The organism is Deinococcus indicus (assembly GCF_002198095.1).
GTDB lineage: Bacteria > Deinococcota > Deinococci > Deinococcales > Deinococcaceae > Deinococcus > Deinococcus caeni.
Genome location: NZ_NHMK01000027.1, coordinates 1 through 56,242 on the forward strand (window position 1 = coordinate 1; position 56,242 = coordinate 56,242).

Here is a 56,242-nt window from a genome sequence, read left to right on the forward strand (position 1 = left end):
GGAACGCAAGTACGCCGCCCCCTTCAGCCGGGAGAAGCGCACCGCCGATCCCAAATCACCAGGACGGCGTCCTGGTGAAGGCACTTTCGCCCACAAGGCCCAACCCACGCCAGAGCAGATCACGGCAACCGTTGAGGTCGACACGCCCAATACCTGTCCTCGCTGTGGGTTCACGGGCCTGCTGATCTTCGTTAGGACATGGCCTGGGTCACGGAACTCGTCCCCCAGAACGCCATGCAGGTCGCCGAGTGAACTGGATAGAGTTTGGTGGAGGGTAAGTTCAGTGTGATCCACACTGGAGGACAGAATGTCCGTACCCAAGCAGAAATTCACCGCTGAGTTCAAACAAGAAGCCGTCCGGCTGGTCCGCACGACCGGAAAGAGTTGCGCCCAGATTGCCCGTGACCTTGGCGTTCCCCCTCACTACGTCGTCCGGTGGAAGCAGCAGCAGGACACCCAGACGGCCGCCGGCCGCCCAGCCTTCACCGGGCGGGGTATCCCCGCCCTTTCACCACAGGAGGCTCGGCTCAAGGAGTTGGAACGGGAACTGGAAATTGCGCGACAGGAGCGCGATATCTTGAAAAAAGCGCTGGCCTGTCTTGGCCAGAACAGCACCCGTATGGGGCTTGGCCGCTTTTTCGCGAAGCAACCCTGATCTTCAAGTCCACCCTGCGGCACCAGAACGAGTTCCCAGTGGAACTGATGTGCCGGGTTCTCGAGGTGAGCATCAGCGGGTACTACGCTTCGCGGGGAAGGCCGGAGAGCGAGAGGATCACGAAAGATCGCGTGTTGACGGAGAAAATCAGGACCAGCTTCGAGGAGAGCCGGGGAACGTATGGAGCCTTGCGCATCAAAGCCGACCTGCATGAACAGGGCGAGCGGGTCAGCCGTCAGCGGATCGGGCGACTCATGCGACAAGCGGAGCTTGTCGCGCGTGGCAAGCGGAAGTTCCGGATGACGACCAAAGTGAAATCCTCCCGCCCAGTCGCGGAAAACATCCTGGCCAGAGAGTTCACCACGGACGGCCCGAACCAGAAGTGGGTGACGGACATCACGTATCTACCGACGCATGAGGGCTGGCTGTACCTGGCGACGGTGATGGACCTGTATTCGCGGAAAATTGTCGGCTGGGCGCTGAATGAGCGACTTCAGACGCCGCTGGTCACAGCGGCGTTGGAGATGGCCGTAGGGCGTCGGAAACCACCAGGAGGACTGCTGCATCACTCGGATCGAGGAAGTCAGTACACGAGCGACGTGTACAAGCAGGCGCTGGACAGATTGCAGGCCGTTCAGAGCATGAGCGAGAAAGGAGAATGTTGGGATAATGCTGTCCAGGAGAGCTTTTTTGCGACGTTGAAGACGGAGATGGGACTCAGTGAAGCGCAGTGGGGTCGTGCCCAGACACGAACAGAGGTGTTTGAGTGGATTGAGGTGTTCTATAACCGTCGTCGTCGTCACTCGTCGTTGGGCTATCGGTCACCGACGGCCTTCGAGGAGCAGGCCCTCATCCCGAACTGAGGCTCCACCAAACCCTTGACAACCTCGGGTGCTAGGGGTTGGCGACGAGACAGAAAAAGCGGAAGCTCCGGTATGCCTACCAAAGAACTTCCGCTGCACCAGTCTACTGTGACCGACCTCTTCACGATCATTTACGTCTACGTCGACGATTACCTCAAGGCCGCTGCGGGCAGCGGCCTGTTCACGTTACCCGACGAACCCAACCAGAAGGCCAGTTACGCCGAGCTCATGACCATCGCACTCGTCGGTGAGCTCCTCCACCAGCCCTCGGCACAGCAGTGGTTCGCTCAGGTACGCGTCACCTACACCTTCCTCTTTCCCTCCTTACCCGATCGCTCCCGGTATCTCCGCATCCAACTGAACCTCGAACGGATCTATGCCGACCTCGCGCTCCGATTGCCCCACTTCGATGACGACACCGTCTATGCCATCGACAGCAAACCGCTCGTGTACTGCGTTGGAGCCCGACACAAACGGCCAAGGAGCATGACCACCGCGACGAGTGGCCGCGGCGGACACGGTGGATACGGCAGAACCGGCTTCTTCTACGGGTTCAAGCTGCATGCCGTGATCGACGATCACGGCATGCTCGTGCGCTTTGCCATTGTCCCTGGGAGAGAGGGAGACCCACCCGTGGCACGGGCGCTCTTGGATCCCCAGGAAGCGGCGTTGGTCCTGGGCGATCGAGGGTACCAGGGCTGTGGCGTGTATGCCCAGCCGAAGAAAAACTTCAAGAAGCCACGCCACTGGTGGGGGGCGATGCAATGGGTGAGGAAAACGATCGAGACTGTTTTTTCGCGTCTGGATCGTTCTTTTCACTTGATGTTGCCACAGTTGAATTCGGAGAGATCCATTCGGGCACACGTGTGTCGCAAGATCGCCGCCCACAACTTGGGCCTCTATTTCGGAGGCTGCTGAACCCCTAGCACCCGAGGTTGACAGATCAGATCTGCAGGTGGGCGTTTATTCGAGCGAGGCATCGCTCATCAAGCGTACTTCAATCCCGATTTACCGGCGTAGAAAAAAATCCCCACATGCGTGGGGCGAAATGAAGCGTCGCGGTGCGCAGAAATCCTCGCCCTGAACCATCCCCAACAGGTGGGGCAAACTTGTCTGCGGCCTGGGCGCTATTGATCGTGATTGACCCATCTCCACGCATGTGGAGTCCACTGGCCCAGCCTCCGAAGAGGCCGACCTTACTCTAGCGGACGAATCAGGAGCAGACCAAAACCAAACCGCTTGGCGCGGCCCACGCCCCGGTATAGAGCGCCTACGATCTGCGCCTCATCAATGGCTTCCAACTCGCCACTGACCGTCACGCTCGGCAGAGGAGGTGCCTGCCGGTCAATCCGGTACCCCCGCTCCCACTGCGTCGCGTAGCTCAACACCTCAAACCCGTGCCGCTGGCCCAACCGCTCGATGAATGGGTCCAGTTCACCAGCGCCGCGAAGCGCCCGCACGGTCTTCCCAGTCGAGCGCGTGACTGGGCACAGCCTGACCTCAAACAGCACCCGCGCGCCACGCGCCACAGTCGGAGCGTACACCTCCGTGGTCAGGGCGGTCACGGCGTCCCCCCAGCGGGACGGGTCAAAGCGCTCGTCATCGGTGAGAACCGTGAAGCGCGTTCCTGTCACGTTCTGAGCGCGGAAGAGGGTGTGCGTGTCAGCCCGGCTGGCTGCCTGCAGGAGGCGGTTGTGCATGTGGCGCGCGTCCGTGTACATGGCGGCGCGATCCGCGAACCTGACCTGGATCAACTGCGTCATGGCGCTGCACTGACCGTCTGGATGTGCGTGAGTGTCAGTGTCCGGTTTGCAAATCGGCGCTCCGGAAGCGGTTGATCCGGGCGGGTGTAGTACCCTAATGGATCCTCGATGAGCGCCAGGCGCCGGCCACCGGTGCCCGTCAGGTCCGGCACCTCCGCCATGACCGTCAGGGGTTCAGCGGTCTTTGGTGCCTGCACGTAGAGAGGCCGGGCAGGCGGACACGAGCGCCGACCGAGATACGGCGGAAACGCCGGATTCAAAAGGGCCTCACCCACGCTGCCGAGGATATAGGCAGGGCCTTCAAGCAGGACCAGAAAGGCCGCTCCATACAGGTACTCCCGCCGGACGGGTGTCAGGAACGGGTTGACGCTGCCGTCGGCCCGGAGGGCCTGGCGAACAATCTGAAAGTCCGATTGCACTTGTCCTGGGTCGTCTACACGCACATGCAGCATGAGGGCGTGAAGATCATCCTGCGGATCCGTGAAGGTGCGTCCGAGCGCCGCAGCGACCAAACCCAGAACGGCACTCTTGGTGGGCGTCGTGCTGGTGGGTTTCTCACGCTCGTGCGTGCCGATTCCGAAGGCCATCATGGGGCCCTGCAGGGCTAGGGGCAGGGTCAAGGTGGTCATTGAAGTTCAAGTACCCGGCCGATCGCCTCGTCCAGCGTGCGGCTGGCGGTCAGGCTGGGCACCAGGTGCGGGTAGGCGCTGACCAGGGCCGAGGTGGTGCGGCCGTTGCTGTACACGCGTTCGGTGAAGTCCAGGTGGTCGTGCAGGCGACGAATGCTGGCGGCCACGAGCGACTCGCCCGCCGCGGGGTACGCCGGCTCAGCAAACGCATTGGCCAACGTGACCGCGTGCCCTCCGTCCCGGCGCAGCAGCAGGACGTGTTCCGGCAGCGTGGCAGCCGCCGCGCCATGCCCCCCGTGTTCCGGCACGGCCAGCATGAACCCATGAATCCAGCGCCGGATGACCGGCCCCAGGGGTTCAGAGTCCAGGTTCCGGCGGAGCTGCCCGACGTCCAAGCTGGCAAACCGGTAGAGGGTCGGCGCCGCAAGGCGTTGCGTACCGATATGGGCGCTTTCCCCGGTTACGTGATCCACGGCGCTGAAGAAGTCCGCAGTCATGTTCTCGCGGTGCGTACTGATCGCGTGCCCGTAACTGGTGGCCGCGACGATGTGATCGGTGCTCGCCTCAGCTATGAAGCGGCCGTAGAGCGCTAGGTCTTCGCTCATCCCTGGGGCGTAGTCAGCCAGGGTTTCGACCAGGAGCGCGTCGTAGGTCGCCCGCGTACCCTTGTCCTTGGGCTGTGACGTGACCTGCTCCTGGAGGCTGGTCAGGCGATTCAGCATGGGCCGGATGCACTCGGCCAGCTGGGCGACTTCCGTGTCGTCGAGGTAGACCATGGCCTTGAGCCGCTGGCGTTCGTCGTACGCCCCGTAGCGCTGGGCGAGGACATCCATGATCACGAGGCGCGCTTCTGTGCCTACATTCAGAGCGCGCTCGACCAGCTCGTGAGGGACTTTTGTCCGGCGGGTCCGCTCGGTGTCTCGCTGGGTTGCTTTCATGCTCTGGGAGCTGATGCGCAGGCGCTGAACACCGCCCATCATCACGGTTTTCGGATGTCCATCCTCTCCCCGGTTCACGCGACTGGGGGGCAGAGTCTGGATGACATGCACTTCGATAGTAGTCATTGGAACTGGCTGCAACGGAGAGAACCTCGCTGGTTCTGCGGCTCTGAGGGGAGCCATTGGTAGAGGGGCGGATGGGTAGGTGACCAGGCACTGCACGTTACTTCGCAATTCAGATGATGCAGCATGAATGCTCCCGTATCAGGATGTTACCGCCGCCTCACCGCTGCGTCTCGCTGGCACAGGAAAGGCATCGGTCTCAAGTTCATTAGTCCAAGCACGTCATCACTGAGTAGCGCCCTTCGCACGTTTGAATAGTTGCATATGCCGATCCCCCATTTCGAACAGTGCAGGTAGCCTACAGGACAGTGGTCGTGCTGGGGGAGGAGACGGCACATCATCAGGTGCTGGATCTGCCACGAGTCCTCCATGGCCCGGAGGGCGGCTTTCGCGGTGAGGCCGAGCAGGGTGAGGCAGGTCGTGGCATGCAGGATGAGGTTGGGTGGGCTCATGCGCGCGGCCTGGCCCGCGGTGCGCGGGCTACGACTGTCGGAGCAGGATATCAAGGGAGGGAGGCGCGTGGCCTCCCCCCACCGGTCAGGTCCGGCGCAACTGATTCAGGCGCGTGTTCGCGTGTTGTTCGTCCATCCACGTGGCGCGTCGGCCGTCGGGGTGGCGGCCGGTCGTCATGAGACGCAGGAGGGCCTGGATCTCCCGTTCGCGGGCGTTAGTCTGCGGCATTGGCCACCACCTGGGCGTTCAGGGCGACGACTTCCATCACGTCGAACGCACGCGCGCCGGCTGCCGTGTCCACCCGGTCGCGGCGGAGGATGCAGGTGAGGGTGAGTTCCGCGGCGGCGTGTCGGGCGCCCAGGGTGGGGGCGAGGGCGCGCCAGGCTTCGCAGTTGAAGTAGTGCGTGTGCCCCTTCCGGTCGCGCACGCCCACGCGCGCTTCGGTGACGCCGATGGGTTTACGGACAGGGTCGCGGGTGAGGAATGCAGCGAAGCGGAACTCGTTCATGGCCTGCAGGAGGAAGGGGGTGGACCCCTTACGCGTGATCGGCCCGGCGTGGGGGGTGAGGGTCACGCCGAGCAAGGCCACGGTACTGGCCTTCTGTCCATCTCTGCCCTGGAAGACCTGTTGGGTCGCCATGCAGGTGACGCGCGCGACGCTGCCCTCGGTGGGCAGGATGGCCAGCTTGCGGGAGCCGGTGAAGGTCACGGTGTGAATCCAGGTGACGCCCCGGTAACCGTTGTCGGTGATCCCGGCGAGCTTCATGGTGGTCTGCGTGTCGGTGTTCGTGGCGTTCAGGACCACGCCGGTCAGGGTGCCTTGCATGACGGCCGCGTGGCCCGCGGTGCGCGGGCCAGGACTGGACGGCAGGCGTGCCGGGCAGCGTGAGTGCCGGGCCCTGTTCAGGTGCGGATGATCACGCCCACCGGAGTTACCCGGGGCTCGGCGAGCTGGGCGTACCTGGCTGGGCGTCCTGGGCCAGGGTGCGTGCGGCGAGACCCGCCCGGTCGTCGTCCGGGCAGGCGAGCGCCGTGCGCTGATGCTCCAGGGCCGCCTGCAGGAGGGACCGGGCGAGCCGCTCATGCTCGCGGGGACTCATGGGGTACCGGACCATGCGGGGGTGCTCGCCTGGATGGTCGAGGACACGGTGAGAGACAGGAAGGCGAAGCCGCCGGCCCAGCTGGTGACGATGACGGTGAGGGTGATCGCGCGGAGGTTCAGGCGTCGGTTCATGCAAGCCGCGTGGCCCGCGATGCGCGGGCCAGGACTGTTAGAGGCGGCCGAGGTCGCGGACCTCATTCGGCACCGGACCGAGCGCGATGATGGCCGCCGTCAGCTCCGGCAGGGCGCGACCGGCGAGGCGGGTCACGTCCGCCGTGAGGTCCGCGATGGAGTACGAGAAGCGGCCGCCCGGGTGGTGGAAGAGGGACTCGAACACCGGGTCCTCCTGCCCTTCCCGGTACACGTCCAGGAAGTGGATGTTGAGGGGCGGATCGAAGCCCGCGTCGAACGAGAGGGTCGTGCCGTCGGGCAGTTGAGTGCTGGCGAGAACTTTCGACATGCGCCCGGCTGGGCCCGCGTGAGCGGGCCACCGCTGTGCTCCGGCCCCGTCCGAGCGTCGTCGGGTGGGCCTGGTCGGCATGATCAGAAGGGCGCTCAGGCATGAGCGGAGGGCCGGAAAAGACGACGGCTCACGGCACGCTCACAAAAGCCGGATGTGATGGTGTAAAAAACGAATCAAACTATAAAACCAATCACAGTAAAGTCCCCAATTTGAAACGATGCCGATGTAACGGTTTCTCCCACACCACCAGGAAAAAAACGGCACTTCGACCGGGGGGTCCGAAACATCCCAGATGGGACGCTTATGTAACGCCCATTTTCGACCAAAAGTAACCCGAATCACACATGAAGACGCCTCATTAAACATGTGAAAAACACCGCAGAAACAGTTTCGTAGGGCAAGCTGGCAGCGAGAAAACTACATGATGATGACCACCTCGACAACTTGGCGCGCGAATGTCAACGTCTGAGCGAGTCATGCTCGACAATCTGGCGCGCGGTTGTCCACGTCGGTGCGTGATGCGCTCGACAACTTCGCGCGCTCATGTCGAAGTGCTCAATCCGTCCTCCAACTCTTTGCCACTTCACCGGCAGAGACCTCACCGCGACATCCTCGCGCTTGATTGTCGAAGTGTGCTTTTTACCACCTCGACACTTCGGTGCGAGGTTGTCGCAGTTCATATTTCAAGACCTCGACACTTGAGCGCGAGATTGTCGAAGATCTCTGAACTGGAGCCCGCTGCTGTAGGCCAGTGCAGCACCGGTGAGTGGATGGCGAACCAACGCCCTTCCATTGAACCGGGCATGCTCACGGCTTCTAACCTCGCGCGTCAAGTCAGTCAGGCCCAACCAACACCACGCCCGTCACCCCCAGGACACTTACGGTGCAGGCATGTCAGAAACCAGCACTTCCAGCGACATGACCCCATCCTTCACCTTGACGGACCTGGCCAACAGGCTTGGTGTCCACCACCGGAGCGCACTGCGTCTGCTGAACGATTACGCGGCGTACCTGCAGATCCCGGTGTACACCGGCCATCGGAGGCAGCTTCAGATCTCGTCTGCTGACTTTGAGCGGGTGGTGGAGCTCGCTGAGCTTCTCCGCGTCATCGGGTTGAATGTCCAACAATTCCAGCGACTGCAATGCTGCGATGACCCTCGCCTCTGGTCGCTCCTCAAACGGCCGGGCTTTTCAAATCCAGCAGCAACTGATGACCGGCTCGCCCGCCTTGAGTCCAGTCTGGCTGACTTCCTCCGCAAGCAAGAGACGGTGATGAAACAGCAAATTGATCTCCTGCACCATGTGGTCAGCCTGCTCCCAGCGGCTCCAGCACCGACAACTACTCCCGTGCCCGCTCCTGCCCGCCGTGAGCCGCGCGAGTGACCAGACCGGCCGGTCCTCGCCGCCGCTGGACACGCCCGACCCTGGTGCTGATCTTCGTCACGTTCCCACTCTGGAGTGCTTCGTTCTGGCGGACAACCACTCGCGCCATGGACGCCCGAAACGAGCGTGAGGCCTGCCTCGCCTTCATTCACGCCCGTCCCGGCTGGACCACCGCCACTGACCTCGAGCGGCGTCTCGACGACCTCCAACTCACCACAGATGCGGAATTCAGCCAGGACCTTCAGGTCGCTCAGGCGCAACTCGCGGCGCATGCTGCACCGGCCGGGCACGTGCGCCTGTATGGTCTGCCGGCTCACGCGACTCAGCACTGGTGGTTCGGTCGGGCACAGCTTCCCGGCCGGGCCTTCACGCTGCGGTCGCCGGACTTCCAGCGCGTGCCGGGCCTGAGTGTCCTCGTGCTGGATCTCCCGTGGAAGGGTGGTGCGTTCCTGCCGGTGGAACTGATCACACCCTGCGGGACGTACCACCAGACCGTCACGTTGCTCCTCCGGACAGACGACGTGGGCAGTGTGCGGATCAGGACGCAGAAGGGCCGCGTGCAGGTCAGCGAGCAGGTGATTCCCGTCACCCGTCCGTGATGCGCCCTGCACAAGCAGAGGGGGGAAGCGAGTGCTTCCCCCCCTCTTCCTGCCCTTCCTGTCACCCAGTCAAAGCCTGTTCGCGGTGCCCCCAGCGACTGCCCTGCGCCACGCTCACCTGCACGCCGGGCGGCAACCGGTCGTGGGCTACCTCGTCAAAACATTCCTCCAGGTTCTCGAAGATGACGTACTCCCCACGGCCGCGCACGAGGATGCCGAGGGACGTGACAGGCGGCCCTGTGACGCCCTCCTCGTTGCGTTGAATGAGCGGCCAGAGGGTCCGCTCGTCCTTCTCCTGGTACGCACTCCGGAGGCTACCGGCGTGCCAGGTCATGACCGCTCGCGCACCACGAGACCGGGCGTACGCGATCGCGCGGGCGTCCCCTGGGCTGCTGACCTCGTCCACCACCATCCACCGCGGCTGGAAGTTCTTCACCGTCTGATTGAGCTTCTCGAACTGCAAGGTCGGGTCCCCGATCGGCACGCGACTCACCCAGTCCGTGATCGGGTGAGGCTGAAAGCCGTCCCCCAGAATCTCGTTCGAGGAGTCGTTCACGAACAGTCGCCCGGCCAGCCGCTCACCCAGAATGCGGATGGAGTCTCGCAGCAGCGCCGTCTTCCCACTCCCGGGAAGTCCCATGATCACCAGGCCATCCTGCGCGACCGACAGCCACTCCCGGAGCGGCTCAGCCAGACCCACGAAGGCCTTCGCCACGCGGACGGTGACGAGGCTCGTGTGCCCCATCGTGTCCAGTCGACCGAAGCGGTGCAGGGTGCCCTCCAGTCCCAGGCGTCCGTCCGCGCGCCACTGTCCCACGGAGTCCAGCACCTTCATGTCATCCAGGGTCAGTTCGATCGGGTAGATGACATGCGCGTGCTGGTACAGGACTTCCACGGGCCCGAACGCCTGCATGCGAATCTCCTCGACCTCCCGGATGCGGGACTCGACGAGCACCTGCACCCGGCCGGGCAACATGCGCAGCAGATGATCGAATTCACCAGCCGTGCTGACATCGAACACCGGTTGTGGGGGCAGCGTGACCCGCCGCGTCACGCGGGCGATGCCTGGGATATCCGCGTGCATGGTCAGGCCTCGCCGATCGTGACGGTGCCCCGCTTGAGCTGTGAGCTGGACCGGGCCGTGAGGGTGAGCGCCACGATGCCGAGGCCCAGGATGCAGCCGGTCATGCCAGCGGCGAACCACCAGACGGCCCAGATCACGGTGGCGATCAGGAGGAGGAGTTCGTAGCGGAAAGGGAGAGTGCTGAAGAGTCGGTCCATGATGGTTTCGTCCTCTGTGCCCCGTTTGTACTGACTGAGATTGCGGGCATGCAGGAGCACGAGCATGACCGAGAAAGCGCCGACGAACCCTGGCAGGCCAGCGAACATGGGCCAGAACAGCAGGCCGATGAACGTGACCCCGAGGAGGAGTTCGTAGCGGTACGTGATCCGTTGAAGCAGATGGTCAATGGTTGATTCCATACCCCTCACCGTGCAGGACGTGGGGGTGACTGGCGTCCGGCGTTGTCGTACCGCAACTTCAGCAGGTCCACTCGCGGGGTAGGACCGGCCGCTGTGACCTGCGTGGCCCAGAGGTTCAACCGGGAGAGCGTGCCGGCATCCCTGGTGATCGCCACCGGTGCCGTGAAGTCGGCATCCAGTGCGGCACCCGAAGCCAGCCACGCCCCGTCCACGAGGATCCAGGGTGTCGTGATCGCCCCAGGGTAGAGGTACGTGTTGATGCCACTGGGCCCGTGCGAGACGTTCAGCAGGTACCCGCCGCGCTTCACGGTGGCCCGCTCAGTAATGAGGAACACGCGGGTGCCTCGGGCGGCCGTCACCTTCAGTGCAGCAGCGACGGCCTCGTTCATGACACGGGGGAGAACGGCGATCACCTCCCGGCGGGCACCCTGAATGGACTTGGCCACATCGGCAGCGCTCTGCGCGTCCACGGAGGACGCGCAGAGCAGCAAGAGACATAGAATTCGGCGCATGTCGCGAGCGTGACATGCGCCGGGGTGACGACTTGACCGTCAGGGCGAGTTGGGTGGCCCCCCCACGACACTGTTCACGAGATCCGCTTTCGATTGCCGCTTCTGCTCCTTCCGGGACAGCCTGCCCTCCCCAGTCGGTTCGGCTTCTGCGGCCCGCGCCTGACGGACGGCGGCCGCCGTCGCAGCGAGTGACTGCACAGGAATCTGGTTGTGCTCCCGACTGCCGATCCGCTTCTGCGGGAACCGGAGGACGCCCTCTCCCCTGAAGATCTCCCGCGTGCGGGTCATGGTGCAGAGCAGGGTCCCGTCGATCACCTGAGCGGCAGGCTCGGTCGGCGTGGTGGGGGGGTCGGTGCTGGCGCACTGGGCTTCATACGCCGCACGTTCGGGCGTGCCGCTGATGCTCAGGGCGTTGTCCCGCAGCCACCGGTAGACCGCGTAGGCATCCGGATAGTCCGCCAGATCGGCTTGCAGATCAGCCGGAAGTGCGGCGTGGGCCTTCTTGGTCAGGCGGGCGTGAGAGGCCGTCCGGGTCCGTTCGAGGAGTCCACCTATCACCAGGCGCGTCACAGCGTTCGTGCCGTTCACGGTGTCTGCCTCCGCATCCACACGCACCGTGATCACCCGCTCCGGCAGTTGCAGCTCGATCTCGATGAGTTCAGTCATGCACGCCCGGAGCCACTGCACCACTTCAGTGACCGACAGGTTGGCGGCACTCCCTGTTGCTCCCTGAGCTTGCGGTGCCGCTGATGCCGACGCAGCACCCTGGGTGTTCTGCTGGGATGATGCACTGGTGGCGCCGGCGAGTGCACCGTCCTGAATGATCCGGGCCGTGTACGCCACCAGGCCGCCCGGGCAGCGCGCGATGGTCTCCTGGTAGAACCCGTGCAGCAGGTTGGGCTTCGACCCTGGCTTGATGCCACTTCCCTCCACGGTCGCCATGGTCATGGGCGCGAGCTGCGTCCTGATCGGCTGGTGACCGTTCACGCGCACCACCGCTTCGCCCAGCGTGAATCGAGAGAACTCCTCATAGGAGAGGAGATCGCGTTCGACGAGCCTGGCGGACACGGCATTGCTGCCCTCGTGCTCCAGCACGCGGATGGAGCGGCTGCCCGTCACCCCGACCTCCGTGGCGGTCGTCTTGCCGATCAGGTCCCGGATCTTCTTCGCATCATCCCCGTTGATGCCGCGCGGGAACACGATCACGCGGGCCACCACGTTCGTCGTGATGGCTTTCCAGTACGCCTCCCCGTACACCAGTTGGCCCTGCGCGTCGTTCTGAATGCCGAGGTGGTGGGAGATGTTGTACGAGCGCAGCGTCCCCAGGGACCGCATCATGTAGTTGATCTTCCCGATGCTGGGCAGCTCGTCCATCATGTACGCCAGGTGCACCCGCAGTCGGCCGCCCTGCTCCGCGGCCACACGCATCGCCGCTGCATCCAGCAGGCGTTTGTAGAGTCGGAATAGCACCTCGCCCGAGCCGTCCATCATGTTCTTCTGATTGATGCCGACCATCACCAGGGACGGTTGACGGAAGCACTCCTCCAGTTGCGTGGTCTCGATCGGGAGACCACTCGTGGCCCGCACGACATCCTGGTTGAAGAACACTTTGAGGGCACTGATGATGCCGTTCTTCGTCTCGGCGAAGTTGCTCTCACCCGCGTCCCGGTACCCCGTGAGGATCGCTTTCGCCTGCTCGTCCCTGGCCGTCTCGACCCATTCCATGAGGCGGTCGTCGGGCAGCATGGCATGTTCCAGGACGTGACCCATGTGCGCCTGGTCACCCATTTCCGTGCGCAGGAGCCACATCAGCGCGGCGATCATGAAGCGCTTCTTGTCGTTGTAGTGCTTCCCGCGTTCCTCCATGAACTCCGGAGGCGGGAACACGGCGTCCGCCACCTCCAGCGCATCCGAGAAGGAGAAGACGCCCGAGATCAGGTTCACGCGCGCGCCGTACGGCTCGTACGGCGCGAGCAGGACCGTGCGCCGCTTGCGCGCGTGCCAGTACCCGATCGTCTCGTAGAACCCGCTGTCCTTCTGCGGCCACTTCACGTCGAACACCACGCACGTGATGCCCAGGTGGGCGCCCAGGAAGATGTTTGGCTGGAAGAACGACGTCGTCTTGCCACTCCGGATGCCGCCCCACACCAGGGTGTTCTGACACCAGTCCTCCAGCGGGATGTACATCGGGGGAAGGTCTTTGGAGTCGAACGTGCCGCCCACCTCGCCGCTCTTGAGGTACCCGAGGAAGCCGATGAACGGGTCGTTCGTGGAGTCACTCCCGAACATGTACCGCTTCAGGGCCGCCTTGTTTTCCCAACGGGCGAGCCCCGGATCCTTCTGCGGCGCGGCCTTGCGGCTGGGGAAGAACTTCATTGTGAGGGGAATGGCGATGACGGGCAGCAGGAGGGCCAGCCAGTACCAGGCCATGCCCGCAGAGAACTGCGCGCTGAGCCACGGCCCGCACTTCTCGTCGGTCCCACAGGCGATCAGCAGGGCGGCCATGGCATCTTCCTTCAACTGCCGGGCCTGCGCGAGCCCGGTGTGTTTGTAGATCAGGGCAGCCGACCGCTGACCGACGTCCAGGGCTTGCATCAGCAGGATGGACGCGCTGAGCATGGTGCTGCTGAGGGCGGCAATGGCGACGGGGCTTGGCGGATTGGCCTGCGGCCGCTCCGGTTGAGAGGGCGTCACGGCGCGCTCCGGAGACGCCGCCAGATGGCCGGTACCGTCACGCTGACGGGAGGAGTGAGGTGGGTGATGCGGGGCTGTGCGGGTGACGTCGGGGTGCAGAGCGGGGAGACGCGAATGGCGCCTCCCCGAACCCTCCACGCCGTCTGATGGGCGTGTGTCATGTTCAATCCTTGTTCTGGTCTGACGTCAAGGGCGGCTTCGACCGTTCGGCACCGGTAGGGGTGGCCTTGGGTGCCGGGGCGGGTGGGCCAGCGGGGGCTGGAGTCGTGGGAGTACTTGCCGGTGTCGCTGCAGCAGACTGCTGTTTCGGCGTGACTGGAGCTGCCTGCGGTGCAGGTGCACGTGCAGGAGTAGGACGAGGTGGAAGAGACGCTGGTGTCGGTGCAGCCGAAGCTGCTGGAGCAGGGGTTGCTGCAGGCGTCGGTGCGGGTGCAGCAGGAGTGGCACGAGGTGCAGAGGTAGGTGTCGGAGCAGCAGGGGCCACTGCTGGCGTTGGGCTGGGTGCAGCAGCGGGTGGAGTGTCACGCGCAGGTGCAGCGGTCGGCCTTGGGGCAGGCGGCGCTTCCGGGGTTGAAGCCGGAGCTGGCGGGGCCGATGGCGCCGGAGCAGGTGACGCGGTCGGTGCCGGTGCCGGCGTGCTCGCCGCTGCCGATTCACGATTGGCCAGTCGTGCCTGAGCAAGCTCGTTCCGGGACGGTGCCGGTGCCGGCGCAGGGGACGGTGCCGGCGCGGGGCTCGGGCCAAGCGGACTCACGTTCACACCCGGAATCGCACGCCCCCCACTGGACACCGCAGACAGAGCCCGCCTCGGCGGCCCCCCGAACGTCACCGCCGGTCTCGGACCCTGCTCAGCCCGCTGCTGGTTCCGCTCCGCTTCCACGTCCAGCGGATTCGGAGCGGGAGGGGGCGCCTGGTTCGGCGTGCCCGAGTACGCCGGCAGGTTCGTCCCTTCACCCCGGAGCGACTGGCCATCCTGCGCTGCCTGCCGTGGAGTCACGATGGCGGGTCCCGGGCGGGCGGAGCCTTCGCTGCCCCCCTGGGCCCGCATGGCACTGATGGCCCGGCCACTCGGGGGCCGGACGTCGTCCGCGTACGCGGTCGCGCCCCGGATCGCAGCCGCCCGGTCCGCCGTCGCGGTCGCCTCGGCCTGGGCAACGGTCACCCGTGGGTGCAGTTCTGCCGCGTCCGCGTCGCGCGGACCGAACCCATTGGTGCTGTCCGGCCCGCGCCTCGCGGCCACGTCCTGGCGGATGGCCTGAAGGTCACTGCGCACGGCCCGTGCGGGTCCAGCGACGCCTGCTTCCCAGGCCTGACCGGCCTTCTGAGCGTTGGCCGTTCCACCCCATGCGGACGCGGCAACTTCGGCCCGAGCGGTCTGGAGGCCCTGACCAGCGGACGCGCGAATGGCCTGGGCGCCCGCACTGAAGGATCCTTGTGCCTGGGCACCCACGGCCGTGGCGACACCGCGCCCGCCCGCAACCGCAGCGCCTGCGCGTCCCTGACCATTCTCCCGGGCACTCCGGAAGGCCGCGTAACCCGCGCCAATCGGCGTGCTCGTGCTGGGTGCCGTGACCGCTTCAGGCGGAACATTGGGATTGGTGGCGGCCGCGCCCTGAGCGCCTTCCGTGACGGCTTCAGAAGGGACACTTCCGGATGTACTGACCGATCCACTGGGCACACCCGGTGCGGCACTCTCCCCACCAGAGGGACTCCCTCCAGTGGAGGTCCCGCCACTTCGTTTGCCGAGCATGCCGCCCACAGCTTTGGCCTGCACGGCTTTCATAAGCATTTCAGCGCCTGCCAGCTTCGCGGCGCCGCCCAGCACCTTCCCGATGGCCCCGGTTTCCACCCCGGAAGACTCACCACCGCCAGAGATCCCGATCAGACCAGCAATGCCACCGGGCAATCTGCGGAGTGCGGACGCGGCGATCGACAGGCCCACGATCAACGCCGCGACCATCAGGATCATCTGCCCGAACAGTTCTTTAAGACTGCTCAGGTCGGATTGAATCGGGAGCATGACCTGCTCGTTGAGCTGGCAGCCGACCTCCGTGAAACTGCATCCCTGATCGATGCTCCGCTGGTACCTCTGGAGGTTCGTGGCCACTTCGGCGTTCATGGTGGTGACTGTTGGCGTCAGGCGAGCGGCAGGGATACTCAGGCCCACCGTGGTGACGCTGGCCACACCAATCGGCATGAGGGCGGCGGTCAACATGGCGGCGAGATACGAGGCGCCCACGTACCCAGCAGGCTGGAATCGACCCAGCACCAGGAAGGCAATCGCGATGGGCAGGAGCAGCAGGGACAGTTGCAAGCCGAACCCCACCGCGAAGATGATCCCGGCGAAAATAGCGAACAGCCCGTACAGGAGCAGGAAGCCTACGTTGAATACCCAGCTGTTCCCGGAGAAGGCCTGATTGATGCCGGCTTGATCCTTCTCCAGCTGCTGCGCGTACAGGCTGTTCACGAGATTGGGGTCCTTCAGGTCACCTGAAATTTCCCCAGCTTTGATCGCGTCCAGCTGCTTGCGGATCTCCGCTGCTTGAGACCCTCGCGCGACGAGCAGGGCGACATTCTTCCCGAGTTCCCTCGTTTGTTCCTGCACGCTGGTCGGCCCCTCGGTCATGGCGCGGGTCCCCACGGCCGCCGACATGCTGTACAGACTGACGAATCCTTCCATCGCGGTCGCCTGAATGTCGGGCAGCAGCCCTTTGTTCTCCCGGGCAGGTGACACGAGCATGAAAATGACGGCCGCCGTCAGGAAGGGCGTGAGGGCCTTCTCCGGGGCCCCGCCGAGCACCGCGGCGAAAAGCTTCCAGAAGAAGAACGCGGCCGTCAGGGTCAGGCCGACGGTCGCCATGCCGGTCCAGAGGCCCCACCGCGCCCAGAGGTCGATGTTCTGCGCGAACAGACAGGGCGCGTTGGGGAGAAACGCACTCAGGGTCACGTCGGAGGTCGACGCGACAGCTGCGGCCGGGCACTCGACGGGGGTGCCTGCGGCGTGCGCCACCCCGGCGAGCAGGACGAGCAGGGGCAGCGCACGAATCACTCGCTGCCGCCCATCAGGCTGCGGATGTCGCTGCGCCGCTCATCACTCGGGCGGAGCGTCTGCCCGATGCTATCCGCGAGCAGGTCCGTGCGGTTGACCATGGACTTGTACTCTTCTTCCTGGCGGCGCGTGGTCTCCTCGATGAGCTGCCGGTTCCGGGCGGTCCGTTCCCGCTCCTGCTGCTGGAAGTGACTGAGCAGCTGGTCGTTCTGCTCGTTGGTGATGGTCTGGTTCTGGCTGATCGTGGCGAGCTGCTGACTGAGGGCATCGAACCCACCCGCGTTGACGTTCAGTTGCTCGATGGCCATGGTGCCCAGGATCTTCAGAGCGCCCTCGGCACTCAGGGTCGCCTGGAGGTTCGCGGCCTGCCCGGGCGCGCGGCGCGCGGCGTCCGCGGCGACCTGACTGGTGCGGGTCACGAGCTTCATCGCGTCCCGTTGACTGGCGGCCATTTCACCCGCCTGCCGGATGCGGGTCCGGAGGCCTTTCAGTTCCTCCTCCCGCTGCACGAGGGCGCGGTACCGTGGCATGTCCCGCTGGGACTGGGCCTGGCTGATCTGCGAGCGCACGTCGGCGATCTGCTGATCCGCGGACGACAGGATGCGCGCGACGCTGCCCCGGGGGTCATTCGGGTCGATGGTGCGGGCCCCGCCGGTCAGGGAACTCAGGCCGCCGAATTGCCCGACCAGGCTGTTGATGCTGTTCACACGGTCGGAGAAGTTGCTGCTGCTGAACATCTGCCGGACCGTGTTCCGGGCTTCGTTGATCTGCTTGACGTACGCCACGCCGCGGTTCCCGGCGTCGATGATGGGCATGATGGTCGTCTTCATGTCCATGTAGGTGTTGACGATGGGTTTGAGCATCTGCGCGAACGGTCCGATGACGGGGACCATCGTGAGCAGGTCGATGGCCCGGGACAGCATGGCGATGGTGGAGTCGACGTTCATCATGACGTTGCTGGCGCCGTCGAGTACTCCGCTGATGGGATCGAGGATGTTGTCCTCTGCGAGTGCGGCGCTGGACATGAAGGCCGTGAGCGCCAGGGTGCGGGTCACTGCGGATCTATGCGGCATGCTGCTCCTCCTGCGCGATGTGAATGGCGGCCCGGGCTTCGTCCCCGGCGTACAGTTCCGTCGCTACGTGGGCCCGGTACTCTGCTTCCTCCTTGTCACTGGTGCTCATCCAGTACGCCTCGCGGGACAGCCACAGCTGTCCGACATCGCCGTCCAGGTGCCCATTCCCGCCGTTCTGGAGGATGAGTGCCTCCCGGAACCGGTTCGCTTCGCCGCTCAGCGAGGCGTACAGGGCACGCATGGACGCATTCAGATCGAAGAGGGCCGCGACATCTTCTCGCTCGGACGGCTGGCTCGCCAGCAGGATGCGGGTGTTCGCGTTGTTGATGACGTCCTTATACGCTTTCGCAGTCTCGATGTTCTGCATGGCCAGGATGGGAATCATGCCGAGGGAACGGCCCGTCATGAACAGGCGATTGGTGAGCTGAACGAGGCCAGGAAGTTCCTTCGCGACCCCCGCTTCCTCCATGACGATGACCTTCCGGCCTTCCATGTTCATGCTTCGATTCCAGACGAGTTCGTTGGTCAGCAGCGTCCCGATGGTCAGGAGTTGCGGATGGTCGATCATGCCGCTGATATCGAGGTACAGGTACCGGGACTGAACGTTCACAGTGGTCGGGCCGTCCAGCAGGGTCCCGATGGGCGTTTCGCGCGTGTACGCCCGGAGTTCGTTGGCGACGTCGCTCACCTCACGGCGCAGCTCCGGGTCGGACAGGACGGGCTTGTCACCCACGATGTTCAGACGCGAAATGATGTCCGCGAAGTCCGTGAGGGTCCCTTCGCCCGTGTAGCGGTCCACGGCTTCCCCGCCCCGGTCTACCGGCCGGGAGAACCGTCGGTAGAACACCTGGATGGCTTCGTGCAGGATGCTCACGCGGCGCCCACTCAGGTCGTTGATGCGCAGGGCGCGCATCAATTCCAGCAGGTACGCGATTTTTTCGGCGCTCACCGTGTCGTCCTCATCGCGAAGATCGAATGGATTGATGCGAACCCGCTCGCCGGATGGGAGTCGGGCGTTGGGTTTGATGCTGACGATGGCATCGGCGGCACCAAGCGCCGTGAAGAGTGGGAGGTAGTCCCGTTTCGGGTCGACGACCGTCAAGGAGGCCTGGTGTCGGTGCACCAGCCCGGCAGCGAGCATGGAGATCAGAACGCTCTTCCCCCCACCACTGCTGCCCGCTACCACCACGCCAGCGTTGCGAACGCCGGGCGCCACGGGCGAGATAGAGAACACGTTGCCCCGTCGGCCGCGCAGGGGCAGCACGCCTTCACGCGTTCCCGACCAGGGACCAGCCTGCGGCATGCAATCGACCGCGTTCCGGTAGTACGCCGCCACCTGATACGCGCTGCGCTTCCCGCTGAAGGGCGCATTCTGCAGGTACAGGTGAATGCCGTCCGCGTGCGACGCGATGCGGGGCATGCAGCCCCCGACCGAACTGAAGGCCGCGAGTGTCCGCTCACGCCGTTCATCCAGTTCCTCCTGAGAGCGAGCGAAAATGATGGCGTGCATGCTCATTTCCGTGAGTACCTGCCCCATCTCCAGGGCCTGCACCAGGGCCGTCCCTTCCGAGATGCGCGTGTACACTTCACGCCCCGCCTTCATGGACGGATCACTGGCAGCCGTTTCCTGCTTGTCCAGTGACTCGTTGATCTGCGCGCGGACTTTCGGGGCGTCCACGACCAGGTACTCGACCATGAAGGTGGAGTGCGTCCCGCCAAGTGCCTGGATGATCTCCTCGGTCGCGCCGACGTGCGTGCTCCGGGTCGGCTTGAGGAACGACACGATGCCCACCCGGGTATGGCCGACGGTGAAGCAAGCGTCATGGTCCAGATCGATGCCGCTGCACGCGACCTGAGCGCGCATGGTCGCCACGAAGGGACGTGGCGCCTTGGGATTGTTCTTGAGCTTCTGGCCGACGCGGTAGGCGGCCAGGTCACCGGCGTCGAGATCCCGTTGATAGACGGGCTTCTCCGCGCTGGCCATACCCGGGTTGAAGTAATCGACGATACGCGCCCAGACGTCGTCACTGGACATGGGGCTCGTGCGCATCCCGCCGAGGGTGAGCTGCCGGGCGAGGCGACTCTGGAGCGTGGCCGCTTTGGAGACCAGGGCTTGCAGGTTGACGTCCTTGTACGGCGTTTTCTTGGGTCGGCCGGGCACGGTGAGGGTCACCGTGAAGTAGGCCGAGCTGTCGCTGACCCAGTGGCCACGCCGCATGCGTTCGAGGACCGCGTGATTCGCCTGGAGCATCCGCTCGACGGGGCTGCCATCCCGCTCGATGGGCGCGAGTTGGGCGAGGGCGGTCCGGGTGGCCGGGCGGTTGTCCAGGTAGAAGCGCACCACGGCGCCGGCAGGCAGCGCCCCCTGAATCGCGGCCATGATGCGGTCCCGATTGGCCACCCGGACGTCCGGCGTGGCCCGGGCCGCGGACAGGAGATCGACGTTCAGCCCGAACGTCATCTTGTTGTCGAGCGTGAAGACCGTGCCGTTCTCGAGGCCGTGGTACGTCAACTGCTGAGTGAGGTTACTTTGATTCTCCGCCACTTTCAGGGCGTTGCCGACGTCGTGATAGGGCATTCAGTCCACCTTGAAGGGAATGGGTTCCGGGTCCGGACGGGTGGTGAGGCCGCCCCGGAAATAGACGGTGGCGACGTAGTGCTCCAGGAACACGGGGGGAAGCTGCTGGAAGATGTAGCGGACGATGGGCACCATCACGAAGCGGAATGAGGCCCACGCGACAGCGCCCGAGACGACTGGGGCAAACCCCCAGTCGCCGAGGAGGAGCTGCATGAAGAAGTAAGGGAAGGCCGCCAGGACGACGGCGAGCATGAAATGCGTCACCTCGTCCAGGCCCGCCTTCGGGACCCCCTTCCGGTACTGTGGGAATGGAATCTCGTCCATAGCTCCGTCAGCAGACGATGCCGAACGACGCGCCCAGGGAGATCAGGGCGGGGATGATCACGACGGCGCCGATGCCCCGGAAGAGGTAGACGTTGCCGCCGCGGCCGCCGAAGATCATCAGGATCGCGCCGATGATGAAGAACACGAGGGCGACCAGCGTGACCCACTTGCTCTGGGGGAGGATGTTCACGTACTTGCAGAACACCCCGGCTTTGTCGTCCATGTTCTTCTGGAAGGCTTCGGGGGTGGCCTGCGCGAAGCTGCTGGACGAGAAGGCCAGCGTGAGCAGGACCACGAGGCGCAGGTACAGAGCGTTCACGGCGTGCAGGGCGGAAACGGGGCGGACAGGGTTCTGAGTGTTCATGGGTGGACCTCCATCCCGCACCGTGAGGGACGTAGGGGTGACCGCCCACGCAGGGGAAGTACCCCCCCTTCGGGGGTATTCCAGATGCGGGTGGAAATTCGGGGTGCATGTCGTCACCCCGAGGACAGTCACGCTGACGGCATGCCATATCACGCTGAACACCGCGCCGAGATCGAACGTCAACTCCATGCCCTGGACCCCGACCTGACGCTGGTCGAGCCGGAGAGCCCCGAATTCTCGACCTTCCTCGGACAGGTCTCCGCCCAGGACGCCACGCTCGCCCGGCGGATCAATGAGGCCGTGATCGACGAGCAGGCTGAGGAGGCCCGCGAGCTGTTCGGGAAGGCGAGTCAGAAGGGCAACGCCATGACGGTGCTGACCACGCAGTTCCAGCGAGCTCAGGGGAAAAGTGCACGAGGGAAGGGGCGGGTGCGTCCGGCCACGTTCGTCGTGGGCGCCGGGGGCCTGCTGCTTGCGGCCGTGCTGATCACGGCGGTCATGCCGGAGAAAAAGGCCGCAGCATCCAAGAATGAGGAAGCTGTGTCGGAGGCCGTCACCCCCACGGTCGCGGCCGCGCCGACCAGTAGCCTGCCGCAGAGTACGCAGGACACCCCCACACCTGTTGAGCCGATCACGCCGAGCAGCACGCCGGTGGCTGCACCGGAACCCATCTCGCCGACACCGGTCACCCCTACGCCTGCTGCGCCAGCGCCAGTCGAGCCGGTCACGCCTGTGCAGAGCGCGTACCCAGACGTGACGCCCATGCCCGTCACCTCTACGCCCGTCACCCCTACGCCGGTGCCCGTCACGTCCACGCGCCTCCCCGGTCCGTACGGGGACTCGGTTGCGGCCCCGCAGCCGATCACGGCGGCGCCCGTGCCCGTGACGGCCAGGGCCACCCCCGTGACGGTCACCCCTACGTCTGCCTTCACCGGGGTAGCCCCTGCTGCGTCTGCGGCACCCGTCGAACGACAGGCCCTGATCTCGCAGCAACCTGCAGGGGCAACCAGTCAGCCGGAGACCCGTCCCGCGGTCGTGGCGACGACGCCCGCGCCAGCGACTCCGCGTGCGGCCTTGACTTCCACGACGCCTGCGGCATCGGCTGCACCCCAGGCGACGGGCTTGGTGTCTCGCGCGGCCACGGAGCGGCCATCTGCCAACGCGACGGGCGGTCTCGTTTCCAGTGCTGCTGCCACGCCCGCGCAGTCGGGTGCCCTGGTCAGCGCGAGCACTGCGACTTCGCAGGCCACCACGACGGGCGGCTTCGTGTCCACGAGTTCGGGGCGTACCGTGCAACCCGAACTCTCCACCCCGGCCACCCCTGCGTCTTCACCCGCCCCTACACCCTCCGCAGCTCCTCAGGTGGCCGGTGACGCCCGCAGTGTGGCCATGCCGGGGAGTGTGGTGGAAGCGACCCTGACGACACCGGTCGCCGTGTATCCCGGAGTCACGCATCCCGTCTGGGCACGCTCTGCTGACGGGGCGATGTGGCGGGGCACGGCTTCCCTCGATGACCGTGGACGGATCCTGCTGGCCTTCACGACGCTGCTCACGCAGACGGGCACGCAGGTACCTGTCACTGCTTATGTGGAGTCGTCGGACGGCCCTGGTATTGGCGGGCGTGTGCGGACCGCGTCACCGAATGCCGCCAGGACGGCGCTGAATGGGCTGCTCACTGGCGTTCAATCCTTCGTGCAGTCCCAGTCGGCCAAGTCAACGACGTACTCCGCGTCAGGCCTGGTCACGACGCAGGAGCGCCCGCAGAACTTCTGGCTCGCGCTGGGCGGCAACCTGGCCCAGGCGTTCGTCGTGCCGGACACCAAAGCGCAGGTCGTGCCCTTCGGACAGCTGCCCGCCGGAGAGCCGCTCGCCATCCGAATCGACGTGAGCGTGAAGTGATTCAATCACCTCCCAGCCCTCGCCCCACGCCCATGGACCGGCTCGCTCAGGCGAACCGGAATCGGCAGGCGATCGAGGAGCTGCTCGCAGTTGACGACGTGCTGACCGACGCGATGCTATCCAGGGTGGGGCTGGACGGCACGCGTTTCCCTGGGCTGACGCTGTCCGTGCAGCCCATGCGGAAGAGCTCCTGGACGGTGGACGTGACGTTTCGCGCAGCCTCGGACTCCAGGCTGCGGGACGCGCTGATCAGCTCCCTGTCCCACGCGGCAGGCACAGCGGCCATGCGGTGGCAGTTGGCCGCGAGTGCCGAGCAGTGGACGATTGACCGGGGCGGCCGTTTTCACCGACCGGACGCTGTCATGAAGGACGGGGAAGAGTTGGTCGCCATGGAGTACGACGCGGGATACGACCGCCGCACGATCCGGCGCAAGGTGCGTCAGTTCGAACCGTACAGTGGCCTGGTCTGGGCGACCCCCAGCGCGATCCGATCCGCCCGGATGAAGGCGGACTACCCGCACGTAGAGGTCATCACGGTGGACTACTGGAGTGCCCAGACCTGAAGGTGACGCTGGTACTGGACCTGCCGCGCGTAGTTCTCGGGCCGGGTGACGACCAGAATGAGCGTGCCGGAGTGCAGTCGGAGGGTGCTGCGGTGCCGCCGGATGAGGGTGGCCACCCACTTCGTGCTGGGTGGCCCACTCGACACGCGGATGTAGAGCACGTGCTCCCGCCCATCCTGATCGCTCAGGCGCAGTGAGCGGGACCCCACAAGGGTCACGGTGTACCCACGCGCGACGGCCATGAGGGTCGCTTCGCGCAGCGCCACTTCATCCGTAGCCGTGCTCGCGGAGAGGGGTTTCGGGTTCGTGAGCTGGCACGCCGCCCGGCCAGCCGTACCCAGGATGACCACAGGACCGAGGACGCCGTGCACGACCCGCAGGAGGTCCTGCTGGACCAGGGCGGCCACGTCCACGCGGCCATCGAGATCCGCGAGTCGGCGGCTCCCGATGGCCAGGTCGTGCAGGAGAGAGGAAACGTCCGCCAGAGCCTGGGCGGACGTTTCCTGGTTCAAAGGTTCACTCAACTGGCACCCAGGCGCTCGACCGTGACGGTCCGCATGACCTCGGCGGCCGCCTGCCCGTCCACGCTGCTGCCCTGCCACTGGGCGTTGATGCTGGTGGAGGCAGTGGTCAGATCGACCTGACCGTACTTCGTTTCGCCTGGGTTGACGCGCACCACGGCATCCGTCGCCCCCAGGCCTTGAACGCCGTTCAGGGTGAGGCGCCGTTCGTCGAACGTGACGGGGACGCTCCCGGAGTTGGTAATCCGGTAGTAGACCCTGGTCTGCTGCCCGTTGGTCAGGGCGCGAAACTCGACGTCCGCCCGTGCTGGCAGAGACACGGGCACGGACACAGCAGGGGCGGCGGGTTGTGGGGTGACCTGCGACGTGACGGTCCTGGTCGGGGTGGAGGTCGTCGTCCGAGGAACGGTTGCAGTGGGGGCAGATGCAGTAGGGGTTGCAGCGACTGCACGGGAGGCCGTGGCCGGAGCTGGCACGCTGGTCTGCGGGAGCGCGTTGGTGGGTGCGGCCTGGGTGGGGAAGCCGGGGATCTGCTGTCCGGGTTCCGGCGCCTGGTCAGCGCGAACGATGATGTTCCGCACCCCGCCACCGCGGGACGGCGCGAGGCGCGCCTGGAAGAAGTACACGCTGTCAGCCGTCATCACCAGGATGGGGTATGAGCCGGTGCTGGCCGTCGCCCCGATCACCACCCGTTGACCGCGCTGGGAGAACTGCAGGACGCCCTCGCGGGACGTGATGACATCCACCACGTCATCGGGGAGATTGAGCACCCAGATTTCGCCCATGGCGATATCGAGAATCCCGTACGCCTGCTTCAGATCACTGGCGCGGTACTCGCGGGTGATGCTGCCGCCCATGTACGTGTTCTGGGGGGTCTCCATTGGAGCTGCGGAGGCGAGGCCGAAGGCAAGTGATGCTCCCAGGATGACCATCTTCAGACGCGTTTTCATTTCTGCTCCTCAACGTTCACGGTGAGTGGGGTGGTGACGGTTTGCGTGCCATCGGACGTCGTGATCTGCAGGACGTACGCTCCGACGGTCTGGGTGGCCGCCGCGCTGATCGTGAAGCCGAGCGGGTCAGCGTCCTGCGTGACGCCCAGCGCGCCTGTGAGGCCGGTGATCCGCACGTCGGTGGCGAGTTCTCCAGCGCGGTCCGGCGTGATGGAAACCCGGCGCTGCTGACCAGGCTGCAACGTCAGGGCGGTGATGGGTTTGATGGTGTACGGCGTACGGGTCGTAGGGGTGACCGTCACGGCCAGGACGGCCGTACCGCTCCCGCCAGCGGCAGTGACGGCCAGTGGCACGCTGTAGGTCCCTGGGGCCGCCCCGGACTGCACGGCGACGGTGAGGGCGCCCGTGCTGGGTGTCACGGTCAATTCCGCCGGAACTTCGCGAGGGGTGATGTTCAGGCCCGTGACGGTATCGGCGGTGCCACTGACTTTGCCGGTCACCTGGACTCGTGTGGAGCTACCCGGTGGGAGGGTGACGGCACTGGGATTCAGGGTGACCTCGATGGTCTGAATGAACGGATTGCTGAAGGCCCCAGTGCCGCATGAAGACAGCAGGAGGGCGGCGGGCAACAGCACGGTGCTGAGTCGTCGCATGCCCCGAGTGTGTGGGACGTGGGGGTGACGAGTGGGGAGCAACAGGAAACCCCCGAGACACAAGGTCAATCGGGGGCATCTTCTGCGGGTGAGCGCAGTTCGTGTGCAGGCCTGGGACGCAAGGTCAACCAGTAGGGCACTCGAAGTCAACGGGGTGATGCTGAGGGTTCAGGTGATGCTGAGAATGTGGATCACGTTCACAACCTGGACTGGCTGTTCCCGCTTGTAGGTGACGAGTGTGGACGTGTACTGGGTGTGCACGTCGGTGATGGCCGGTGCGGTCACGCCTTCTGGGACGTGGCGCTTACTCGTGACGGTTCCGGCAGTCATGATCTGACGGCTGGTGGTGGGCACGAGGCGGTGGTGCGTGGAGGTGACGGTCACGGTCTGTCCAGCGGTGGCGTGGAGCAGGGCCTGACCGAGAGGGGAGGCGGTGCTGACTTCGCCGATCTGGGGGTGTCCATCGGTGAGGCGGACGGTTTTGGGGACGCCGGCGATGGTGATCGCGAAGGTGCGGCCGATGTTGCTGTCCACGTCACCCGGTTCCACGTCGAGCAGGTCGCGTTCGAGTTGACTGATCGCGGCGTCTGTTTCGAACATGCGGGTGCGGGCTTCATCGTAGGCGGCACTTTCACGCAGGTCCCCGTCTTCGATCGCGCTGCCCATCAGTTCGGAGATGGTCTCTCGTTCCTGTCGGAGGGCGCTCAGGCGGGTGAGCATGTCGGCGTATGCAGCGACGGAGACCACACGTTTCTTCGCCGTGTTGGTCCGGCTGGGGCGCCGTTTCTGGGGGGTGGGTTCGGGGACGGTCCGCTGAGGAGGGGTGGGCGTGTACGGCTTCCACTTCTCGACGGGTGCAATCTTCCGGACGCGGAAGGCGGGTTGGCCCTCGCTGTGGAGGTAGACGCGCCTGCTGTCATCCACGCCGTCCATCTGATCGAGCGCAGCCAGGACGCGGGTGCGCAGGTACGTGTCACTGATGGTTTCGGCGAGGGCCCGGGCGTCGCGGGGTGAGGCGTCCCAGGGGATGAGCAGGCCTTCGACGTCGAGGACCTCGGTCAGGAGGCTCTCGCTGAGGACCTGATACTCACTGTGCGCGAATTGGGTGGCTTCCAGCGCGCCCGCTTCACCCCTGGAGAGGACGGTTTCAGCGTTGAACACGCGGTCCACTTCCATCCATGAGCGGGAGAGACGAACCAGGGCGCTTTCGGCACGTAGGTCGATGTCCACGCCCTCGCGGGTGTGCACGGTCAAGGGGTCAATGAAGTCGCGTTCCGTCACGGCCACGCGGTCGCCGGATTTCACGCCAGCGAACGGCATGCCTTCGGTGATCGCGGTGCGTTGGTGGCGCGCCATGACCCCAGCCTTCACGAGGGCGAAGAACGCGTCGTATAGGGCGGGGTACTGCTGCTTGGTGCCGATCAGGACGCCGGCCAGGGGCGCCGTGATCGTCACGTCATCGCCGCGTTTGCGGGCAGCGGCACGCTGGGCGGCCACACTGGCTTGCTTGTCCACGCAGCGTTCGAGGAAGTCAGGGTTGATGGTCCGGCGAAGGAAATCGGCGACGTTCCGCTTGGGGGCGTGGGGGGCGAGCTGGGCCAGATCAAGTCGGTCATTCATGGGTGCTCCAGGGGAGCGGTGGGGGGATCTCTCCCCACCGCAATGGGGAAAGAGATTCAGTTCAGAAGGGCACGTGAATTTCGCTTGCGCCTTCGGGGATGGACCACCAGGCGTCAGCCCACCACGCGAGCGGGTTCTGTAGGGCCAGGTGATCGTCCAGGATGTTGTCCTGATCGACCAGGGCGAGGAGTGCACGGCCCAGGTTCAGGTCGGTGCCGCTCTGTTCGAGGGCTTCGGCGCAGTTCGTGAGCGTTTCGCTGACGCGATGCGCCGCCCGGTACTGGGTCCGGATGTCCTTGGCGTGATCCAGGGCGGCGATCCATTCCTTTTCTGGGGCGATATCCGCAGCAGCTTCAGCAGCAGCGAGTTCGCCTTCCAGGCGGAGGAGGGTCAGTCGGGCGTCGCGCGCCCGGGCGTCGGCGCTCTGAGCGCAGGCTTCGAGCGCGAGTTGCATGGGACGGACGTAGCGGGTGCCACCCTGAACCCGGACGCGCTGGGCGCGGCGGGTCGTGATGGGCACGTGAGCGAGCTGGTCGAGCGCGTCTTCCGCGTGCCTGATCCGCACGCCAGCTTTCACGCAGGCGGCCACGAAGGTCCGGTCGGCCTTGCCCTGACGGTCCAGCTTCCGGCCGTACAGCACGGCGGCCGCCAGATTGAACCGGAAGAGGAGGGTGGGGTTGGCCCGGTGCAGGGCACCGGCGACGGCTTCGTCGTCTTCGGACGCACGCTGAAGGGGGGTGCCGATCAGTGCCGTCAGGAGGGCGGAGCCCAGCTGGGACGCACGGGAGACGGCAGTCTTGCCGCGCAGGGCAGCCTGTACGCCGCGGAGTGCTTCACGGACATCGTCCATGGGCGCATCCAGGGGCGTGCCGGTCAGGGCGAGCGCGAGACGTGCCGCCGCGATGGCTTCATGTCCCTGGCCGGGAATCCCGGCCTGCTCGCAGAACTGAGCGAACCGGTCCCGCACCTGACGTTCCTGCTGCCGCTTCCGGTGCACGGGAAGGAGTTCCCGGACAGGAAGGCGGGTGAGGACCGCACCGTGGATGGGGCCGAACCGCTGGTAGGCGCGCAGGGCGCGGATCTGGTCCAGCTGGTGGAGCGGGGCTTCGTAGCGCTGGGGTGCCACGGGTTCAGCGGTGAGGATGTCCGCGAGGCGCTGATCGCCGTCTTCGCCGGTGACGGCGTCGAGGCGGTGCGCTTTCGCGTTCCGGTTCACCCACAGTTCCGTGACGCTGGCCAGTGCGCGGGCCTGACGCATCGTCGACTCGCTCAGTTTCGGGCGGGCCAGGATGGCGCGGGCATTCGCTCGTACAGCGCGGGCGATCCAGGCGGGGGTCAGGGGCAGCACGCTGGTGCGGGCTTCCGGGAGGGTTGTCGTGGGGGTGGTTTTCCCGTTGACACCGGCGGCCAGGAAGGTCGCGGTGACGCGGCGCAGACCGCCTTTTTTCACGATGAGGTTCTTTCGGCCTTTGGGGAGGTGACTCGCGGGACGGGGTGTCTTGGCCAGGCGGACCCACTCGTCGAAGAGGGCGCCGTCGTTGCCGACCGTGGCGAGGAGTCTGGAGCGCCCGGAGGCGATCGCCGCGGGTGCGCCACTGGCGCGCTTGTCGTCGACCAGACGTTCGGCCGCCATGGGCATCTCTGCGGGCAGTTTGTACTGCACCCAGGCCAGCCAGCGGAAGCCGTTCTGGTTGGGGTTCCAACCGGTCCGGCGGGTTTTCCCGCCTTCGGTTTCAGTGACTCGCGGGAGCAGCTTGTTCAGCTGGTGCAGGGCGCCGTCATACGCTTCGAGCAGGCCGCCGAAACGGGTGCTGTACTCGTACGCGACTTCCAGGAGGAGTGGGCCAGCGTTGCGCGCGAGCTGGTCACGAGCGAAGAGCTGCTGGTCAGGCGACCCTGCCGTGGCCATGGAAGCCAGGTGCAGGGTCTCGACGTCCGTGAGTCGGACGTAGTCGTTTTTTACCTGACGCAGCACTTCGAGGAACACATCCTCCCCGAGCACGTTCGGGACGGCAAGTACGGTTTGGTGGCGCTTCTCGCTCCAGATTTCACGTTTCATGGTCATGGGAGGCTCCTGGTGGAGGTCCGGACCGAAGCTGCAGCGCCGTGCCCCGTGTGGGACCCCGGCACGCAGTTCGTGCCGGGAAGGATCGGGTGGACGGGGCTTAACGGGGCAGCAGCTGCTGGAGTTCCTTGGTGGGCACGATGACCCGGTAACCGACCCCGCTGGTGGGGCGGAAGTTGACGACACTGGTGTCGCCATGCGTGAGGATGATCAGACGCACGGACCCGCTCACGGGCACGGTCCTGGACTGCATGCGGTCCCAGCGCGCTTCGCGTTGGGCGTCCTTGATCGTGTCGATCAGGTCGCCGACGTGCAGGGTGAGGGGCGCGAGGCCAGCGGCCTGCAGGCGGATGACCATGCGGCCGTCCTTCAGGTTGTCCGTGCTGCGCTGAACGAGCATCAGGCGGGTGCTGTGCTCTTCCCAGCCTTGCAGGGTGACGAGCAGACCACTGATGAGGAAAGCGGCGAGGGTGGCCACGCCGAAACCGGCGGGCAGGTCGAGCAGGATGACGGCGGCCATCAGGGCGAGGGCGATGACGGCAACGGCGAACTGCTGACGGGTGATGATGAGCATGACGCACTCCTTGTGCCCACGGGTGGGCGGTGAAGGCGGAGCGCGCCAGCAGTCAATGTGTGGGCCCGGGAGGGCGCCAGCACACTGCTTGCTGACGCACTCCTGAGCGAAAAAAGAGAAATCCTGCCGGTCCCCGTAAAGGGGGTGCCCTCGTGGGGGCCGGCAGGATTTCGACAACGGGGGCGAAGTGACCTTCGCGGAGAAACTGAGATGACTGTAGCACCTTCTGCGCCGCGCCACAGCGGGAAATGCCACATCGGACCCACCAATGAGAAAATCCCCGAGACGCAAGGTCAATCGGGGATCATCCAGCCGGATAGGGCTGTTGTTGTACGGTTCGAGGACGCAAGGTCAACTCGGCGCGTACAGCATCTCAACGGGGTGACTCAGAAAGGCAGGTCCTCGTCGGGCGGGAAGTGATCATCCAGTCCCTGATCGATGTCGAGTCCTCCCGAGTGGGTGGGGGCGGGGCGCGTCGGGGCCGGGCTGCTGGAGCGGGAGGCTCCGGCGGCGACAGGCTGACGTGCGGGGGCGGGCGCGGCACTGCGGGTCGGCGTGCTGCCCTGCGTAGCGGTGCCACGGGCGAGCGCTTCGACACGGGACGCTTCCACCTTGGTGGTGTTGCGCTTGTTACCGTCGCGGTCGGTCCAGGCTTCGTTGGTGAGGCGTCCCTGCACGAGCACGGGGTCCCCTTTACGGAGGTCCTTCATGCGTTCGGCAAGTTCGCGCCACAACGTGACGTCGATCCAGTGGGTTTTCTCCTGCTTCTGGCCCTGGCGGTCATTCCAGGTCTCGTTCACGGCCAGGCCGATTCCGAGCACGGCGTCGCCGGCGGGGGTGTATCGGAGTTCGGGGTCACGGGTGACGTTGCCGATCAGGATGACTTCGTTCATGCCGCCGCTCATCCGCACACCGCCTCCGGCGTCCTGAATGAGTTCCGGCGAGTACCCGAGCTGCTCCATGCGCTGGGCTTTGACGCGGACCATGCTGCGCTTGCCGCCTTCCGGAGCGTCCCACTGGCTGTACTCCACGCTGCCTTCGACCATCACGGCATCGCCTGCCTTGAGGTTGCGTTCGGCCTGCCACTCGGCGGGTTTGCCGAGGATGGACACGCGGTGGTACCAGGGGAGCTTGCGGGGCTGGCCGTCACTGCCGGTGATGTGATCTTCACCGGCGATGGTGGCCTCGAACACGGCGGTGCCGCTGGGGGTGTAGCGCAGTTCAGCTTCGCGAGCGAGAACGCCGATCAGGAAAACGTGATTCATGCCTCGTGCCATGGTGTACTCCTTGCCTCCGACGTGGAGGACTTCAGGTCCGGGGGCTGTCCGCCCTCCGGTGAGAAGGGGGGTCAGCTGGGCGGGTGAAGTCGAGTGCGCCCCGGGGGAGCCCGGCACGCTTTGGACGGTGCCGGGCCGCTCGAGGCGACCCACAAGGGTTACTGGTGGTTCAGGCGGGCCTGAACGGCGGGGAAGAGGTGGAGCCGGTCGGTGCGGATGGGTTCGCCCAGGGCGAGGCTGGTGCCTTGCTCCTGTGCTCTCACAGCCGCTCTGAGACTCTTGGGGCAGGCCCCGAATTGGAACTTGGACGTGCCGCCGACGGTGTATTCGAGTACGAACATGAGGCCTCCTTCCGGAGGCTGCAGCGGGGCCCGGAGGCCGCATCAGCAGCCTCCGGGCAAAGCAAAACCCCACCGTGCACGAGCGTGCAATCCCGAACGGGAACGGTGGGGTTTTGACAACGGGGGCAGGGGGTGAACCCTGCAGGATTTCGTGCTGCCATTGTTGGCAGAGTCCAGCCCCCGCGTCAAGTGCTCCTCCCGTACCGCACCCGCCGGGCGCGGAGGAAGGTATCCAGGGAACCAGGCATGGTTTCACGGCGCTCGTGTGCGACGTAGGCCGCGCGAGCGGTCTTCGGGGCCGCGTCATGGCCGATCAAGCGCAGGTACCGGATGGTGTCCTCGATGGGCCGTCCAGTGGCCGCCCACTCGCGCGCGATGAGGTGCGCCGCCCGCGCTTGATCTTCGGGTGGGAGTTGGGTGTACACGTCCTCCAGGGCCTGGGTTGCGGTCTGTGGCGTCGGCCGGGCATCTGTGCTGCTGTACCCCCACGGCTCACCGCGTGGTGCGGCGTACGCGGTGCGCATGCTCGCGCGGTACTCGTCCAGGGTGTACGGCGCGCCCCGCCCATCCGGGTGCTGATGGCCGACGTGGCTGACGTACGTCTGGCCGACCTGGAGCACTTCCGCGTGGCTGTAGCCGTTGTTGTACAGCGCCCACGCAAGGTGATATCCCGTGTCGTTCCGGCCGCCGAGTGTTCCGTCCTGAACTTTCTGGAGGGCCCAGTCGAGGATGCGGCTGCTGGGGTATCGGTCGTCGCCGCGGGGGAGAGGACCGGTCATCGGTGGTGGCGCCGGGAGTGGCGGCACCAGGCGGAGCGCTTCGCGCAGGGTCAGGGGCAGGTCGTCGAGCGTGTCGATGTCCGCCGGGTCCCGCAGGTACAGGTAAGGCCCCTTGCGGGTCACGGTCGGCGGCAGGATGGCGTTTCCGCCGTCGCCCCGGACGTCGACGCAGTCGGGCGCGTCGTGGGTGGACTTCCCGACCAGATTCCCGACGCGCCACTCGGGTGCCCGTAAGTGCCAGTGGTAGCCGCCGCCCGTGAGGACGTGCGGCCGGATGCCCAGCGAGTGAGCGTACGCGCGGCCTTCGTCACCGTCGAAGTCAATGACGATCCGGCCACTGATGCGGCCGGTCACGAGTGCCATGCCGACGTTCTGCGTGTTGGCGAACCACGCCGTGACGGTCTCTGCGGAGGGGGGGGCGGTCTGGAGGGGCTTCCAGCTGGCCCGGAGACGGGCGGGGTTCTCCGGGTCAGGACGGTGGTAGCCCGTGCGAATCAACAGGGCGCTGTGTGGATCCTTGTCGCGGTCGTTGCCTGCGTGCACGGGGAGGATGGAGCAGCCCCGTGCCAGGCATGCGAGGGCTTCTTCAAGCAGCGCTGCCATCGTTCACTTCGACCTGGGGTTCAGTGCTCGGTTGACCCTCGTTCGCTTCGACTTGGGGTTCGCTGGTGGGCTGACCCTCGTTCACGGCCTGCCTGGCACCTTCTTTCCGCGGGGTCACGGCTGCGGGTTTCCCGGGTTGACGCTCTTGCGCGGCCGCTTTTGGGGTGCGGTCCGGGCGGGGCTGCGTGCGGGCTTCAATGATGGCCGCCAGGAGGGACGCGTCAATGTGCACCGCGATGTTCGCCGGGATGGGCGCGTTGGTGGGTTTCAGGAGGGCCCGGATTTTGGCACTGATGTCGCTGAGCCACGCCTGGGAGTTCGCGTCGAGCAGCATGAGGTAGTCCTGCTGCTCACCGGAACTGGCCACGGGCACAGCGGCCAGCGTGCCACTGCGGACGGCCTCGTGGACGAGGCGGCTGAACAATGGGCGCAGAGCCTCGGGGAACGTCTGGGCGGCTTGGCTGGAGAAGGTGGTGGTCATGCGGGGTGTACCTCGCTGAGGGTTCTGAGCAGGCGGGCCAGTTGCCGCGGGCTGGTCAGGCAGAGTTTCATGGGTTGCAGGAGCGCGTCCTCAAGGGTTTGAACCTTGTGTTGCAGGGCGGGGAGCTCGTCGTTGTGCATCAGGGTGCCCAGCACGAGAAGGTGCCCGTTCTCCGTGCTGTGGGGGTACAGGCGTCTGGTGGTGAAGGGGACGACCGGGTGGTCTCGCAGAACGCCAGGGGTAGGCGGATAGGTCGTGGGGTCGATGTAGGGCAGGCCGAGCATGGCGGCTCGCGCGTCCGCTTCCTCTTCCGGGTTGGGCCGGTAGTTCTCCCAGGCGGACCTGGGCAGGAGCGCCGCCAGGGCGGCAGCGTCCTCCACGTCCCGCCAGTGCGCACGCGCATCCGGGTAGACCAGCGTGAAGAGTTCCCGGAAGGTTGCGGGTGGGGCCAGGTCAATGCGGAGCGTGGCCTGACCGCCGGGCACGAGTGGGTTGAAGTGGGTGCGCAGCGACGTGAAGTCCGTCACGCGGGCGAGCGGGTCAGGGCTGAGCAGGTGGATGGTGGTGAAGGCCCTGACGCGTGGGAGAACCAGGTGGTCGAGGGCGAGGTGGAGGGGCAGCAGGCGGGCGTCGATCGGGCCAGCAGCGGCCGGGTGGGGTACGAACGTGCGGTTGCTGCGTTGGGCGAGTTGCGCCCAGACGGTGTCGGTCTGGGCGCCCAGGTGCCGGTGGAGGGCGCCCAGGACGCTGCCGCCATCCTTCAGTTCTGCCGCCGTGCTGGCCAGTACCGGGGCTGGAATCAGCCCCGTTCGCGCGTACTGGTCAAGGGTCTGCATGTCAGAGGATGTTGCCGTCTGCCCAGCAGGTGCTGGCCGCGAACCGGGCAAAGCGGTCGAAGAGTGGATTGGGCGCCCGGGCCGCCTGGATCTGCGTGCGGATGCGGAATGCCTCGCGGGCCAGGGAACGCAGGCGGGTCCCACTGCGGCCCAGATCATGGGTGCCTTCCTGCTTGGCGAGATGGTCGGCCTGTTCCCAGATTCGCCGCGCGCCGTCCGTGGAGTGGTGGACGTCGATGCGGCCTCCGCCGCCTCCGACCTGGAGGACCCATTCCATCATGTTGAGTTCCGCGTCGATCAGATCGTCGCCAGTGGACGCCGTGGCGTGGACGACGATGGTGCCGAGCCCGACCATGACGACGCCGGTATACACCCGTTCGTAGTCTGTGATGGCGGCCGTGTGGACGACGTAGGTGACGAGGGGGCTGGGGGTGGGCATCTTGCCGTCTTTCATGAGCTTCATCAGGTCACGCCAGATGGGCGATTCCCGTTCGGGGCGCGCGAGGACGAAACTCTTGCCGGACTTCGCCAGCGAGCGGGCGAGTTCGCCGTACTCGTCACTTTTGTGCCGCAGGTCACGGATGGCGCTGGTGATTTCGGATTCGGTGGTGTGAATGCGAATGGTGCTGCGCGTGCGGCTGAGGCGAGCGGCCTCGGTCAGGGCCTGCACGACCCAGTGGTCGTCCTGTGGTTGGGAGTGATAATTGCCGATCGTGGCGTCCAGGCGCGCGTCCTTGAGCACATGGACGTACGTGATGATGCCCGCGAACCGGGTGATGTAGATGTCGTCGAACTGACGGAATGACCGCTTTTGAGGGGCTGGCTCGGCTGCCTGATCCTGAGCGTGCAGCTGTGCCGTGAGCTGGGGAGCTGCGGGTGGTGGGGGCGGCGGTGTGAACGCGGGTTCCACCTGCGGTTCTACGACCGTCGGCTCCACGATCTGTGGTTCCACGACCGTCGGCTCCACGACCTGTCGCACGGCGACTGGTTGGGCTGGGCGGGCCAGCACGGGGGTTGGACTTGGTATGGGTGAATCGCTCATAGGTGACCTCCAGCGGTGTGCCGCGTGTGGGTGGAGCAGGGCGGCCGGTTGCCCTCACGGGTGGACCGGTGCGCCGGGTGGCCCGCGGCGTTTGACCCTGCGGCGCACGTGGGCCGCGAGGGTGAGGCCGGTGGACCGGCGTGCGGGGTGCGGGGCGCACAGGCGCGCGGCGGGTGTCGGCGACCAGGGGCTCGGCGATCGGTGCGGTCGCGGGCTGGGGGGTCGGCAGATCACGGAGATATTCCAGGACCAGCAGGGTTCCGGTGCGGAGGGCGGCGCAGCCTCGTTCGACCAACTGCTCGGCGGCCTGGAGGATGGTGGACCGGGCGAGTTTGAGCTCGGTCACCATGCGGGTCACGCTGTCCCGGCGTGCGTTCAGCGTTTTGATGTGGTTGAGGATGCGTTGCAGGTCCTCGTCGGTCGCGTCAGGCGCAGGTTGCTCGGCCTGCACGGCGCTCAGGATGAGGGTGCGTTTGCCGTGCAGGCTGATCGTCACGATGGACTGTGGACCATCTAATATCCAGCCCAAAAAGCTCGCGCTGATACCGAGGCGTTTGATGATGGGCAGCCGGACGCTGGGACCGTGGCGCTTGAGGTCTTCGGCGAGGAGGTGCAGGTGATTGGTCCGGGCGGCGTTGATCTGGGCGGTGACGACGTAGTAGACGCCGGCCACGCAGGTGAGGGTGCCATTGGCTATGCCCTGGGTGAGTTGTGTCCGGACGTGGTCTTTGCAGATCGGTGCAGCCGCGCGCAGCTCCGTGAGGATCTGCATGGTGGTCATGCACATCCCGGTTGTGCTCAGGTGGTGGAGGACGCGGCTCATGCGAGCACTGTCCTGAATAATTTCTCTCCAAACCTGATTGGGAGAGCTTCGCTTTTTTACTTGACTGGGACGGTGTTTTCGCTAAATCTCTCCAGCGTGAGTTTTATGAATTTATATCTCATGTGAACAATTCAACGAACCCTGTCTTCATCTTTCGTCAGACTTGGAGAGATTGATAATGTTGTAAGACTTTTGGAGAGATTCTCGATAGAGCCTGGAGAGTTGCGGGGCTGTTTTCAGTCAGATTTCAGTCAGACCCGGAGAGCTTGGATCCATTGCTTACCAATATGTCTAGACATGCCTGATCGTTGAACGGTCATGCCCGCCCACGGAGGATGCCGCGCCCATGCCGAACCGACCACACGTCCTCACGGCACTGCGAGATCCAGAGACCGCCGTCGTCTCCCTGGTGGCTGGCAACGGGTATGGCAAATCGACCCACCTGATCGCCCTCAGTAGCGATCCACGGCACCTGTACATCCGGCTCAGCGACGCCGACCCTGACCCGATCAGCATCGCCCGGGTCGTTGCCCGCGTCCTCCCGCCCCACCCGAACAATCAGCTCGCCTACGAGCTCTCTCGCAGCGCCGTCACTGAGCGCGCGGCGGCCGCCGCCTTACGGCACGACCTGAACCTGCACGCCCCCCTCACGCTTCTGCTCGACGACGCAGAAACCCTGAACAATGACGGGCGCCGATTCTTCACGAACCTGCTTCAACTCTCCGGCATTCGCTGGATCGTCGCCAGCACTACACCAGAGGATTTCCCGATCCGAACCCTGCGCCTGCGCAATGTCCCCACCCAACTGATCACAGACCGCGAGCTCGCCCTCAGCACGGACGAGATGCGCGACCTGGGCCTGACTGAAGCGCAGATGGATCTGACACAGGGCTGGCCTGCCGCCGTCTCACTGGCAGCCCTGGGCGACGACCCCCGCCTGGTCGCACAGGAGCTGCTCCTGACCGTGCCCGATACCCTCATTCCGTCCCTTCGCCGCGCGAGCCTGCTGAAGACGTGGCGCACCCTTGATCCACTCAATACGGCCCTGAACCTCACGGAAGGGTGGCTCGCGACGGCCCTGTCGTACGGCGTGCCCTGTACCCGCCTCGACAACGACTCGTGGGCGCCGCACCCCATCGTCCGGGAGGAATTACGCCTGCAGCTGCGAGACCGACCCTCACAGTACGCCAGTGCACAACGCGCCATCGCTGGAGCGCTCCAGGCTCAGCAGCCCATGGCGGCCGTCGAGGCGTACCTCGCCAGTGGCGAAGAGACTGAAGCCCGCGCACTCCTCGAGCGAATGCTGCCGACCCTGCGGAGCGCGGAGCAGCTGTCTGCTGCGCTCCCACTCCTCCAGCGTGCCGCGCCTGCACCCGGGTCACCCCTCCACGTCGCGTTCGCTCAGGCCCTCTTCGAAGGGGGATCACTGGTCCGCGGACTCAGCATGGCCGAAGAAGCCCTCGGGGCCGGCGCCGACCCTGCCAGCACGCACGCCTTGATCGGGCAATTCCGGTACCGCACCGGGAACTACGAGCTCGCCGCTCAGCACCTGCAGGCCGCCATCACCTGCTCCACCCAGGCCCCGCATCACGCGCTCCTCGCGCAACTCGGGCTGGTGTACGCGCAGCATGCCCAGCAACTGACGGGGGAAGCGGCCCGTGGGTTCGCTCAGAAAGCTGATGAGGCGGCCTACGCCGTCCTGGCGACGGGGGACCTGTCAGAGGAACTGGGGCGCGCCATGGTCCTGGCGCGCGTGGCCCGCACCCTGGCGTGCGCCGTTCTGGATGCCCGCCCGGCGGCTCGCGAAAGCGCACGCCTCGCCCGGGAGGCCGCCGAAGTCCTGACGCCCAGCCTGGACGTCCTGACGGCCCTGCATCAGCTGGCCCGGTACTGGGCGGACGACGGTGATCTGGAGACCGCGACGCAGCTGCTCGCGCTGGCCGTGTCCATGGATACGGCTCAGCGGGATACTGCCCTACAGGTCGCTGTGACCCGGGCGCGCCTGTACCTGAGACATGGTGACGCGGACTCCTGCGCGCACCACGCCACCCAGGCTGCCGCGCTCGCGGAGGAGATGCACCATCAACCGGCGCTGCGCGAAGCCCTGATTCTGCTGACCGCCACGGCCGTGCTGCCCGTCGGTGACGCGACGTCGATCCGTCTCCAGCGCCTGCGCGATCGTTTCGGTCACGAACCAGACATTCACACGGCACTCGCCTTCCTGGACCAAGTGTTCCTGAACCCGCAGCGCCGGACGTCCGGGAATCGCCTGCTCCCATTGGAACTGCGGGCGCTCCTGGCGGTCGCCGCACTCCGGACACAGACCCTCGATATCACACTGTCCAGTGAACTGGACTTCCTCCACCGTCGGCTCGGCGCCGGCGTCATGAACTCGTACGGGCAGCTGTTGCAGGTGACCATTCCCTCACTGCTCGCCGGGACGCACAACCGGCACACCCTGGAAGTGATGATGCTCCGATCCGTACCAGAAATTCGCGTGAACGGCACGGCACTTCAGCTGCAACCGGTCCTGGTGCTCCCCATGATCATCCTGGCCCAGCGCGGCGAACTGGCACTCTCAGCGGCGCAGGACGTGTACGCGCCCGGCTACCGCGGGAAGCCGGATCAGAATCACTACAAGCTGAAAGCCGCGTTCAAGGCGGTCACAGGCCTGACCGCGCCGCTCGGATCGGAGCGTGGCGCCCTGACCATCTCCGGGTGGCGCCTGCGCAGCGATCTGAACGCGCTCAGTGAATGCCCATTCCATGATCTGCTGCGGCTGTACCGCGCACCCGTATACGCCCAGCATGAACCGACGCCAGCGCTGACGGATCTACGGGATGAAGCCCGGCGGCTCCTCGCACAACGGCTGGCTCAGTGGTCACGAGTCGACCCGGACGCCGCGGAAGCCGCCCGGGTCGAACTGTGCACGCGCGATCCTCTGCTGATCAGCCTATATCGTCCAGCGGGTGCGCTGGCACGGTGAACCCAGGAGGAGGAATGCGGAGACCCCGATCAGCGGGAGGGTACCGGTGCTGCTCTGGCCCCTCCCACCAGGCAGCGCGGATCGTCGCCTGGATTTCCTGAGCTGCGTGTACTGTCTGGGCCCGCGCAATGACAGTCCAGCGGCTGTAATCCTCCGGGGTTGCGTACGCCGTTTCGAACATCGTCCCGTCGTCGGCTTCCTCACAGGTGAAGTACGTGTACAGGTACACGTCCCCACGCAACATCAGATCAGCAAACCCGATCATCCGTTCTGCTCGCTTCCAGTACCAGTCGGGGACGTGTTCGACCGTGGTCACTGTCCGGTCAGGCATCAGCATGCGTGCACGACCAGGCGCGATGGCCTTTGGATCCAAGAATGTGAAAACGCGCCCTGCCATTTCGATCACCCCTATGCCGATGAAACTCTCCGGTATGACATGTTCCAACCGCATTGCTGCCCTCCTGTTCTGGGCAACCGTCACCCATCTTACGATGGGTGTGACCGCTGTGGCGCAAAACTTGCCCTCTGGGTACGTGTTGCAGGGGACGGTGCTGGTGCGCCAGATCTACAACGCCTGTGGGCCGGCCAGAATCACGCAGGTCCTCGAGTACTACGGGATCCGGATCACGCAGGCGGCCGTCTCTGCCCAGACCCGCCCCACGTCCCGCTCGCACATGACCGCGCGCGCCATCGTCGATGACGCCCCACAGGTCGGGATGGAGGCGCGCCTGTTCCGAGGGGGCATGTACAAACTGTCCGTATGGCCATTCGAAATGGATTGCCATTGATCGTCCTTCAGAAGCACGTGAGCGCCGGGCGCAAGATCCCACACTGGCGCGTCGCATCCGGATTCGACGATGACCGGCGTCTGGTGTACATCATGGATCCCCTGCTCGGATACGTCACCATGCCCTACGCAGATTTTGAACGGGTCTGGGCAGATCATCAGGGCACCTTCGCGGTCCTGTACCCACCCGCCCTGCGGGACGTAGTACGCCGCGCCATTGGCTGAGGGGCGGATCATTGGCCCACCGTCACACTAGCTTCGCGCCACCGTGCAGCCAGTTGGGGCACACCGACTGGCGCGAGGCCCGTGCGGGCCCTGGCGTCGCCCTGGATGTACAGCTGAGCGCTGACCCCGGTCGGTGCACCGATGAGCGATCCGAACAGGGTTAACGGGGCTGTCACGAGGAACTGATCCGTGATCACCGTCGCGTGGGTCCGCACGGTGCGAGTCGTCACGGTCACCCTGGAGGCCTGAATGGACAGGGCGTCAGTGGACAGGTCTGACGTGCAGGAGTCGACCGAGCAACTGGTCTGCGTGTACATGAGATTCCCGTCCACCTTCGCGGCCCCCGTCACGACGAGGCTGAGTGATCGCGCCACGCTCGGCGCGTCAGGGTTGACGGGACGGATCACGACCTCCGACCCTGCGGGCGTAATGCCGATCGCGCCGTTCCACCCTGAGATGAGGGTGGCATTGCGCACGCTCCCTTCATGCAGGGCGCCGTCTGTCGTCCCGAGATACGTCGTGCAGGAGAAGAATGATACGCAGGCTCGGATGTACTGCTCACCGCTCGCCAGGACGCCGAGGTCGACGGTGCTGGCTACGATCGTGAGGCCTGACAGGCTGGGTGTGCTCATTGCGGCCGTTTCTCCCGCCTGACCCACGCTAAGGGTGCCGGTGAGTTCAGCCGGATGGGCGGGCGTGGGGAGGATGGACATGACGTTGGTGCGGGTGTCGGCGAGATTGACTTCAGCCGCGCCGACACATCCGGACGTGACGACCTGACAGTTGCTGGTACTGAGGGCCCCACTGAGATCCACCGTATCCCGCAGCGTCAGGCGGCCATCCACGTGTGCGTCCCCCTGGATGCGGACGCGTGAGTCGAGGGTGGTGTCGCCGGCGCTCAGCAGAGCGTAGGTGCTGGCAGGCGGCGCACCATACCGCGCGTTGAGCGTGCCTCGGCGAACGGTGGGACGACTCGGTGGTCCTGCCAAAAGGAAGAATTCGGCCTCCATGGACCACAGGTTCGCGCCCGTGCTGTTCAACTGGAGGACTGGAGCTGGTTGCCCAGCGGGCAACTCCGTACCGCACGCCGTGGAGGAGAAGTAGATCCGAATCTGGCTCCCGCTCCCGTCGATGTTCCGGGTGCACCACTCATCAACCTGGCGTTGCAACTGGCTTTGGATCTCTCCAGTGGCATATGAACTCGCGGCTGGTAGGGACCGGAGGAGTGTGCCTGCATTGGCTTCCAGGAGACGCTGACCGTAGGTCAGGGTATTCTGTTCCTGGATGCGAATGAGGGTTCCCCGCGCGACGGCGCGTGCGGTTCGGTCACTGGTGTTGGCGGATTGCAGCATGGCGCCGCTGACGGCGGCCAGGATCACAAGGACGATCAGGACCCAGATAAGGGTGAAGCCTCTCGGTTGCATGCTGTCAGCGTGGTGTGCGTGGGGGTGGCGACGCTCACGGCATGGCGTGCGGGTGTACCGTCGGGCGCGGCGGGCTGGCCGGGTGCAGCGAATAATACGCGACCGGCCAGTTCTGGCTGGTCCGGTGTGTACAGGGCAGCAAGTCACGCGGGACGGCCGCGAGGGCCAGGGCAAGATGCCGGGCCTCCTGAGCGCCCCATTGGCCCTGGCTGACCGCCTGATAGTGGACGGTTGATCCGTCCGTGGCCCTGCCGTCCGGCTGGATGCGCTGAGTGGTCTGCCAACCCAGTTGCCAGGACGTCGTCCTGGTGAGGTAGGTGATGCTCCGGAGCGCACCACGCTCCTCCATGGTCTGTTGTATGCCGGGTCGGGGCAGATCCAGGACGAGGACCACCTCACCGATCGACGCTTCCGGGTGGGAGAGGTGGACGACAGTGGCGTTGTGATGCCCAGCCGGTACCTGTGCGTCCCACAGGATCGGGGTGGTGTGGGCACTCTGGCGGCGGCCGCGGATATCAGTGATCAGCAACCGCACGTGGGTCGGCAGCATGATCGGCACTGGTGCGGCGTACAGACAGGCCTCCAGGCCATCCCAGTAACCATCCTGGGGAACGTGGAGTGGGTACTGCGCCTTCATGTATGCGGCACTGTGAGCATCGCAGTGCGCCGAGAGGTCGTGCTGGTTCAGGACCTGCTCTGCCGGGCCGTACCACACGCCCTGGGAAGTCAGGATGGGTTGAGAGAGACGGACCTGCGGTCGTCCGCCCGCGCGATCCACGACCCAGGCGAGACGGGCTGCATCGATGGTCTGTCGGAGCAGCTGCTCGGCGAGCGGGGATGCTGTCGGAGAATCGCGCGTCATGAGGTCAGCCACGGCCGCACCGACGACAGCGCGATAGAGGAGGCCATTGTGCAGGGTGTTCAGCGCGTACCGCTCCTGCAGATGCTGATTCAGGAGGGCGAGATCCTGCTGGCCGGGTTTGGGCGAGAAGGCCGCACTGTTCGGTCGGAGTGTGAGCGTACCCGCAGCGATATCCATGGTGTCCACCGTCCCATGCCGGGGGGTGACCACGTTTGTGTGGTGCCGTTTGTGGGAGATCACTAACGCAGATTGAGCTTGGCTGCCCGGTACTGCACGAAGGTGGCACTGCCCGGCAGCACTGTCCTGTCATTGAAGACCGGTTCGCTATAGACACGCAGATCCAGATCCGCTGCTCCCGCGGGGGCCTGAGTCAGAGGCACGGTCGCCGGGAATGCGGCGACGTTCAACCATTGCTCGTGCACCACCGCTCCCTGCCGGATCAGCCGTGCCGAGACCGTCGTCGCAGCTGGCAGAGTCCCGGTGAGCTGCAGCGCTCGCCCCTGCACGGAGCCCCTCACGCCCTGCACCAGACTGGCCGTCGCCGGCACAATGCCGCCTGTACTGAAAGCTGCCGCGAGGGCCACGTCGGCGGCTCTCACCTCCATGGTGACCGGCCCGGTCACCGGCAACGTCGACGCGAAAGCACTCATGCCGCCCAGCTGGAAGGGCGTGACCTGCAGGGGTTTCCCAATCACCTGGTCCCCCTTCTTCAGCGTGATCGTCATCTTCTCGGGACCTTTCCCGCTCGTGGTGCGTGCTCGAACCACAACGAATGGATGCAGGCCTGGCGCTGACGTGCCGGGCAGGAGTGTGCCCAGGCCGGGCATCACCTCCACACCGTGCGTCCGGACGTTCGCCTGGGCCTGTGTCACGCCCTCCCTCGCGGTGAGCGTTACGACAGTGCCGGTCGGCGTCAGACGTTTGACGATCAACGCGCCCCCACTCACCTCGATCACGTCGGGGGCATTGCTGGTCACCGTTGCTGAGCGACTGTCCAGGATGGTCGTCAGGGGAATCCGACGGCCGACTTCGAGACTCTCGGGCAGACGGATCGTGAGGGCGTGTGCGGTGCAACTCAGGGCCAAAGCGGCCGCCAGGATATGCTTGTGCATTTCTTGACCGTAACGAACCTAGGGGTGACCGCGAGGCCTCATGACCGGCGGGAGTTCAGTCACACACCGAAGATGAGCCGGACCGCTGCCTGCACTGGGGCATAGTCCTCTGGGTTCAATGTGCCCAGATAGCGGGACACTCGTGAGGCATCAAGGGCTCGCGTCTGGTCCACCAGGGCGACCGAATGCACTCGCAGTCCACCGGCTCCGGCCCTCAGAACCGGGTAAAGATGTGGGGCGTCTCTGACCCATGCCTGCTTCCGAAAGGTCGTCACTGGGGCAAGGATCAGCACGGGAAAACGCGGTCGCCCTGCATTGGTGGGCAGCCCGACCAGAACGGCAGGCCGGGGGCCTTCTTGCTCATGGCCGCTGGGGTCGTGTTCGGGAAAGTCAGCCACGAACACTGCGCCGAACGTCAGGGCAACCGTCACTCGCTCCCGATAGTGAGTTCGCCGTTTGGTCCCACCCGGACCGGCTCGCCCAGGGTATAGGGGTCTGCGCCACCCCAGTCATACGGCTCGAAGGCGCCGAGCCGTGAGGCGTCCCCGTCCAACCACGCCCGCGCTTCGCGGTCTGGGCCCGGCACGGTCACCGCTTGCAGCAGGTCGGCGGGGCTCACTGGCTCGCCGGTCAACTCCTCCAGTGTGCTTATGACTGCCCCCAGCGTGCCCAGATCAACGCGGCTCGCCTCACCGCGCGCGAGTGCATATACAGTGCGCTCGCTCACCCGTCCACGCGCCGCCTGAGCGAGCCGGTAAGCACTCAGGCCATGCGTAGCCAAGTATTGCCGCAGGGTGAACTGAACTAATGGTAGTCCGTTGACTCGGGCAAAGTTTGCTGTCCTACACGGTATTCAGGCTACGTACATCGGGAGTGGTTGACCCTGGCCGACCTGATCCAGCAAGAGGAAGAGTGGCCGAGGTGGTCGCTCCGTGGAAAAGGCCCGCCAGGCTTGCCACACCCAGACGAACGGCTCCAACCACAATCGCACCTGATGCAGCAGCGTGCTCCACTTGGGCGGATGCCGTGCATCCGCCCGCTGAGATGTCTCACCTTCGCCCCGAGGTGTGTGCTCGTTCCACCAGTGCAAAAAGCAAAACGCTGCGCACACCAGACTCCAATGTCGGCGAAGAGCCATGTCTGACCGGGCCTGACAGTGCGTCCACCCCAGATGCTGTTTCACCTCTCGGTACGCCTGCTCAATCCGGGGGCGCCGGGCATACAGCAGTGCCACCTCCAGTGAGGCCGCCGGAGGCACCGGGACGCGTCCCAGTGACCTGTCCTTCTCGCTCTCCCGAAAATTGGTGATGAGGTATTCCGTCGTCTCATGCGGCAGTTTGACTGGGTCAGGCGTCACCACAATCAGGCGAAGAGCGCGTCCAGGCCCGTACGGCCCACCGCTCACTTCTGCCCGCCAGAACACGCGTTCTGTACCGTCAGCGAACGTCCTCTTGAACGGCTGCCAGTCGGTTGGCACTGCCCGCAGCGCCAAGTCTTCCACCCCTCCAGGTTGACCCTGCTTATGCCACCACGCATACGAACTCGGCAAAGACAGCACAAATGGGATCGCAGAGGTGAGCAGTGACTTCACGAACAGCTCGTTCCGCCCATACAGGCAATCCGCCACGACCGCGCGGTACGGCCAATCATGCCGAACAGCCTCAATCAACTCCACCGCCAGTTGAGGCTTGGTGCGAAAAGCCGGGTCATTGGTCTTGCGCGGGAAGTGATGCGCGGGCGTGTAGGGACGCAATTGCAGAGGGAAATAGGCCTGCGGCGTGTCATACAGCACGTGTACAGAGACGATGCCCGAGTCGACTTTGCCCAGGCTGCCCAGATACTGCCGCCCGACATGGGCGGTGTGGGTTCCGTACTTCCGGTCACCCGTCTCATCGATGACCAGAACAGCATCAGCTGAGGGTGCCGTTGCCGATCCGCGACGCATGAGCTCCAGACGAGCTTGATGGAGCTCATCCGGATTCCAGGTGCTTTCGGACAGGAACCATTGCAGTCGCTGAGCTGCTTTGTGCTGGCTTCCGGCCTTCCCTGGGGCTGTATGGGCGATGCCCGTCGCTGTTTTGTGTCGCTCGGTACCGAGGAGAAGTCCTTGCAGGTACAGGCGCAGCGCTTCGCGCTGCGTGGGCCGATGAAACACATGATCCAACTGGGTGCAGTAGGCGTCCAGTGGATCAGGCACCACGCGATCCTGGGTCATGATCCAGTGTGCGCTTTCGGCCAGTCAACGGACTACCAATAAGCCCCCAGGGGGCGGCCGCCCCTCACGGAGCGGCGGCACCCCTTCGCGCAGCGAAAGGGTGCATAAAGCGCGCGCTGCGCGCGCACGTTCTTTCCAGGGGAGACCTGCCATGCCACACACCGCCACGTACAACCAGGACAACGACAAACTCTACCTGTTCCCCGGCGAGCGCCTGACCGATGACGAGTACCAGCGCGTCACTACCTGCGGTCTGCGCTGGTTACGGAATGGCAGAGTCACACACGAGAGGCCTGCTGACCACACCAGTCACGAGCGCACAGGGCTCACTGGATTTTCAGAAGGGTTCGCGTCTTTGAGGCGATTGGACCGTACGAATACGTGCTGCTCACCATGCCCACCTGGCCGTTGATGCGCGCCGCTTTCGACGCCGTGAAGACCACCCGGTCCGTTGAAGGATCGTACCGGAAGCTTTCCCCCACAGCCGTCTGTAAGCCCAACGTACTGAGTCGGAAGAGCATCGTGCGCGTCCCATACACCCGGTCAAGCGCGAACACATCCTGCTCACTGCGCTGCCGGGTCAATTCACGCTGTACGAGCGCGTACACCGTGTTGCCCTTGCCGAAGTCTGCGCCGACAATCAGGTTGGTGGCCGGAAGGGCGGCGCGGCTCAGGATCAGCCGGGGCGCTTTGGGACCGGCCGGATCGAACCACAGGTTGAAATCAATCCCATTCCCCTGCTGAGCGGCGAACAGGGTGCCTGTCGCGGCTTCGCGAAAGACCTGACCGGGATGAACCGCTGGACTGGTGGACGTGGCGGCCTGCCCGGCAGAGCACAGGGTCAGGGTCAGCATGGTGAAGCGTAACAGGTTGAGCATGGAAAGCACCTCAGGCAGAAACGGCCGATCGCTTGCGCGAGCCAGCCGTCAGGAGACGATGGGAGGAGGGCGGCCTGGATCAGCAGGTGGCGGGACTGACGTTCGTTTCGTTCGGGAAGGAGGTGAGCGGGCAGGCGACGCCGCCATACGTGGCTTTCATGGGGTAGGTGCTGCTGGCGACCTGCAGTGGACTGGTGCCATTGCGCAGCACAAAGTGCAGGTGCGCGTACGTCTGCCCGCCACTCTTGCCGACGTTGCCGATGTACTGACCTTCGTAAACATTCACGCCCGTGCTGACGACCCGCTTATCGAGGTGGGCGTACGCCGTGGTGAGACCGTTGGCGTGACGAACCGTGATGTACTCACCGTACCCGCTGCCGACGTTGGCGCTCTGCGTAACCTGGCCACTTGCTGCGGCCACGACGCCATCCCCGAGGTCCATGTCGCCACTGTCCCGGTTGAGATCAACGGCGTAGAGATCCTGACCCGTGTGGAACGACGACCCCGGCACGTTACGGGAGGCGAGCGTTTTGGGGAATCGGAGGAACGGCGCCCCAGCCTGAGGGCGGAGTTGCTGAGCGGCCAAATCCCGCTGTCCGGCCTGCACCATGAGCGCCGCGAACTGCTTGGCTTCAGCGGTGTCTTCTCCGACCGCCTGGAAGCTCGTGCCCCCAGCCGCCCGGAACAGAGTGAGGTGGCTTTCCAGTTCACCGTCAGGAAGACGTTTCGGCGTGAGGGAGAAGTAACGCAGGGTGCCGTCCTTGTATGTGATGGAGTTGATTTCAATCCCTACGGGACGGTTCGCGCCCTCGTCGGACACCAAGCGCATGTTCAGCGTCTTGAGGTTCACCTCGAAGATGCGGTCCGTATCACCAGTCTCTGTGGCTGTACGGGCGGCCACGTACGCGGTCTGTTAGTCCTTAAAGGCGGCGCCGATGATGATCGTGCGCGCTGGTAGGTCCAGGTTCAGGGTGCGGACGGCGCCTCGCGTGTCCAGATGCAGCTTGAAGTCAAGGAGCCCGTCGGCCATCTGACCCGTGAACAGGCGCGTTCCCTGGGTTTCGTCGAAGACGATCCCCGGTGTGACCTGGACACTCGGGGCGGTGGGGGCAGCAGCGTCTGGCGTGGTGGCGGGCGCGCTGGGCTGAGTGCGACCACAGGCAGCGAGCGTGAGGGTCAGCAGGACACTGGCACTGATCAGTCTGTTCATATCAACCTCGTGAAAGTGACCCCAGGTGTTGGACGAGCGTGAGGTCAGGACGGAGCTTGAAGTTGTGCTCGTCGGTCATCACCATAGAAAAGACTTTCACTTCATTTCGCTGAGACTGGCTTGACGGATTCAACTTATTCTGTATTTCCCTTTGTTTAAATTCTTCATGAAGTCCGGGAAGCCTATAGGACAGCTTTAAACATAAAAAGTGAAAGTTGATATGCGTTCCGATGAGCATTAGAAAATAACACTCATGAGCAGATTGCTGGCTAAATGAGAAAAAGCTACTTACCGGTTGAGTTGCCTGAGCCAAATCACTTGATATGTCTCACTTCAGCCGACGACGTAGGCCAGTTGGGTCACGAGGGTCAAGTCAACCCGTGTCGTGATGTGGTGAACTTGTGACCCATGGGTTATCACCTGTTTGGGTGTGCCGAACAGGGCAAGGCCGACCACTCCACCCGCCGCGCGGTTCTGGCAACTTAACCTCGGCGGAGCCGAAGAAGCTCAGCAGGTCGCTTGATTCTCAAGCGACCTGCTGCATCACTTCTCGCCAGAGGCGAAGTGTCTCGGTCTGGTTGCGTCGCCTACGATCGGCGGAAACGGTTGTCCGGGTGTGGCGGTGAAGGTTCGAGACTCGGGCATGCAGGGCCAGGAATTCATGCGTTCTCTGTCGTCGTTTGAATCCCAGTTGACTTCGCTGCTGTTGCCGTGTGGGGCGATGCGATTGCTCGACCAAGTTGTTGCCCCGGGCCGCGGACACGACCTGGACGTGCTCCACGCCGTGGAGCACGGGAAGTGCCCGAATGGCGGTGCCATAGCTCCAGAGCTTGTCAGTGTGAATGGCCTCCGGTACGTCGTATTCCCCGAGCAGGCGGACGAAAAAGGACCTGGCCGCTCGAGTATCGCGATGTTCCTGAAGCAGGATGTCCAGCACAGCTCCATCGTCATCCACCGCCCTCCAGAGCCAATGCTTCTGGCCACCGACCTCGACGTATACCTCGTCCAAATACCATCGGGAACCCCGTCGGGGTTCCCGATGGCGCAGCTCCTCAGTGAGGAGGGGGGCAAACTTGATGTTCCATTGCCGCAGGGTTTCGTGACTGACTTGGATGCCGCGCTCGTGGAGCAGTTCTTGAACGTCCCGCTGGCTGAGTGGGAAGCGGTGGTACAGCCGCAGAGCGTAGCCGATCACGCTCAGGGGAAAACGGTGGCGGTAGGGCTTCCGGTCAGTCACAGCTCACCAGCCTACCGATGTTATTGGTAGTCCGTTGACTGGCCGAAAGCGCACACTGGGTCATGACCCAGGATCGCGTGGTGCCTGATCCACTGGACGCCTACTGCACCCAGTTGGATCATGTGTTTCATCGGCCCACGCAGCGCGAAGCGCTGCGCCTGTACCTGCAAGGACTTCTCCTCGGTACCGAGCGACACAAAACAGCGACGGGCATCGCCCATACAGCCCCAGGGAAGGCCGGAAGCCAGCACAAAGCAGCTCAGCGACTGCAATGGTTCCTGTCCGAAAGCACCTGGAATCCGGATGAGCTCCATCAAGCTCGTCTGGAGCTCATGCGTCGCGGATCGGCAACGGCACCCTCAGCTGATGCTGTTCTGGTCATCGATGAGACGGGTGACCGGAAGTACGGAACCCACACCGCCCATGTCGGGCGGCAGTATCTGGGCAGCCTGGGCAAAGTCGACTCGGGCATCGTCTCTGTACACGTGCTGTATGACACGCCGCAGGCCTATTTCCCTCTGCAATTGCGTCCCTACACGCCCGCGCATCACTTCCCGCGCAAGACCAATGATACGGACTCCGATTAAATAGATTATGATCAGTGCATCAAACAGATCCCTCTGACCGCCCCTCTCGCGCATGACGCTGACACCTTCTGGCATCTCTACCGAGCCAGCACCTGTGCCGTCGAACGACGCAGAGCCCAACTCTTCGCCCTCCTCGCAGAAGGACGCCCTGTACCTGAGATCCTTCAGGTGACCCGGTACAACCGGGTCACCGTCTACGGACTGGTCAAGCGCTACCGCCAACAGGGGCTCGCTGGCCTCCGTGACGCGCGTCACGTCAACCAGGGCGCCCCCCGCCTCCTGACTGTCGAGCAACAACAGACTCTGGCCGCCCGACTGCACGCTGACTTCGAGCAGGGCATCGTCTGGTCCGGTAAAGACGTTCAAGACTGGCTTCAGCAGCAGTACGGAATGTCCGTCCATCTCGGGCGCACCTATGAATTCCTACGGGCGGCGGGCTTCACGCCTCAACGCCCTCGACCCCGGCACATTGGCGGCGATGAGGCCGCAAAGGAAGCGTTCAAAACAAAGTCCTGACCGAGACGCTCCGCCAGGCGGAGCGTCTCGTAGCGCGTGTCTCGCTGTGGTGCATGGACGAACATCGAATCGGGCTCAAACCGATCCGGCGTTCCATGTGGGCGCCGACGGGGCAGCCGTTGACCTGCCCAGTTGCGCCTGGATACGAGTGGTTGTACGTGTACGCGTTTGTCAATCCGGAGAGTGGCGAGAGCTTGTTCTGGTTGATCCCGGTGGTGAACAAGCAGGCGTATGCGGCCGTCATGGCGGCGTTTGCGCAGAAGGTCGGCGCGGGCGCCGACCATCGGGTGTTGGTCGTTCAGGATGGGGCTGGTTTCCATGTGCCACCGGATGACGGGCATCCTGAGGGGATTCAGACCGTGACATTGCCGCCGTACTCGCCGGAATTGCAGCCGGCGGAACGGCTCTGGGAGTTGACGGATGTGCCGATTGCGAATAGAGCGTTCAAGAGTATCAAGGAGGTGGAGGCAGCCCTCTCGGATCGCTGCGTCTGGTTGGAAGGTCAACCTGATCTGGTCACTCGGTACACGCTCTTTCACTGGTGGCCCTTGTTGGCTAATTAATCGGAGTCCGTATGACCCGGCTTTTCGCACCAAGCCTCAACTGGCGGTGGAGTTGATTGAGGCTGTTCGGCATGATTGGCCGTACCGCGCGGTCGTGGCGGATTGCCTGTATGGGCGGAACGAGCTGTTCGTGAAGTCACTGCTCACCTCTGCGATCCCATTTGTGCTGTCTTTGCCGAGTTCGTATGCGTGGTGGCATAAGCAGGGTCAACCTGGAGGGGTGGAAGACTTGGCGCTGCGGGCAGTGCCAACCGACTGGCAGCCGTTCAAGAGGACGTTCGCTGACGGTACAGAACGCGTGTTCTGGCGGGCAGAAGTGAGCGGTGGGCCGTACGGGCCTGGACGCGCTCTTCGCCTGATTGTGGTGACGCCTGACCCAGTCAAACTGCCGCATGAGACGACGGAATACCTCATCACCAATTTTCGGGAGAGCGAGAAGGACAGGTCACCGGGACGCGTCCCGGTGCCTCCGGCGGCCTCACTGGAGGTGGCACTGCTGTATGCCCGGCGCCCCCGGATTGAGCAGGCGTACCGAGAGGTGAAACAGCATCTGGGGTGGACGCACTGTCAGGCCCGGTCAGACATGGCTCTTCGCCGACATTGGAGTCTGGTGTGCGCAGCGTTTTGCTTTTTGCACTGGTGGAACGAGCACACACCTCGGGGCGAAGGTGAGACATCTCAGCGGGCGGATGCACGGCATCCGCCCAAGTGGAGCACGCTGCTGCATCAGGTGCGATTGTGGTTGGAGCCGTTCGTCTGGGTGTGGCAAGCCTGGCGGGCCTTTTCCACGGAGCGACCACCTCGGCCACTCTTCCTGTTGCTGGATCGGGTCGGCCAGGGTCGACCACTCCCGATGTATGTAGCCTGAATACCGTCTAGGACAGCAAACTTTGCCCGAGTCAACGGACTACCACTAATCGCATAGTGGCAACATCTTACCAGTATCTTGAGATTTCTTTGTGGAGGACAGTACAGAGCACGAAAAAAGGCCCCACAGCGGGGCCTCGAGCACGCACCTCTCAATAGAACATCATGGTCCAGCTGTGACCCCAGCGATTGGCGGCGGTGTTCGGCTGAACGTAGTAGTGCCCAGCTCCCATATGTTTCGCCTGTTCATACATCAGCACCGCGCAGTGGCCCGGGCTAGCCATCCAATCTCGCAAGATGGCAACCGCATTCGAACGTGACATGCCTGTTCCCACGATTTCCCCCGGCTTCAATTTGGGAGGAATGAGATTGTGGTCGATATATGCCCGATCAAAGCGCTCTTGAACCGTGCCGCCATAATAGAAGGGCGATTCAGTTTGTAGCTCTACGTGTCCGTCGTAACCAACTTCTGACAAGTAAGTGCTGTGCTTACGCGCTGCATAAGACAGCAGCCCGTGGAACCTGAGGGGCTGGAGGGTATCCTTATTGAAAATGCCGTCCACACAGGTGTTTGCCGTGAAGTCCTGGCCGTTGACTGTGCCTTTGGTGCGCAGCTCGTTGGTCAGGGTCAGTAGTTCGATTTCCTCGGCGTTCGGGCTGATGCGGACGGTGCCGGTCACAGTCCCGTCACCGCTGCCAACAGTTGCGCCAACCGCCGGAATAAATACTGTTGTCGGCGTAGGCGTGGGCGGCGTGGGTTCCGGAGTAGGTGGGGGCGTTGGTGTGCTGGGTTCAGGAATCGTTGTGTTGGGTGGTGTTGGAGTCGTAGGGGTGGTACCTCCACAGGAGGCAAGCAGAGCGCTCAGCACGAGGAGGGATGCAGCAAAACGTTTCATGGTTGCTCCTAGTGGCGGACGTGGCGCCTGAGCGTGACGGAAAGAAAGGGGAGGACCTGGCGGTACTCGCGTTTGGGCGTCGTGGGCCACTGGAGTGCCAGCCAAGTCCTCTCTCTTAAAGAGCAATACCGCGCGCCCTTGTCAAGCAGTTGTGGTGATCAGTGTTAAAAACCGCACGATCCCTCGCCGTGCCCGTCATAGAAGCACTGGGGTGGGCCGCCGCCACCGCCACCCCCACCCCCGCCACCGGAAGGAGGCGGTTCCGCAGGGGGTGGTGGTTCGGTAGGGGGCGGGGGCGCAGGAGGTGGTGGCTCGGTAGGGGGCGGGGGCGCAGGAGGAGTTGGGGTGCTTGGGTCGGTGTTCACGGGCGGTTCGGGTGGTGTGCTGGAGTCGGCGTAGGCGATCGTGACTCCGCGCGTGCTGCCCGCTGTGAGGGTCACCGTGGCGGAGTTCGACATGAATGACCCCCATGCCGTCCCAATGACGACGTACGTGCCTGGAGCGAGCGACGAAAAAGTCGATGTGCCGTTGCCGAGCACCCGCGTGCTGGTGCCGCCATCCGAGACGTTATTGAGGGTGATGGGGGAGGTCGCGCCAGATGGCAGGCCAGTGACCGTCACGTTCAGCGTGGCGATTGCAGGTGCGGTGTAGTTCACGGTGAGCGTGACATTGCCGTTATTGGTGACGGTGATTGAGAAGGGGACGGTCGGTGTGTAGGTGACGCCGCTGATGGTGACGGCGGGTGCGGACACGCTGTACGTTCCGGCGGCGACATCAACGGCCCTGCTGCCGTTCGAGACGCTGATGGTCTGTGCGTCCGGCCCGGTCAGGGTGATGGTGCCCTGACCGCCGGTGGGGAGGCCAGTGACGTTGGCGGTGATGGTGCCCCGGGCTTCGCGGTACGTGGTGGCCATGTAGATCTGGCCCCAGGTGTTCAGGAGCGTGGCGGGTGACCCGCGGACTTCTGGAACGTACGTGCGGCCGCCCGCGCTGACCTGCTGGGCGGTCATGCTGTACGTGCCGCGCTGGACGGGCTGGTAACTCCGGCTGGATGTGGGGCGCTGCCCGTTGACGGCGGCGTCCGGGCCGCTCAGGCTCACGTCGGGTGTGGCGCCGGTGGGGAGGCCGGAGATGGTGACGTTCAGGCGGCCTTCGTTTGGGGTGATGGCGGCTGATTCGGCGCATCCCAGCATGCGGCGGATCCTAGACATCTGGAGGGGCACAGCGGCTGCGCGATCAGCTCGGGGATCGACACTGACGGGCACGAGGCCGACGAGTGTGCCGGCGGCCACGCGGTTCGCAGGGGCGCCAGCTGGGTCGCGGATGAGGCTGCCGGACGGCGTCTCGTACAGGTACGAGAATGAGACGCCCTCACTGCTGCCCAGGCTGGTCGTGACACCGTTGGTAGTGCGGCGGATGGCGCCATCCTGGAGGGCCAGGGTGAGGGTGCGAGCCGGGTAGGCCGTGACGGTGCCAGTCGTCGGCAGGCCCAGCTGACAGTCGAGGGTGAACATCCCCGTGCTCGGCACGGCCGTCACGGACACGACCTTGCTGATGCCGGATGAGGTGACGAGCAGGACCTGACTGCCTACGGTGGCCCGCAGGCCGGGCACGTAGATGGTCGAGGCCGTGGCGAAGTCGCGCTGGAGGGGCACGGTGGTTGGAGTGCCCGTCGTGAACACGGCGGTGAGTGTGGAACTGGTGCCCGTGGTGAAGCCGGCGAAGCCCCCGTCGTTGAATTGCTCGACGAGGATCTGGGTGACGGCACTCACGCGGGTCGTGGCGCGCACTGTTTGGGCCTGTTCGGCGGAGGCACTGGTCGCGCGGGGGACGATGGCGACGACGAATCCGACGACCAGGACAGCGACCGTGACGGCAACCAGAACTTCAATGAGGGTGAAGCCGCGTGTGGGTGGGGGTGTGGGTTTGATCATGATGACTCCTCAGGTGGTGTGATGGGGGCCGGATGGTGGCTGGGGGGACCAGTGGTGAAGGGTGGAACCCGGCGGTGCCGGGGGTACAGGTGGATCACGGCGTGCCGCCTGGGACAGTGACGACCTCGCTGATAGCGATGCCGGGTCCCCGAATGGAAATCCGGACTCGGGGTGGGTTGCCGCCTTGGGGAACGACATCACCGGTCAGGGCTGCTGAGAGATCGTTCCGTCGGCCCGCGCTCTGGGCAAGTAGGCGGAGTTCGTCCGAGGTGAGGGTGCGGGCTTGGATGTACTGCGTGTTGCCACGCTGGGCGGCCTGAGCGGCGCCGTTCAGGGAATCGGCGGCAAAGCCTGCAAGTTGCCCGGTTGAGACGACTCGAGCGGATTGTGCGGCTACTGCAGCGAACGCGGTCAGCGCAATGAGGAGGAGGAGGGTACCGACCAGGGCCTCGACGAGAGTCAGTCCGGACGTTCTGTGTGCGTGGAACCTCATCAGCACATCCCAGCTGCACTGGTGCCGTACAGGGTCAGGCTGTACCGGCTGCACGTTCCGCTGGGCAATGTGAGGGTGACAGTGCCTGTCGTGGAGCCGCTGGGCTGGATGGTGATGGTGCCACCCGTCTGTGCCGGGGCGAACGAGACGTGCTCCGTCCCGTCGGCGGTGGTCACGGTGAGGTCCCGGGCCGCACCGGTGAGGGTGACGGTGGTGCGTTCGGCCATGGCCTGACTGTGTGCGCTTTGCAGTGCACTCATGAACCGGTCGGGGAGGCCATCCAGGGTGACGTCCTGATCTTTGGGCATTGCTGCGATGCCAATCGCGGTGAGGATAGCTGTGATCGCGATGACGACCAGGACCTCTGCCATGCTGAATCCGGTGCGGTTCATGGGGTGCTCGCGGTGGAGCCATCGGCGAGGGTGACGGTGACCCGGTAGGTGCGTTGCGTTTCCGACACGGCGACGCAGGAGGTGCCGCGGGGGGCATCCGACCAGCCGTTTCCGCCGTTTGGGGTCGTGACGCCGCTCGCGGTGATGTCTCGGGCCGACGTGCAGTTCACGTTCCCCCAAGTAGCGGTGGTCCGCTGGGGATTGCCTGCCAGCGCCGTGTTCAATGCGAGGCGGACGGCCTGGGCGTGAAGGGTGGCGGCCCTGCGGTCCGTATCGTTGATCGTGCCGGCATAGCTGGGCAGGAGCAGGACGGCGAGGGCTGCGATGATGGCGATCACTACCAGCAGTTCAATGAGCGTGAATCCTTGGCGCATGCCCGCAGGGTGGGATGCGTAGGGGTGACCGCATCGTTGCCCCCGTAGGGGGGGAGGGGGTATCAGGGTCAGACCGCAGCGCAGAGCCCTCTCCGGCAGGGACTGTGCGACTGATTGAACGTGTGGTTGGCGGCTCCAGAGAGCCTGCGGGACTGTCCCCAGAAGCCAGTGTCACTGACTGGCCATTCCCCCCCCTTTCTGGATGAAGTTTTCTTAGTCTTTAAAAGCTTTTAAAAACATAAGAAGATCTTCTTCTAGCGATCGAGAAAAATTCCTTGTGGGACATCGAAAGCGGGTTCTTTTCACCCAAAGAGTCAGAGGTGATCCACCCAAAGAGTCAGAGGTGAACTCCGGAAATTCACCCAAAGAGTCAGAGACCCTCGGTTCGAGCCTCACTCAAAGAGTCAGAGGTGATCCACCCAAAGAGTCAGAGGTGAACTCCGGAAATTCACCCAAAGAGTCAGAGACCCTCGGTTCGAGCCTCACTCAAAGAGTCAGAGGTGATCCACCCAAAGAGTCAGAGGTGAACTCCGGAAATTCACCCAAAGAGTCAGAGGTCATTCAAAGAAAAAACGGAGGGAATTCCCTCCGTTTCTGGTGCCGTATATCA

Annotated in this window: 54 protein-coding genes and 2 pseudogenes; 15 read left to right on the plus strand and 41 right to left on the minus strand. The window is 64.8% G+C overall.

The window, feature by feature from the left end; genetic code table 11:
* The first annotated feature begins 307 nt into the window (after nucleotides 1–307).
* The 3 genes from CBQ26_RS16710 to CBQ26_RS16720 all read left to right on the plus strand — a co-directional run bounded on the left by CBQ26_RS16710 (nucleotide 308) and on the right by CBQ26_RS16720 (nucleotide 2,436).
* Nucleotides 308–655, plus strand: a complete 348-nt coding sequence (locus CBQ26_RS16710; protein ID WP_088249784.1) for a transposase — start codon at nucleotides 308–310, stop codon at nucleotides 653–655.
* Nucleotides 656–702: 47 nt separating this feature from the next.
* Nucleotides 703–1,518: an IS3 family transposase gene (locus CBQ26_RS16715; protein WP_244898079.1), complete on the plus strand. Its 816-nt coding sequence runs from the start codon at nucleotides 703–705 to the stop codon at nucleotides 1,516–1,518.
* 72 nt (nucleotides 1,519–1,590) lie between these two features.
* Nucleotides 1,591–2,436 (plus strand): transposase, encoded by an 846-nt coding sequence (locus CBQ26_RS16720; protein ID WP_088249786.1) that lies wholly within the window; start codon nucleotides 1,591–1,593, stop codon nucleotides 2,434–2,436.
* 278 nt (nucleotides 2,437–2,714) lie between these two features.
* Here the strand turns inward: CBQ26_RS16720 and CBQ26_RS16725 are convergent, their stop codons facing one another.
* The 7 genes from CBQ26_RS16725 to CBQ26_RS16750 all read right to left on the minus strand — a co-directional run bounded on the left by CBQ26_RS16725 (nucleotide 2,715) and on the right by CBQ26_RS16750 (nucleotide 6,986).
* Nucleotides 2,715–3,281 (minus strand): type I-E CRISPR-associated protein Cas6/Cse3/CasE, encoded by a 567-nt coding sequence (locus CBQ26_RS16725; RefSeq protein ID WP_088249787.1) that lies wholly within the window; start codon nucleotides 3,279–3,281, stop codon nucleotides 2,715–2,717.
* Complete coding sequence (cas5e, locus tag CBQ26_RS16730; RefSeq protein WP_216360384.1) at nucleotides 3,278–3,901, minus strand: type I-E CRISPR-associated protein Cas5/CasD; 624 nt, start codon at nucleotides 3,899–3,901, stop codon at nucleotides 3,278–3,280. Before cas5e ends, CBQ26_RS16725 begins: the two co-directional genes overlap by 4 nt.
* A 5-nt stretch (nucleotides 3,902–3,906) precedes the next feature.
* Nucleotides 3,907–5,031 (minus strand): type I-E CRISPR-associated protein Cas7/Cse4/CasC, encoded by a 1,125-nt coding sequence (locus CBQ26_RS16735; protein ID WP_088249789.1) that lies wholly within the window; start codon nucleotides 5,029–5,031, stop codon nucleotides 3,907–3,909.
* Between the two features lie 477 nt (nucleotides 5,032–5,508).
* The gene (locus CBQ26_RS22040) at nucleotides 5,509–5,652 is read right to left on the minus strand and encodes a hypothetical protein (RefSeq protein ID WP_172418138.1); all 144 of its coding nucleotides are present in this window, start codon (nucleotides 5,650–5,652) and stop codon (nucleotides 5,509–5,511) included.
* Nucleotides 5,639–6,250, minus strand: coding sequence for a hypothetical protein (locus CBQ26_RS16745; RefSeq protein ID WP_088249791.1), 612 nt, complete (start codon nucleotides 6,248–6,250; stop codon nucleotides 5,639–5,641). Before CBQ26_RS16745 ends, CBQ26_RS22040 begins: the two co-directional genes overlap by 14 nt.
* A 270-nt stretch (nucleotides 6,251–6,520) precedes the next feature.
* A complete protein-coding gene (locus CBQ26_RS22045) occupies nucleotides 6,521–6,658 on the minus strand; it encodes a hypothetical protein (RefSeq protein WP_160329956.1) in 138 nt (45 codons plus the stop codon).
* Between the two features lie 37 nt (nucleotides 6,659–6,695).
* Nucleotides 6,696–6,986, minus strand: coding sequence for a hypothetical protein (locus CBQ26_RS16750; RefSeq protein ID WP_078305719.1), 291 nt, complete (start codon nucleotides 6,984–6,986; stop codon nucleotides 6,696–6,698).
* 894 nt (nucleotides 6,987–7,880) lie between these two features.
* On the opposite strand from CBQ26_RS16750, the gene CBQ26_RS16755 reads away from it, so the two are divergent.
* Both CBQ26_RS16755 and CBQ26_RS16760 read left to right on the plus strand, forming a co-directional pair.
* Nucleotides 7,881–8,372: a hypothetical protein gene (locus tag CBQ26_RS16755; RefSeq protein WP_088249792.1), complete on the plus strand. Its 492-nt coding sequence runs from the start codon at nucleotides 7,881–7,883 to the stop codon at nucleotides 8,370–8,372.
* A 107-nt stretch (nucleotides 8,373–8,479) separates the two neighbouring features.
* A complete protein-coding gene (locus CBQ26_RS16760) occupies nucleotides 8,480–8,971 on the plus strand; it encodes a hypothetical protein (protein WP_143342183.1) in 492 nt (163 codons plus the stop codon).
* 61 nt (nucleotides 8,972–9,032) lie between these two features.
* On the opposite strand, the gene CBQ26_RS16765 is transcribed toward CBQ26_RS16760, so the two are convergent.
* The 9 genes from CBQ26_RS16765 to CBQ26_RS16805 form a co-directional block, all read right to left on the minus strand.
* The gene (locus CBQ26_RS16765) at nucleotides 9,033–10,055 is read right to left on the minus strand and encodes an AAA family ATPase (protein ID WP_244898069.1); all 1,023 of its coding nucleotides are present in this window, start codon (nucleotides 10,053–10,055) and stop codon (nucleotides 9,033–9,035) included.
* A gap of 2 nt (nucleotides 10,056–10,057) precedes the next feature.
* Nucleotides 10,058–10,453 carry a hypothetical protein gene (locus CBQ26_RS16770; protein ID WP_088249794.1) on the minus strand — a complete coding sequence of 132 codons (396 nt, stop codon included), beginning with the start codon at nucleotides 10,451–10,453 and terminating at the stop codon, nucleotides 10,058–10,060.
* 5 nt (nucleotides 10,454–10,458) lie between these two features.
* On the minus strand, nucleotides 10,459–10,923 hold the full coding sequence (locus CBQ26_RS16775) for a hypothetical protein (protein WP_143342184.1): 465 nt from the start codon (nucleotides 10,921–10,923) through the stop codon (nucleotides 10,459–10,461).
* Between the two features lie 81 nt (nucleotides 10,924–11,004).
* Nucleotides 11,005–13,659, minus strand: coding sequence for a type IV secretory system conjugative DNA transfer family protein (locus CBQ26_RS16780; RefSeq protein WP_088249796.1), 2,655 nt, complete (start codon nucleotides 13,657–13,659; stop codon nucleotides 11,005–11,007).
* A 163-nt stretch (nucleotides 13,660–13,822) separates the two neighbouring features.
* Complete coding sequence (locus CBQ26_RS21510) at nucleotides 13,823–16,708, minus strand: conjugal transfer protein TrbL (protein ID WP_143342185.1); 2,886 nt, start codon at nucleotides 16,706–16,708, stop codon at nucleotides 13,823–13,825.
* Nucleotides 16,705–17,781, minus strand: a complete 1,077-nt coding sequence (locus CBQ26_RS16790; RefSeq protein ID WP_143342186.1) for a hypothetical protein — start codon at nucleotides 17,779–17,781, stop codon at nucleotides 16,705–16,707. Before CBQ26_RS16790 ends, CBQ26_RS21510 begins: the two co-directional genes overlap by 4 nt.
* Nucleotides 17,771–20,359, minus strand: coding sequence for a VirB4 family type IV secretion system protein (locus CBQ26_RS16795; RefSeq protein ID WP_088249799.1), 2,589 nt, complete (start codon nucleotides 20,357–20,359; stop codon nucleotides 17,771–17,773). The genes CBQ26_RS16790 and CBQ26_RS16795 overlap by 11 nt, the downstream gene beginning before the upstream one ends.
* Nucleotides 20,360–20,683, minus strand: coding sequence for a hypothetical protein (locus CBQ26_RS16800; protein ID WP_088249800.1), 324 nt, complete (start codon nucleotides 20,681–20,683; stop codon nucleotides 20,360–20,362).
* Between the two features lie 7 nt (nucleotides 20,684–20,690).
* Nucleotides 20,691–21,047 (minus strand): hypothetical protein, encoded by a 357-nt coding sequence (locus CBQ26_RS16805; protein WP_058979443.1) that lies wholly within the window; start codon nucleotides 21,045–21,047, stop codon nucleotides 20,691–20,693.
* A 141-nt stretch (nucleotides 21,048–21,188) separates the two neighbouring features.
* Between CBQ26_RS16805 and CBQ26_RS22620 the strand changes: the two genes are divergently transcribed.
* Together CBQ26_RS22620 and CBQ26_RS16815 are read left to right on the plus strand one after the other, a co-directional pair.
* On the plus strand, nucleotides 21,189–22,946 hold the full coding sequence (locus CBQ26_RS22620; RefSeq protein WP_244898070.1) for a TraB/TrbI/VirB10 family type IV secretion system protein: 1,758 nt from the start codon (nucleotides 21,189–21,191) through the stop codon (nucleotides 22,944–22,946).
* Between the two features lie 32 nt (nucleotides 22,947–22,978).
* Entirely contained in the window at nucleotides 22,979–23,509 is a 531-nt protein-coding gene (locus CBQ26_RS16815; RefSeq protein ID WP_088249801.1) for a hypothetical protein, read from the plus strand.
* On the opposite strand, the gene CBQ26_RS16820 is transcribed toward CBQ26_RS16815, so the two are convergent.
* From CBQ26_RS16820 to CBQ26_RS16875, 12 genes are all read right to left on the minus strand, one after another.
* Entirely contained in the window at nucleotides 23,488–24,021 is a 534-nt protein-coding gene (locus CBQ26_RS16820) for a hypothetical protein (RefSeq protein ID WP_088249802.1), read from the minus strand. The two genes, CBQ26_RS16815 and CBQ26_RS16820, sit on opposite strands and share 22 nt — an antisense overlap.
* Nucleotides 24,022–24,029: 8 nt before the next feature.
* Nucleotides 24,030–24,980: a hypothetical protein gene (locus CBQ26_RS16825; protein ID WP_143342187.1), complete on the minus strand. Its 951-nt coding sequence runs from the start codon at nucleotides 24,978–24,980 to the stop codon at nucleotides 24,030–24,032.
* Nucleotides 24,977–25,633 (minus strand): hypothetical protein, encoded by a 657-nt coding sequence (locus CBQ26_RS16830; protein WP_088249804.1) that lies wholly within the window; start codon nucleotides 25,631–25,633, stop codon nucleotides 24,977–24,979. The genes CBQ26_RS16825 and CBQ26_RS16830 overlap by 4 nt, the downstream gene beginning before the upstream one ends.
* Nucleotides 25,634–25,801: 168 nt before the next feature.
* The gene (locus CBQ26_RS22625; protein ID WP_244898071.1) at nucleotides 25,802–27,253 is read right to left on the minus strand and encodes a GreA/GreB family elongation factor; all 1,452 of its coding nucleotides are present in this window, start codon (nucleotides 27,251–27,253) and stop codon (nucleotides 25,802–25,804) included.
* A 61-nt stretch (nucleotides 27,254–27,314) separates the two neighbouring features.
* Complete coding sequence (locus CBQ26_RS16840; protein ID WP_088249805.1) at nucleotides 27,315–29,318, minus strand: hypothetical protein; 2,004 nt, start codon at nucleotides 29,316–29,318, stop codon at nucleotides 27,315–27,317.
* A gap of 100 nt (nucleotides 29,319–29,418) precedes the next feature.
* Nucleotides 29,419–29,892: a hypothetical protein gene (locus CBQ26_RS16845; RefSeq protein ID WP_088249806.1), complete on the minus strand. Its 474-nt coding sequence runs from the start codon at nucleotides 29,890–29,892 to the stop codon at nucleotides 29,419–29,421.
* Between the two features lie 386 nt (nucleotides 29,893–30,278).
* Nucleotides 30,279–31,157 (minus strand): single-stranded DNA-binding protein, encoded by an 879-nt coding sequence (locus CBQ26_RS16850; protein WP_244898072.1) that lies wholly within the window; start codon nucleotides 31,155–31,157, stop codon nucleotides 30,279–30,281.
* Nucleotides 31,158–31,327: 170 nt separating this feature from the next.
* Nucleotides 31,328–31,510: a hypothetical protein gene (locus CBQ26_RS16855; RefSeq protein WP_055364262.1), complete on the minus strand. Its 183-nt coding sequence runs from the start codon at nucleotides 31,508–31,510 to the stop codon at nucleotides 31,328–31,330.
* 185 nt (nucleotides 31,511–31,695) lie between these two features.
* Nucleotides 31,696–32,892, minus strand: coding sequence for a bifunctional DNA primase/polymerase (locus CBQ26_RS16860; RefSeq protein WP_088249808.1), 1,197 nt, complete (start codon nucleotides 32,890–32,892; stop codon nucleotides 31,696–31,698).
* Nucleotides 32,876–33,373 carry a hypothetical protein gene (locus CBQ26_RS16865; RefSeq protein WP_088249809.1) on the minus strand — a complete coding sequence of 166 codons (498 nt, stop codon included), beginning with the start codon at nucleotides 33,371–33,373 and terminating at the stop codon, nucleotides 32,876–32,878. The genes CBQ26_RS16860 and CBQ26_RS16865 overlap by 17 nt, the downstream gene beginning before the upstream one ends.
* A complete protein-coding gene (locus tag CBQ26_RS16870; RefSeq protein ID WP_088249810.1) occupies nucleotides 33,370–34,209 on the minus strand; it encodes a hypothetical protein in 840 nt (279 codons plus the stop codon). The genes CBQ26_RS16865 and CBQ26_RS16870 overlap by 4 nt, the downstream gene beginning before the upstream one ends.
* Before the next feature lies 1 nt (nucleotide 34,210).
* Nucleotides 34,211–35,251, minus strand: coding sequence for a hypothetical protein (locus CBQ26_RS16875; RefSeq protein WP_244898075.1), 1,041 nt, complete (start codon nucleotides 35,249–35,251; stop codon nucleotides 34,211–34,213).
* Between the two features lie 583 nt (nucleotides 35,252–35,834).
* On the opposite strand from CBQ26_RS16875, the gene CBQ26_RS21515 reads away from it, so the two are divergent.
* The 4 genes from CBQ26_RS21515 to CBQ26_RS22635 all read left to right on the plus strand — a co-directional run bounded on the left by CBQ26_RS21515 (nucleotide 35,835) and on the right by CBQ26_RS22635 (nucleotide 40,072).
* The gene (locus CBQ26_RS21515) at nucleotides 35,835–36,200 is read left to right on the plus strand and encodes a hypothetical protein (RefSeq protein ID WP_143342188.1); all 366 of its coding nucleotides are present in this window, start codon (nucleotides 35,835–35,837) and stop codon (nucleotides 36,198–36,200) included.
* Between the two features lie 220 nt (nucleotides 36,201–36,420).
* Entirely contained in the window at nucleotides 36,421–39,060 is a 2,640-nt protein-coding gene (locus CBQ26_RS16885; RefSeq protein WP_143342189.1) for a MalT transcriptional regulator family protein, read from the plus strand.
* A 410-nt stretch (nucleotides 39,061–39,470) separates the two neighbouring features.
* Nucleotides 39,471–39,848, plus strand: a complete 378-nt coding sequence (locus tag CBQ26_RS22630; RefSeq protein WP_244898076.1) for a C39 family peptidase — start codon at nucleotides 39,471–39,473, stop codon at nucleotides 39,846–39,848.
* The gene (locus tag CBQ26_RS22635) at nucleotides 39,821–40,072 is read left to right on the plus strand and encodes a cysteine peptidase family C39 domain-containing protein (RefSeq protein WP_230269851.1); all 252 of its coding nucleotides are present in this window, start codon (nucleotides 39,821–39,823) and stop codon (nucleotides 40,070–40,072) included. The genes CBQ26_RS22630 and CBQ26_RS22635 overlap by 28 nt, the downstream gene beginning before the upstream one ends.
* A gap of 8 nt (nucleotides 40,073–40,080) precedes the next feature.
* On the opposite strand, the gene CBQ26_RS16900 is transcribed toward CBQ26_RS22635, so the two are convergent.
* From CBQ26_RS16900 to CBQ26_RS16945, 9 genes are all read right to left on the minus strand, one after another.
* Complete coding sequence (locus tag CBQ26_RS16900) at nucleotides 40,081–41,496, minus strand: type II secretion system protein (RefSeq protein ID WP_088249814.1); 1,416 nt, start codon at nucleotides 41,494–41,496, stop codon at nucleotides 40,081–40,083.
* A gap of 34 nt (nucleotides 41,497–41,530) precedes the next feature.
* Nucleotides 41,531–42,535 carry a hypothetical protein gene (locus tag CBQ26_RS16905; RefSeq protein WP_143342190.1) on the minus strand — a complete coding sequence of 335 codons (1,005 nt, stop codon included), beginning with the start codon at nucleotides 42,533–42,535 and terminating at the stop codon, nucleotides 41,531–41,533.
* A gap of 62 nt (nucleotides 42,536–42,597) precedes the next feature.
* Nucleotides 42,598–43,470 (minus strand): hypothetical protein, encoded by an 873-nt coding sequence (locus tag CBQ26_RS16910; protein ID WP_088249816.1) that lies wholly within the window; start codon nucleotides 43,468–43,470, stop codon nucleotides 42,598–42,600.
* Between the two features lie 59 nt (nucleotides 43,471–43,529).
* Nucleotides 43,530–43,901 (minus strand): type II toxin-antitoxin system PemK/MazF family toxin, encoded by a 372-nt coding sequence (locus CBQ26_RS23190; protein ID WP_216360385.1) that lies wholly within the window; start codon nucleotides 43,899–43,901, stop codon nucleotides 43,530–43,532.
* A 422-nt stretch (nucleotides 43,902–44,323) separates the two neighbouring features.
* Entirely contained in the window at nucleotides 44,324–45,685 is a 1,362-nt protein-coding gene (locus tag CBQ26_RS16925; RefSeq protein WP_088249818.1) for an IS701 family transposase, read from the minus strand.
* Between the two features lie 326 nt (nucleotides 45,686–46,011).
* Nucleotides 46,012–46,563 (minus strand): hypothetical protein, encoded by a 552-nt coding sequence (locus CBQ26_RS16930; protein WP_143342191.1) that lies wholly within the window; start codon nucleotides 46,561–46,563, stop codon nucleotides 46,012–46,014.
* Between the two features lie 79 nt (nucleotides 46,564–46,642).
* The gene (locus CBQ26_RS16935; protein ID WP_088249820.1) at nucleotides 46,643–47,464 is read right to left on the minus strand and encodes a M23 family metallopeptidase; all 822 of its coding nucleotides are present in this window, start codon (nucleotides 47,462–47,464) and stop codon (nucleotides 46,643–46,645) included.
* 12 nt (nucleotides 47,465–47,476) lie between these two features.
* Complete coding sequence (locus CBQ26_RS16940) at nucleotides 47,477–47,773, minus strand: hypothetical protein (protein ID WP_088249821.1); 297 nt, start codon at nucleotides 47,771–47,773, stop codon at nucleotides 47,477–47,479.
* A gap of 526 nt (nucleotides 47,774–48,299) precedes the next feature.
* Nucleotides 48,300–49,010 (minus strand): IS6 family transposase, encoded by a 711-nt coding sequence (locus tag CBQ26_RS16945; protein ID WP_088249822.1) that lies wholly within the window; start codon nucleotides 49,008–49,010, stop codon nucleotides 48,300–48,302.
* Nucleotides 49,011–49,072: 62 nt separating this feature from the next.
* On the opposite strand from CBQ26_RS16945, the pseudogene CBQ26_RS16950 reads away from it, so the two are divergent.
* From CBQ26_RS16950 to CBQ26_RS23195, 4 genes and pseudogenes are all read left to right on the plus strand, one after another.
* Nucleotides 49,073–49,582, plus strand: a pseudogene (locus CBQ26_RS16950) (transposase); the annotation flags it as partial.
* A gap of 48 nt (nucleotides 49,583–49,630) precedes the next feature.
* The gene (locus tag CBQ26_RS16955; RefSeq protein WP_280522608.1) at nucleotides 49,631–50,113 is read left to right on the plus strand and encodes a winged helix-turn-helix domain-containing protein; all 483 of its coding nucleotides are present in this window, start codon (nucleotides 49,631–49,633) and stop codon (nucleotides 50,111–50,113) included.
* Entirely contained in the window at nucleotides 50,110–50,676 is a 567-nt protein-coding gene (locus CBQ26_RS16960) for an IS630 family transposase (RefSeq protein ID WP_143342192.1), read from the plus strand. Before CBQ26_RS16955 ends, CBQ26_RS16960 begins: the two co-directional genes overlap by 4 nt.
* A gap of 1 nt (nucleotide 50,677) precedes the next feature.
* Nucleotides 50,678–51,544: pseudogene (locus CBQ26_RS23195) on the plus strand (transposase); the annotation flags it as partial.
* A 151-nt stretch (nucleotides 51,545–51,695) separates the two neighbouring features.
* On the opposite strand, the gene CBQ26_RS16965 reads toward CBQ26_RS23195, so the two are convergent.
* The 4 genes from CBQ26_RS16965 to CBQ26_RS16980 all read right to left on the minus strand — a co-directional run bounded on the left by CBQ26_RS16965 (nucleotide 51,696) and on the right by CBQ26_RS16980 (nucleotide 55,632).
* Entirely contained in the window at nucleotides 51,696–52,223 is a 528-nt protein-coding gene (locus CBQ26_RS16965) for a CAP domain-containing protein (RefSeq protein ID WP_172418141.1), read from the minus strand.
* A gap of 380 nt (nucleotides 52,224–52,603) precedes the next feature.
* The gene (locus CBQ26_RS16970) at nucleotides 52,604–54,373 is read right to left on the minus strand and encodes a prepilin-type N-terminal cleavage/methylation domain-containing protein (protein WP_088249827.1); all 1,770 of its coding nucleotides are present in this window, start codon (nucleotides 54,371–54,373) and stop codon (nucleotides 52,604–52,606) included.
* 492 nt (nucleotides 54,374–54,865) lie between these two features.
* Nucleotides 54,866–55,258, minus strand: coding sequence for a pilus assembly FimT family protein (locus tag CBQ26_RS16975; protein ID WP_088249828.1), 393 nt, complete (start codon nucleotides 55,256–55,258; stop codon nucleotides 54,866–54,868).
* Nucleotides 55,255–55,632, minus strand: a complete 378-nt coding sequence (locus tag CBQ26_RS16980; protein ID WP_088249829.1) for a type II secretion system protein — start codon at nucleotides 55,630–55,632, stop codon at nucleotides 55,255–55,257. The genes CBQ26_RS16975 and CBQ26_RS16980 overlap by 4 nt, the downstream gene beginning before the upstream one ends.
* Nucleotides 55,633–56,242: the final 610 nt, after the last annotated feature.

Coding starts and splice junctions, on each gene's coding strand:
- CBQ26_RS16715 (WP_244898079.1), top strand. CDS start 703: ATGTGCCGGGTTCTCGAGGTGAGCATCAGCGGGTACTACGCTTCGCGG.
- CBQ26_RS16900 (WP_088249814.1), bottom strand. CDS start 41,496: ATGCAACCGAGAGGCTTCACCCTTATCTGGGTCCTGATCGTCCTTGTG.
- CBQ26_RS16885 (WP_143342189.1), top strand. CDS start 36,421: ATGCCGAACCGACCACACGTCCTCACGGCACTGCGAGATCCAGAGACC.
- CBQ26_RS22620 (WP_244898070.1), top strand. CDS start 21,189: ATGCCATATCACGCTGAACACCGCGCCGAGATCGAACGTCAACTCCAT.
- CBQ26_RS16755 (WP_088249792.1), top strand. CDS start 7,881: ATGTCAGAAACCAGCACTTCCAGCGACATGACCCCATCCTTCACCTTG.
- CBQ26_RS16975 (WP_088249828.1), bottom strand. CDS start 55,258: ATGAACCGCACCGGATTCAGCATGGCAGAGGTCCTGGTCGTCATCGCG.
- CBQ26_RS16800 (WP_088249800.1), bottom strand. CDS start 20,683: ATGGACGAGATTCCATTCCCACAGTACCGGAAGGGGGTCCCGAAGGCG.
- CBQ26_RS16830 (WP_088249804.1), bottom strand. CDS start 25,633: ATGCGACGACTCAGCACCGTGCTGTTGCCCGCCGCCCTCCTGCTGTCT.
- CBQ26_RS16710 (WP_088249784.1), top strand. CDS start 308: ATGTCCGTACCCAAGCAGAAATTCACCGCTGAGTTCAAACAAGAAGCC.
- CBQ26_RS16845 (WP_088249806.1), bottom strand. CDS start 29,892: ATGCTCATCATCACCCGTCAGCAGTTCGCCGTTGCCGTCATCGCCCTC.
- CBQ26_RS16825 (WP_143342187.1), bottom strand. CDS start 24,980: ATGAAAACGCGTCTGAAGATGGTCATCCTGGGAGCATCACTTGCCTTC.
- CBQ26_RS22625 (WP_244898071.1), bottom strand. CDS start 27,253: ATGAATGACCGACTTGATCTGGCCCAGCTCGCCCCCCACGCCCCCAAG.
- CBQ26_RS16865 (WP_088249809.1), bottom strand. CDS start 33,373: ATGACCACCACCTTCTCCAGCCAAGCCGCCCAGACGTTCCCCGAGGCT.
- CBQ26_RS16750 (WP_078305719.1), bottom strand. CDS start 6,986: ATGTCGAAAGTTCTCGCCAGCACTCAACTGCCCGACGGCACGACCCTC.
- CBQ26_RS22630 (WP_244898076.1), top strand. CDS start 39,471: ATGCCGATGAAACTCTCCGGTATGACATGTTCCAACCGCATTGCTGCC.
- CBQ26_RS16875 (WP_244898075.1), bottom strand. CDS start 35,251: ATGAGCGATTCACCCATACCAAGTCCAACCCCCGTGCTGGCCCGCCCA.
- CBQ26_RS16850 (WP_244898072.1), bottom strand. CDS start 31,157: ATGAATCACGTTTTCCTGATCGGCGTTCTCGCTCGCGAAGCTGAACTG.
- CBQ26_RS22635 (WP_230269851.1), top strand. CDS start 39,821: ATGGCCATTCGAAATGGATTGCCATTGATCGTCCTTCAGAAGCACGTG.
- CBQ26_RS16940 (WP_088249821.1), bottom strand. CDS start 47,773: ATGAACAGACTGATCAGTGCCAGTGTCCTGCTGACCCTCACGCTCGCT.
- CBQ26_RS16770 (WP_088249794.1), bottom strand. CDS start 10,453: ATGGAATCAACCATTGACCATCTGCTTCAACGGATCACGTACCGCTAC.
- CBQ26_RS16745 (WP_088249791.1), bottom strand. CDS start 6,250: ATGCAAGGCACCCTGACCGGCGTGGTCCTGAACGCCACGAACACCGAC.
- CBQ26_RS16795 (WP_088249799.1), bottom strand. CDS start 20,359: ATGCCCTATCACGACGTCGGCAACGCCCTGAAAGTGGCGGAGAATCAA.
- CBQ26_RS16735 (WP_088249789.1), bottom strand. CDS start 5,031: ATGGCTCCCCTCAGAGCCGCAGAACCAGCGAGGTTCTCTCCGTTGCAG.
- CBQ26_RS22045 (WP_160329956.1), bottom strand. CDS start 6,658: ATGAACCGACGCCTGAACCTCCGCGCGATCACCCTCACCGTCATCGTC.
- CBQ26_RS16760 (WP_143342183.1), top strand. CDS start 8,480: ATGGACGCCCGAAACGAGCGTGAGGCCTGCCTCGCCTTCATTCACGCC.
- CBQ26_RS16910 (WP_088249816.1), bottom strand. CDS start 43,470: ATGCACAAGCATATCCTGGCGGCCGCTTTGGCCCTGAGTTGCACCGCA.
- CBQ26_RS22040 (WP_172418138.1), bottom strand. CDS start 5,652: ATGCCGCAGACTAACGCCCGCGAACGGGAGATCCAGGCCCTCCTGCGT.
- CBQ26_RS16970 (WP_088249827.1), bottom strand. CDS start 54,373: ATGATCAAACCCACACCCCCACCCACACGCGGCTTCACCCTCATTGAA.
- CBQ26_RS16815 (WP_088249801.1), top strand. CDS start 22,979: ATGGACCGGCTCGCTCAGGCGAACCGGAATCGGCAGGCGATCGAGGAG.
- CBQ26_RS16905 (WP_143342190.1), bottom strand. CDS start 42,535: ATGGATATCGCTGCGGGTACGCTCACACTCCGACCGAACAGTGCGGCC.
- CBQ26_RS16930 (WP_143342191.1), bottom strand. CDS start 46,563: ATGCTCAACCTGTTACGCTTCACCATGCTGACCCTGACCCTGTGCTCT.
- CBQ26_RS16980 (WP_088249829.1), bottom strand. CDS start 55,632: ATGCGCCAAGGATTCACGCTCATTGAACTGCTGGTAGTGATCGCCATC.
- CBQ26_RS16925 (WP_088249818.1), bottom strand. CDS start 45,685: ATGACCCAGGATCGCGTGGTGCCTGATCCACTGGACGCCTACTGCACC.
- CBQ26_RS16855 (WP_055364262.1), bottom strand. CDS start 31,510: ATGTTCGTACTCGAATACACCGTCGGCGGCACGTCCAAGTTCCAATTC.
- CBQ26_RS16720 (WP_088249786.1), top strand. CDS start 1,591: ATGCCTACCAAAGAACTTCCGCTGCACCAGTCTACTGTGACCGACCTC.
- CBQ26_RS16870 (WP_088249810.1), bottom strand. CDS start 34,209: ATGCAGACCCTTGACCAGTACGCGCGAACGGGGCTGATTCCAGCCCCG.
- CBQ26_RS16860 (WP_088249808.1), bottom strand. CDS start 32,892: ATGGCAGCGCTGCTTGAAGAAGCCCTCGCATGCCTGGCACGGGGCTGC.
- CBQ26_RS16790 (WP_143342186.1), bottom strand. CDS start 17,781: ATGCCGCATAGATCCGCAGTGACCCGCACCCTGGCGCTCACGGCCTTC.
- CBQ26_RS16765 (WP_244898069.1), bottom strand. CDS start 10,055: ATGCACGCGGATATCCCAGGCATCGCCCGCGTGACGCGGCGGGTCACG.
- CBQ26_RS16805 (WP_058979443.1), bottom strand. CDS start 21,047: ATGAACACTCAGAACCCTGTCCGCCCCGTTTCCGCCCTGCACGCCGTG.
- CBQ26_RS16725 (WP_088249787.1), bottom strand. CDS start 3,281: ATGACGCAGTTGATCCAGGTCAGGTTCGCGGATCGCGCCGCCATGTAC.
- CBQ26_RS16840 (WP_088249805.1), bottom strand. CDS start 29,318: ATGACCATGAAACGTGAAATCTGGAGCGAGAAGCGCCACCAAACCGTA.